General features: G+C 60.2%; 45 protein-coding genes (2 of these 45 running past the window's edge). 26 read left to right on the top strand and 19 right to left on the bottom strand.

Features of this window, described 5'->3' with window-relative positions:
• Positions 1–897, top strand: partial view of a hydantoinase/oxoprolinase N-terminal domain-containing protein gene (locus tag QNI81_RS13260; protein WP_283966793.1) — the 3' end only. The gene continues 1,110 nt to the left of window position 1, outside the view; the window shows 897 of its 2,007 coding nt (coding positions 1,111–2,007); its start codon lies off the left edge, out of view; it ends in the stop codon at positions 895–897.
• 76 nt (positions 898–973) lie between these two features.
• On the opposite strand, the gene msrA is transcribed toward QNI81_RS13260, so the two are convergent.
• From msrA to ade, 6 genes are all read right to left on the bottom strand, one after another.
• A complete protein-coding gene (msrA, locus tag QNI81_RS13255) occupies positions 974–1,489 on the bottom strand; it encodes a peptide-methionine (S)-S-oxide reductase MsrA (protein WP_065328415.1) in 516 nt (171 codons plus the stop codon).
• Positions 1,486–1,935 carry a peptide-methionine (R)-S-oxide reductase MsrB gene (gene msrB / locus QNI81_RS13250; protein ID WP_065328416.1) on the bottom strand — a complete coding sequence of 150 codons (450 nt, stop codon included), beginning with the start codon at positions 1,933–1,935 and terminating at the stop codon, positions 1,486–1,488. The genes msrA and msrB overlap by 4 nt, the downstream gene beginning before the upstream one ends.
• Before the next feature lie 137 nt (positions 1,936–2,072).
• Complete coding sequence (locus QNI81_RS13245) at positions 2,073–2,984, bottom strand: DMT family transporter (RefSeq protein WP_126137859.1); 912 nt, start codon at positions 2,982–2,984, stop codon at positions 2,073–2,075.
• 142 nt (positions 2,985–3,126) lie between these two features.
• Positions 3,127–3,420, bottom strand: a complete 294-nt coding sequence (locus QNI81_RS13240) for an HU family DNA-binding protein (RefSeq protein WP_005618395.1) — start codon at positions 3,418–3,420, stop codon at positions 3,127–3,129.
• Positions 3,421–3,563: 143 nt separating this feature from the next.
• Positions 3,564–5,030 (bottom strand): AMP nucleosidase, encoded by a 1,467-nt coding sequence (locus tag QNI81_RS13235; protein WP_009177764.1) that lies wholly within the window; start codon positions 5,028–5,030, stop codon positions 3,564–3,566.
• Positions 5,023–6,828 (bottom strand): adenine deaminase, encoded by a 1,806-nt coding sequence (gene ade / locus QNI81_RS13230; protein WP_283966792.1) that lies wholly within the window; start codon positions 6,826–6,828, stop codon positions 5,023–5,025. The genes QNI81_RS13235 and ade overlap by 8 nt, the downstream gene beginning before the upstream one ends.
• 87 nt (positions 6,829–6,915) lie before the next feature.
• Here ade and arsC point away from each other — a divergent pair, with 87 nt between their 5' ends.
• Together arsC and QNI81_RS13220 are read left to right on the top strand one after the other, a co-directional pair.
• Complete coding sequence (gene arsC / locus QNI81_RS13225) at positions 6,916–7,335, top strand: arsenate reductase (glutaredoxin) (RefSeq protein WP_126137856.1); 420 nt, start codon at positions 6,916–6,918, stop codon at positions 7,333–7,335.
• A gap of 132 nt (positions 7,336–7,467) precedes the next feature.
• Positions 7,468–8,664, top strand: a complete 1,197-nt coding sequence (locus tag QNI81_RS13220; RefSeq protein WP_283966791.1) for a hypothetical protein — start codon at positions 7,468–7,470, stop codon at positions 8,662–8,664.
• Positions 8,665–8,685: 21 nt separating this feature from the next.
• On the opposite strand, the gene QNI81_RS13215 is transcribed toward QNI81_RS13220, so the two are convergent.
• Positions 8,686–9,633, bottom strand: a complete 948-nt coding sequence (locus QNI81_RS13215; RefSeq protein ID WP_283966790.1) for a GlxA family transcriptional regulator — start codon at positions 9,631–9,633, stop codon at positions 8,686–8,688.
• An 81-nt stretch (positions 9,634–9,714) separates the two neighbouring features.
• Between QNI81_RS13215 and QNI81_RS13210 the strand changes: the two genes are divergently transcribed.
• The 4 genes from QNI81_RS13210 to QNI81_RS13195 are packed head-to-tail and all read left to right on the top strand — an operon-like array spanning position 9,715 to position 14,026.
• A complete protein-coding gene (locus tag QNI81_RS13210) occupies positions 9,715–10,878 on the top strand; it encodes an acyl-CoA dehydrogenase family protein (protein WP_283967888.1) in 1,164 nt (387 codons plus the stop codon).
• 2 nt (positions 10,879–10,880) lie between these two features.
• Entirely contained in the window at positions 10,881–11,195 is a 315-nt protein-coding gene (locus QNI81_RS13205; protein WP_065333250.1) for an Rdx family protein, read from the top strand.
• A gap of 6 nt (positions 11,196–11,201) precedes the next feature.
• A complete protein-coding gene (locus QNI81_RS13200; protein ID WP_283966789.1) occupies positions 11,202–13,241 on the top strand; it encodes an acetate--CoA ligase family protein in 2,040 nt (679 codons plus the stop codon).
• Complete coding sequence (locus QNI81_RS13195) at positions 13,238–14,026, top strand: carnitinyl-CoA dehydratase (protein ID WP_283966788.1); 789 nt, start codon at positions 13,238–13,240, stop codon at positions 14,024–14,026. The genes QNI81_RS13200 and QNI81_RS13195 overlap by 4 nt, the downstream gene beginning before the upstream one ends.
• Before the next feature lie 11 nt (positions 14,027–14,037).
• Here QNI81_RS13195 and QNI81_RS13190 read toward each other — a convergent pair whose 3' ends face one another.
• Entirely contained in the window at positions 14,038–14,961 is a 924-nt protein-coding gene (locus QNI81_RS13190) for a hydrogen peroxide-inducible genes activator (RefSeq protein ID WP_283966787.1), read from the bottom strand.
• Positions 14,962–15,135: 174 nt separating this feature from the next.
• Between QNI81_RS13190 and katG the strand changes: the two genes are divergently transcribed.
• Entirely contained in the window at positions 15,136–17,352 is a 2,217-nt protein-coding gene (gene katG, locus QNI81_RS13185; RefSeq protein WP_283966786.1) for a catalase/peroxidase HPI, read from the top strand.
• 67 nt (positions 17,353–17,419) lie between these two features.
• On the opposite strand, the gene QNI81_RS13180 is transcribed toward katG, so the two are convergent.
• From QNI81_RS13180 to QNI81_RS13170, 3 genes are all read right to left on the bottom strand, one after another.
• Positions 17,420–18,526, bottom strand: a complete 1,107-nt coding sequence (locus QNI81_RS13180; RefSeq protein ID WP_283966785.1) for an acetyl-CoA C-acyltransferase — start codon at positions 18,524–18,526, stop codon at positions 17,420–17,422.
• Complete coding sequence (locus tag QNI81_RS13175) at positions 18,526–19,680, bottom strand: AMP-binding protein (protein ID WP_283966784.1); 1,155 nt, start codon at positions 19,678–19,680, stop codon at positions 18,526–18,528. Before QNI81_RS13175 ends, QNI81_RS13180 begins: the two co-directional genes overlap by 1 nt.
• Before the next feature lie 61 nt (positions 19,681–19,741).
• On the bottom strand, positions 19,742–20,599 hold the full coding sequence (locus QNI81_RS13170; protein WP_005616020.1) for a MurR/RpiR family transcriptional regulator: 858 nt from the start codon (positions 20,597–20,599) through the stop codon (positions 19,742–19,744).
• Positions 20,600–20,712: 113 nt separating this feature from the next.
• Between QNI81_RS13170 and QNI81_RS13165 the strand changes: the two genes are divergently transcribed.
• The 8 genes from QNI81_RS13165 (at position 20,713) to QNI81_RS13130 (ending at position 29,320) form a co-directional block, all read left to right on the top strand.
• Positions 20,713–21,477 (top strand): N-formylglutamate amidohydrolase, encoded by a 765-nt coding sequence (locus QNI81_RS13165; RefSeq protein ID WP_283966783.1) that lies wholly within the window; start codon positions 20,713–20,715, stop codon positions 21,475–21,477.
• Positions 21,474–22,061 (top strand): TRAP transporter small permease subunit, encoded by a 588-nt coding sequence (locus QNI81_RS13160; RefSeq protein WP_005616016.1) that lies wholly within the window; start codon positions 21,474–21,476, stop codon positions 22,059–22,061. Before QNI81_RS13165 ends, QNI81_RS13160 begins: the two co-directional genes overlap by 4 nt.
• Entirely contained in the window at positions 22,058–23,377 is a 1,320-nt protein-coding gene (locus tag QNI81_RS13155; RefSeq protein WP_065321256.1) for a TRAP transporter large permease, read from the top strand. Before QNI81_RS13160 ends, QNI81_RS13155 begins: the two co-directional genes overlap by 4 nt.
• Positions 23,367–24,104 carry a DUF4336 domain-containing protein gene (locus QNI81_RS13150; protein WP_126137843.1) on the top strand — a complete coding sequence of 246 codons (738 nt, stop codon included), beginning with the start codon at positions 23,367–23,369 and terminating at the stop codon, positions 24,102–24,104. The genes QNI81_RS13155 and QNI81_RS13150 overlap by 11 nt, the downstream gene beginning before the upstream one ends.
• 29 nt (positions 24,105–24,133) lie before the next feature.
• Positions 24,134–25,168 carry a TRAP transporter substrate-binding protein gene (locus QNI81_RS13145; RefSeq protein WP_219174709.1) on the top strand — a complete coding sequence of 345 codons (1,035 nt, stop codon included), beginning with the start codon at positions 24,134–24,136 and terminating at the stop codon, positions 25,166–25,168.
• Positions 25,169–25,243: 75 nt separating this feature from the next.
• Complete coding sequence (locus tag QNI81_RS13140) at positions 25,244–26,596, top strand: glutamine synthetase family protein (protein ID WP_283966782.1); 1,353 nt, start codon at positions 25,244–25,246, stop codon at positions 26,594–26,596.
• A 102-nt stretch (positions 26,597–26,698) separates the two neighbouring features.
• On the top strand, positions 26,699–28,081 hold the full coding sequence (locus tag QNI81_RS13135) for an aldehyde dehydrogenase family protein (protein WP_283966781.1): 1,383 nt from the start codon (positions 26,699–26,701) through the stop codon (positions 28,079–28,081).
• 93 nt (positions 28,082–28,174) lie between these two features.
• Complete coding sequence (locus tag QNI81_RS13130) at positions 28,175–29,320, top strand: iron-containing alcohol dehydrogenase (protein ID WP_283966780.1); 1,146 nt, start codon at positions 28,175–28,177, stop codon at positions 29,318–29,320.
• A 71-nt stretch (positions 29,321–29,391) separates the two neighbouring features.
• On the opposite strand, the gene QNI81_RS13125 is transcribed toward QNI81_RS13130, so the two are convergent.
• The gene (locus QNI81_RS13125) at positions 29,392–29,904 is read right to left on the bottom strand and encodes an Lrp/AsnC family transcriptional regulator (RefSeq protein ID WP_009177474.1); all 513 of its coding nucleotides are present in this window, start codon (positions 29,902–29,904) and stop codon (positions 29,392–29,394) included.
• 74 nt (positions 29,905–29,978) lie between these two features.
• On the opposite strand from QNI81_RS13125, the gene QNI81_RS13120 reads away from it, so the two are divergent.
• From QNI81_RS13120 to lpdA, 5 genes are read left to right on the top strand one after another with little or no spacing between them, the layout of a single operon-like run.
• Positions 29,979–31,049: a Glu/Leu/Phe/Val family dehydrogenase gene (locus tag QNI81_RS13120; RefSeq protein WP_283966779.1), complete on the top strand. Its 1,071-nt coding sequence runs from the start codon at positions 29,979–29,981 to the stop codon at positions 31,047–31,049.
• Complete coding sequence (locus tag QNI81_RS13115; protein ID WP_283966778.1) at positions 31,046–32,287, top strand: 3-methyl-2-oxobutanoate dehydrogenase (2-methylpropanoyl-transferring) subunit alpha; 1,242 nt, start codon at positions 31,046–31,048, stop codon at positions 32,285–32,287. Before QNI81_RS13120 ends, QNI81_RS13115 begins: the two co-directional genes overlap by 4 nt.
• Position 32,288: 1 nt before the next feature.
• Positions 32,289–33,302 carry an alpha-ketoacid dehydrogenase subunit beta gene (locus QNI81_RS13110; RefSeq protein WP_126137836.1) on the top strand — a complete coding sequence of 338 codons (1,014 nt, stop codon included), beginning with the start codon at positions 32,289–32,291 and terminating at the stop codon, positions 33,300–33,302.
• Between the two features lie 4 nt (positions 33,303–33,306).
• Positions 33,307–34,575, top strand: coding sequence for a dihydrolipoamide acetyltransferase family protein (locus tag QNI81_RS13105; RefSeq protein ID WP_283966777.1), 1,269 nt, complete (start codon positions 33,307–33,309; stop codon positions 34,573–34,575).
• Complete coding sequence (lpdA, locus tag QNI81_RS13100) at positions 34,576–35,934, top strand: dihydrolipoyl dehydrogenase (RefSeq protein ID WP_283966776.1); 1,359 nt, start codon at positions 34,576–34,578, stop codon at positions 35,932–35,934.
• Between the two features lie 22 nt (positions 35,935–35,956).
• Here lpdA and QNI81_RS13095 read toward each other — a convergent pair whose 3' ends face one another.
• The gene (locus QNI81_RS13095; RefSeq protein ID WP_283966775.1) at positions 35,957–38,200 is read right to left on the bottom strand and encodes a response regulator; all 2,244 of its coding nucleotides are present in this window, start codon (positions 38,198–38,200) and stop codon (positions 35,957–35,959) included.
• A 151-nt stretch (positions 38,201–38,351) separates the two neighbouring features.
• Here QNI81_RS13095 and QNI81_RS13090 point away from each other — a divergent pair, with 151 nt between their 5' ends.
• The 3 genes from QNI81_RS13090 (at position 38,352) to QNI81_RS13080 (ending at position 46,869) form a co-directional block, all read left to right on the top strand.
• Positions 38,352–43,799 (top strand): alpha-2-macroglobulin family protein, encoded by a 5,448-nt coding sequence (locus tag QNI81_RS13090; RefSeq protein WP_283966774.1) that lies wholly within the window; start codon positions 38,352–38,354, stop codon positions 43,797–43,799.
• Between the two features lie 125 nt (positions 43,800–43,924).
• Positions 43,925–45,976 carry a penicillin-binding protein 1C gene (gene pbpC, locus QNI81_RS13085; protein ID WP_502999498.1) on the top strand — a complete coding sequence of 684 codons (2,052 nt, stop codon included), beginning with the start codon at positions 43,925–43,927 and terminating at the stop codon, positions 45,974–45,976.
• A 26-nt stretch (positions 45,977–46,002) separates the two neighbouring features.
• Complete coding sequence (locus QNI81_RS13080; RefSeq protein WP_502999496.1) at positions 46,003–46,869, top strand: 2-keto-4-pentenoate hydratase; 867 nt, start codon at positions 46,003–46,005, stop codon at positions 46,867–46,869.
• 182 nt (positions 46,870–47,051) lie between these two features.
• Here QNI81_RS13080 and QNI81_RS13075 read toward each other — a convergent pair whose 3' ends face one another.
• Genes QNI81_RS13075 through QNI81_RS13060 form a run of 4 tightly spaced genes read right to left on the bottom strand, consistent with a single transcriptional unit; the run spans position 47,052 to position 53,844 of the window.
• Positions 47,052–49,100, bottom strand: a complete 2,049-nt coding sequence (locus tag QNI81_RS13075; RefSeq protein ID WP_283966771.1) for a hypothetical protein — start codon at positions 49,098–49,100, stop codon at positions 47,052–47,054.
• Between the two features lie 45 nt (positions 49,101–49,145).
• On the bottom strand, positions 49,146–51,935 hold the full coding sequence (locus QNI81_RS13070) for a DUF4159 domain-containing protein (RefSeq protein WP_283966770.1): 2,790 nt from the start codon (positions 51,933–51,935) through the stop codon (positions 49,146–49,148).
• Positions 51,932–52,840 (bottom strand): DUF58 domain-containing protein, encoded by a 909-nt coding sequence (locus tag QNI81_RS13065; protein ID WP_283966769.1) that lies wholly within the window; start codon positions 52,838–52,840, stop codon positions 51,932–51,934. Before QNI81_RS13065 ends, QNI81_RS13070 begins: the two co-directional genes overlap by 4 nt.
• Entirely contained in the window at positions 52,837–53,844 is a 1,008-nt protein-coding gene (locus QNI81_RS13060; protein ID WP_065325343.1) for an AAA family ATPase, read from the bottom strand. The genes QNI81_RS13065 and QNI81_RS13060 overlap by 4 nt, the downstream gene beginning before the upstream one ends.
• Before the next feature lie 64 nt (positions 53,845–53,908).
• On the opposite strand from QNI81_RS13060, the gene QNI81_RS13055 reads away from it, so the two are divergent.
• Both QNI81_RS13055 and QNI81_RS13050 read left to right on the top strand, forming a co-directional pair.
• Positions 53,909–54,490 (top strand): DUF1285 domain-containing protein, encoded by a 582-nt coding sequence (locus tag QNI81_RS13055; RefSeq protein ID WP_283966768.1) that lies wholly within the window; start codon positions 53,909–53,911, stop codon positions 54,488–54,490.
• A gap of 280 nt (positions 54,491–54,770) precedes the next feature.
• On the top strand, positions 54,771–55,538 hold the full coding sequence (locus QNI81_RS13050; protein ID WP_283966767.1) for a hydroxypyruvate isomerase family protein: 768 nt from the start codon (positions 54,771–54,773) through the stop codon (positions 55,536–55,538).
• A gap of 147 nt (positions 55,539–55,685) precedes the next feature.
• On the opposite strand, the gene QNI81_RS13045 is transcribed toward QNI81_RS13050, so the two are convergent.
• The gene (locus tag QNI81_RS13045; RefSeq protein ID WP_283966766.1) at positions 55,686–55,949 is read right to left on the bottom strand and encodes a hypothetical protein; all 264 of its coding nucleotides are present in this window, start codon (positions 55,947–55,949) and stop codon (positions 55,686–55,688) included.
• Between the two features lie 91 nt (positions 55,950–56,040).
• Positions 56,041–57,671, bottom strand: partial view of a DNA polymerase I gene (gene polA, locus QNI81_RS13040; protein ID WP_283966765.1) — the 3' portion only. 1,177 nt of this gene lie beyond the right edge of the window; 1,631 of the gene's 2,808 nt are visible here — the last part of the coding sequence; its start codon lies beyond the right edge, outside the window; its stop codon occupies positions 56,041–56,043.

The following is a 57,671-nucleotide window of genomic DNA, read 5'->3' as shown; positions in this document are numbered from 1 at the left end:
CGCGGCGTCGCGGGGCAAGCTACGATGGGCCTCTCGGAACGAGAGGCGGCGCTACTGGCGCGCATCGGCACCAGCGTCCTGCCGATGGGTGACGTCTTACGCACCCGCATGGAGCAAGGCGCATTAAATCGCCTGGTGGATCGTGGCCTGGTGCAGGTCGCCGGGATCACACCGTCGGATGCAAGTCACGTCCTGGGCCGTGTGGCCGCATGGGATCGAGACGCCGCAGAAAAGGCGCTTACCATTTTTGCCAGACGCCGTGTTGGCAGCGGTGATGCCGTGGCAAGAGATGCTGAGGCTCTTGCTCTGATGATCGTAGATCAGTTGACTGAACAGACATCATTGACCTTGTTAGAGTCTATTTTTTCCGAAGAACAGGCTCTGTTTGGAGGAGGCTCAAGCGAACTTGCAAGGCATGTCCTGCTTCAGCGGGGGCTTCAGGGGCACAAGAGCCTTTTGTCGATAGACGCACATGTGAATGTGGATGTGATCGGGTTGGGCGCCTCTGCGCCGAGCTATTATCCTGCGGTTGGCGAGCGTTTGCGCTGCAATATGATCCTGCCGGAACATGCGGGTGTCGCCAATGCGATTGGGGCCGTGGTGGGGCGGATCATCCAACGCAGAACCGGAACTGTCACCGCCCCCTCCGAAGGTCGGTTTCGCGTGCATTTGTCCGATGGGCCACAGGATTTCACCGCCAGTTCAAAGGCGCTGGAGGTGCTGGAAACTGCGCTGCGTGCTGAGGCTGTTGCAGCGGCTGAAGAGGCCGGGGCAAGCGATATTCATGTCCATGTGAGCCGCGACCTGCGCATGGCGGAGGTCGAAGCGCAGCAGGTTTTCGTCGAGGCGACCGTCACGGTGGAGGCCAGCGGCCGTCCACGGGTGGCGCACGACTGATACAAAAAAATCAGGCCGCACCTATTGGGCGGCCTGATCCTCAAAACAGAGAGCCTAAATTAGGCTCTAATAAGGGCTATTCAGCAGCTTGATCGCGCTTGGGCAAAACCCAATCAGGGCGCGGGAAGTGGCAGGTGTAGCCATTGGGAAGCCGCTGCAAGTAATCCTGATGCTCAGGCTCGGCCTCCCAGAAATCGCCGACAGGTTCCACCTCGGTCACGACCTTGCCGGGCCAGATGCCAGAGGCCTCGACATCGGCGATTGTGTCTTCGGCGATCTGTTTCTGGCGCGCATCTTCATAGTAGATCGCAGAGCGATAGCTCATGCCGATGTCATTGCCCTGACGGTTCGTCGTGGTGGGATCGTGGATCTGAAAGAAGAACTCCAGCATCTCACGATAGGAGGTCTGTTCGGGGTCAAACGTGATCTCGATCCCTTCGGCGTGTGTGCCGTGGTTCTTGTAGGTTGCATTCGGCACATCGCCGCCCGTGTAGCCGACGCGGGTGCCAAGGACACCTTTGCGGTGACGGATCAGCTCTTGCATGCCCCAAAAGCAGCCGCCTGCCAGAACGGCGCGTTCAGTCGTGCTCATCGGTTGTCCTCCACTTGATTGATGTAGGCGCCGTAGCCTTCCGCCTCCATATCGTCGAGGTGGATAAAGCGCAGCGACGCCGAGTTGATGCAGTAGCGCAGACCGCCGCGATCCGCGGGGCCGTCGGGGAAGACGTGGCCGAGATGGCTGTCACCATGGGTGGAGCGCACCTCAGTACGGATCATGCCAAGAGTACGGTCTTCGAGTTCCTGCACATGTGCGGGTTCGATCGGTTTGGTGAAACTCGGCCAGCCACAGCCCGATTCATATTTGTCTGACGACGCAAAGAGCGGCTCGCCAGAGACGATATCGACATAGATGCCCGGTTCTTTGTTGGAAAGCAGCTTTCCTGTACCGGGACGTTCGGTGCCGGAATTCTGGGTGACGTAGAATTCTTCTTCCGACAGCGCAGCAATGGCGTCAGGGTTCTTGAAGTAATTGGACATGGGGCCCTCCCACCTGATTTGATGAGGCTATAACTGGGGTCGATCGGTCCATTTTCAAACCCCAAACTATCCAAGCATAGATATCCTGTGCGTCAGATGTGAGCAAATGTGAACGCGCGTGTTCAGTCTGCGCGGGATCAATCCGCCTGCGGTTGCAGTGCAGCCGAAAGTGGCGGTTTCGCAGACGCGGGTTGGCGTGCAAGCTGTACCGCTAGAATGCCAAGCGTCACCACCCCGACACCGATCATATCAAGCATCCCTAGGCTTTCTCCCAATAGGACGCTTGCGACCGCGACGCCGAAGACAGGGTTCAGGAAGTGGAATGTCGCTGCGCGAACCGCGCCAATCCGATTGAGCAGCATCACCCAGATCAGTGTGGCGGCCAGTCCCGGGACAAAAGTGGTGTAAGCAAATGCGATAGCAAGCGGCCAGCTGGGCTCTACGCGAATGGTTTCAAAGGCAAAGGCGGCTGGAAACAATGCTGCGGAACCCACCAGCATCTGCAGGCCTACAACCATCATGAAATTGCCGCCTGAGGTTGCTCCGCGCAGCGCGAGCGTTGCAGTCGTGAGCGCCAGTACTCCAAGCCCGCAAAGCGCGACGCCCAGAAGATCGACACCAGCGCTGATCCTTGTACCCATAATAAGCGCGACGCCTGCAACCCCTGCGACCAGACCCAACATTCCGAGGGGACGAATCCGTTCGCGAAACAGCACCAGAGAGGCCAGCGCCACCAGAAGCGGCATGGTAGATGCGATGATCGCAGCCATCGAAGCCTCAACCCATTGCATCGCAACAAAGTTCAACCCGAGGTACAGGGCATTCTGGCAGATCCCGAAGAGGATCGTGGCCTTCCATTGACCGCGCGTCAGCCGCCATGTCTGCCCCATGGCGCGGGCGATCATGACGCCGATCAGGCCAGAGATCAAAAACCGCATCGCGAGCGAGAACAACGGAGACGCATCTGCCACGATGATCCGGGCCGATGTGAAGGCTGAGGACCACATCAGGGCGAAAGCCAACCCCATGGCAATTGCGCGCAAATCCATTTGACTAGTCCCTTCCCTGATCAGGCGGCACGTTAGCCAGTTGTCTGCGCGCTGGATAGGGTGAGACGAAGGATTGGTACAATACAAAAAGGGCCGCCCAAATGGGCAGCCCCGAAGCCATTGGCTCTGATCCAGATGTGGATCAGGCGTCGCCGTTGACGCTGTCTTTCAGCGCTTTGGCGATGGTCATTTTCACGACCTTGTCTGCTTCTTTCATGAACTTCTCGCCGGTGGCGGGGTTGCGCACTTCGCGCTCGGGACGCTCACGGCAATAGATCTTGCCAACACCCGGCAGGGTCACGGCACCGCCGCCGGACACTTCGCGGGTGATCAGGTTGCAAACGGCATCCAGAGCGGCACCAGCGGTTTTCTTGTCGCTGTCCATTTCCTCAGCCAGTGCTGCCACAAGCTGAGTTTTGGTCATCGGTTTGGACATTCTTAGCTCTCCTTGAAACTGCCCGACGTGTTGGGGCCTCATCGCGTAACATTAGCGTTATGTTGTGGGACAACACAACGCGTAGCGTGCAAGATCAAGCGCCAAACAAGCAAATTTCCGTGGAAAACAGCATATTTTCGCCATTACAGGAAGGCAGTTTCGTCAAAGGAGCGCAGTTTCCGGCTGTGCAGGCGTTCCAGCGGCATGGTTCTGAGCCGTTCCATCGCCTTGATGCCGATCAGCAAATGCCGTGAAACCTGCGTGCGATAGAAGTCCGAGGCCATGCCGGGCAGCTTCAATTCACCGTGCAGGGGCTTGTCGGAGATACACAGGAGCGTGCCGTAGGGCACCCGAAAGCGGTAGCCGTTTGCGGCGATGGTGGCGCTCTCCATATCCAGCGCGATGGCACGGGATTGGCTCAGGCGTTGCACCGGGCCGGACTGATCCCGCAGCTCCCAGTTGCGGTTGTCGTGGCTGGCAACGGTGCCGGTGCGCATGATCCGCTTGAGGTCGTAGCCTTCAAGGCCGGTTTCCTGGGCTACGGCCTCTTCCAGCGCCACCTGAATTTCCGCCAGTGCCGGGATCGGCACCCAGACCGGCAAGTCATCGTCCAGCACGTGATCCTCGCGCAGGTAGGCGTGGGCCAGAACAAAATCGCCAAGCGCCTGAGAGTTTCTGAGCCCTGCGCAATGGCCGACCATCAGCCACGCATGCGGACGCAGAACGGCGATATGGTCGGTGGCGGTTTTGGCATTCGACGGCCCCACCCCGATATTGACCAGCGTAATGCCGTTCCCGTCGGGCCGTTTCAGGTGGTAGGTCGGCATTTGTGGCATCTTAAGAGAGGCCGGCAATTCGCCATCAGCAGTTGTGATCTCAATGTTCCCGGTCGACACAAAACTGGTGTAACCACTGTCGGGGTTAGCGAGTTGTTCGCGCGCATAGGCCTCAAACTCGGTGACGTAGAACTGGTAGTTCGTAAACAGCACATGGTTCTGAAAATGCTCCGGGTCCGTGGCGGTATAATGCGCAAGACGTGCCAAAGAGTAATCCACGCGCTGTGCTGTAAAGAGCGACAGCGGACCCACACCATTTTCAGGCACATAGGTCCCATTGACGATGTCGTCGTTTGTGGTGGCCAGATCCGGTACATCAAAGACGTCACGCAGGGTGAAACGCGCAGCCCCTTCCTGCGGAACGGTCAGTCCGGGGCGGGAGGCGACCGCAAAATGCACCGGCATTGGTGTAGCGGACACGCCGACGGTCACGGGCTGGTCGTGGTTTTTGATCAGCAGTCCGATTTGTTGTTCCAGATAGTGACGGAACAGATCCGGTCGTGTCACCGTGGTGGAATAGGTGCCCGGATCGGCCACATGGCCAAAGCTCAGACGGCTATCAACCTGTGCGTAGGTCGTGGTGGTGAAGCGAACCTCTGGGTAAAAGGCGCGCACGCGGCTACCGGGCGCGGCCCCGGCGCTCATTGCGGCGATGAATTCATCACACAGGAAATTGGTCGCGCTGTCATAAAGCTCAATCAGGCGGGCAACGGCGGCTTTTGCGTCGGTAAAGCTCTCAGCGTCGGGAAGGGTGGGCGTGTTTACATTATTCATTGAACGGCTCGATTACTGGAATTTTTTTGAAGCTGCGCACATCGACAAGGCCAAGGTCGCTGATCCGCAGTTCCGGGATCACGACCAGCGCCAAAAGCGAGTGCTGCATATAGGCGTTGTTCAGTTTACAGCCGCAGGCCTCCATCGCCTCGACCAGTTTCTGCGCATTGGCGGCCACCGTGGACGCCGGGCTGTCGGACATCAACCCTGCAATCGGCAGTTCCACCAGCGCCAGTTCCTCATCGTCGCGATAGATCGTGATGCCGCCGCCGACCTCCGCCAGACGGTTGGCCGCCAGGGCCATTTGTGCGCGATCCGTGCCGACCACGATCATGTGGTGACTGTCATGCGCCACGGTCGAGGCCATCGCCATGCGGCCTTCGTAGCCAAAACCAGATACGAAGGCATTGGTCACGCCACCCGTGGCACGGTGACGTTCGACGAGGGCAATCTGGCAGACATCTTCGGTGCCTTCAACCAAACCATCCTGAACGGGGAGCTCGGCCTTCAGCGCCTTTGTCGGGGCTTGGTTTTCGACCACCCCGATCACATTGGCGGTGACAGCATTTGCGCCTTCGGGTGCAGCGAGTTCAAAGTCTTTTGCCGTCAACTCATGCCCCAGATGCACGGTACCGCGCGCGTGTGCAGGCCAGTCCAGATGCGGGCATTCGACCTTGATAGAGCCTGATTCCGCAACAATCTGCCCGCGTGCGATCACCACTTCGATCGGGAGTGTTTTCAGATCAGAAGTCAAGATCACATCCGCGCGTCTACCCGGAGTGATGGAGCCGATCTCGCGCTCCAGACCAAAATGCGTGGCAGTGTTGATCGTCGCCATCTGGATCGCCACCAGCGGATCACAGCCGCAATCAATCGCGTGACGCACCACCCGGTTCATATGGCCATCATTGACCAGCGTGCCCGAATGGCAGTCATCGGTACAGAGAATGAAGTTGCGCGGGTCGAGACCCTTTTCCGTGATTGCGGTGATCTGCGCTTCGACGTCGTACCAAGCGGACCCCAACCGTACCATGGCCCGCATCCCCTGTCGCATCCGCGCGATGGCATCCGCCTCGCAGGTGCCCTCGTGATCATCCGCTGGGCCGCCGGCCACATAGGCCGCGAAATCAGGGCCGAGGTCGGGCGAGGCATAATGCCCGCCAACCGTTTTACCCGCGCGTTGGGTGGCGGCGATCTCGGCCAGCATCTTGGCGTCGCCATTGGCAACGCCGGGAAAGTTCATCATCTCACCGAGGCCAATAATACCGGGCCAGGTCATTGCCTCAGTTACGTCCTCGGCGGAGATTTCATAACCTGTGGTTTCCAGCCCCGGAGCCGAGGGCGCGCAGGAGGGCATCTGGGTATAGATATTGACGGGCTGCAAAAGCGCCTCGTCATGCATCAGTCGAACCCCCTCAAGGCCCAGAACATTGGCGATCTCATGCGGGTCGGTGAACATGGTGGTGGTGCCGTGGGGGATCACCGCGCGGGCAAATTCCGCAGGCGTCAGCATACCCGATTCAATATGCATGTGCCCGTCACAAAGGCCCGGCACCATATAACGGCCCTCGGCCTCGATCACGTGCGTGTCTGGCCCGGTACAATAGGACGCATCCGGTCCCACATAGGCAATCCGGCCCGCCTTAATGGCGATGTCATGCCCATCGAGAACCTCACGTGTATGGACATTCACCCATTTGCCGTTCCGGATCACGGTATCGGCAGGGCTGCGTCCGGCAGCGGTTTCGATCAGTTGGGGGGCGACGTCGGGCCAGCTTGGGAAGGTCTTGTGTGTCATGGCCTACTGTTATTGATTGCGCTGAGGGGTGCAAGACCCCTAATCCGCGATCATCACAGCGTCATGAACCACAGGCAGAGCAAACTCATGGACATCGTCATTCACCACAATCCTGATTGCAGCAACTCACGCAATGTGCTGCGCCTGATCCGGGATGCAGGCTATGAGCCGGTTGTGGTGGAGTATCTGAAAACCGGTTGGACCCACGGGCAACTTCAGGCGCTGTTTGCCGCAGCTGAGTTGACCCCCTACAGCGCCATGCGCAAAGAGCGTTCGCCTGCCAAGGAGCTTGGCTTGTTGGAGGATAATGTCACCGCTGACCAGATCCTTGACCAGATGCTTTTGCACCCAAGCTTGGTCAACCGGCCCATCGTGGCCTGCAAAAATGGCGTAGCGCTTTGTCGTCCCCCCGAGCGGGTCCTTGATCTGCTCGAGTCATGGCCCAGCGGTCCTTGGTCCAAGGAAGATGGCACCTTGCTCATCGATGCTGACGGGAACAGAGTATAATAATATCCATGATTAGGCTCTATTCATGGGCCTATTAAGGGCGCTGGCGACACTTACGGATTTCCCGGCCTTTTCACGCGCGGGCAAAATGTTCATCTTTGGCGGATGCGATAACCGCCAAGGAATTCACTGATGCATGTAATTGCCGACACTGAAGCGCTAGTCGCGGATGGCACTCTGACACAGGATCAGGCACGCGTGCTTGAGGCACGCTCTCGCGACGTGATGGTGTCCATGGCGGTGAATGCGATCCTGTTTTGTGGGATCATCGCGGCGATCGCGGGCTTCATTGTCTGGTTAGCAGAGCCGCTTGCGGTGACGGTTACTGGCGCGCTTATGCTTGCGGCGGGGCTTGCGGTCCTGTCCCGTGGGGGCACGACCTATGCGATTTTCGGCAACTCGGCAGTTCTGATTGGTGTTGGGATGTTGCTGGGCGGTGCATCCGTGGAGCTGATCGACAAATACGAGGGAGTTGCAGGTTGGGTCCTCACTCCAGCAGGGTTGCTGGTGACCGTAATCAGCCTGTGGCGCTGGCGCATGGGTGGTTGGTCGGCGCGTTTTGTGCTGGGCACCGTTATGATGATGGGTCTCGCCATGCATCTTGGCGGGATTGAGGCGTTGGTACACCAATACGATTTGGGCGCACCGCTGAGAAATCTGGTTTTGCTATATTACGCCGCCGCGCTGGGCGTGGCCGGCTGGCAGCTGGATGTCCGGCTGATCACGGCCACAGCTCTGATCCCCTTTGCGCAGGTGCTAGAGACGGGCACCGCGTATTTTCATGCCGTCTATGCGTTTTACTCGCCTGAGCCGACTCTGACGATCTTGCAAATGGGGCTGCTGATCACAGTCTGCATATGGGTCTCTTTAGGCGCTATGGAGCGGGACGCGCGCCACTTGCGCATTCTTGCTGTGATGGGGTTCATCGTGGCGAATCTCTGCGCTCTGGTGGGGTCACTTTGGGGCGATTACGTGGGCGAGCATCTGTGGGGGCCGGGACGGTATCGAAGTGGTTGGGCCGATTATGATAGTTACAGCGCCGCCAGAGATGCCTTTCATGCAACCGCATTTAGGATATCTGATCTGACCTATTCCGTGCTTTGGGCGCTGGCATTGGTGGCGATGATCATATGGAGTGCGATGCGACACCAGCGGGCCCTGTTCAATGCCGCGCTAACCTTTGCGGCAATCCACTTTTACACCCAAATGTTTGAAAGCTTTTCAGACGAGCCGCTTGCCTATGTCATCGGGGGGCTTGGGGCGATTCCGCTGGCGTGGGGCATTTGGCGTCTGAACCATTGGATGGTTTCGCGGCAGGATCAGGGCTGAACTCGGCCCGGTTGCAGCAAATCATGCGTGTGCCTTGCGCATAGCGCGTGGTGTGGTTGCGAACTCAGCTTTAAACGCCCGCGTAAGGGCGCTGGCATTTTCATAGCCCGTGCGCGCTGCAATCTCTGAGACACTAATATCAGTCTCTAACAAGAGCTTTCTAGCCTGAATGAGCCGCAATCGTCGATATATCGTTGCGGGCGTTGCACCAAGATCGGCCTTCATTCGCGCCTCCAGATCTTTGCGTGGACGTCCGATCAGGCGGGCGATTTCGGGGATGGGGAGCGGCTCTTCCAGATGAGCCTGCATCAAAGCAACCGCGCGTGCGACGACGCGCGTTCGCGCCAGCGCCGTTTCTGGCGCAGCGCCACCGCTCTCTGGGCTCATGAACAAGGCTGCGACTTCAAGCCTCAGAGCTTGCCCATGGTCTTCCCCAATCCGCGCAATCATCAGGTCAAAGGCGGCCAGCGCGCCGGAACATGTGATCCTGTTGCCGTCTTGCACTGCGCGGACGCGTTGAACGTTCACCTCAGGAAAATCCTCGGCCAGCCGATCTGTCTCGTCCCAATGGATCGTTGCATTTCGCCCGTCCAAGAGACCCGCTGCGGCCATCAGCCATGGTCCCGTGTCAAACCCCGCAATCTCATTATAGCGTGTGGCCGCAGCACGCAGCGCGCGCCGCGTTTGAGCGCTGTCGTGATGCTGAAAATTATAGCTCGGCATGATCGCCAGCATATCACCGCTGCATTTTGTGAGCTGTGCATGCGCTGTAACTTCCATACCCGAAGACGATACAACCCGCGCGCCTGTTAGGGACAAAAAACGCCACCGGTATAGCTCACGCCCCGCCAGAGTGTTCGCGGCGCGTATGGGTTCCACTGTATTTGCGAGGCAATGGGCGGAAAACTCATCAAACAACAGGATATCTACCTGCTGAACCCCCGCGAGATCATTTGTCCACTTTCGCATGATTTCTGCCATCTCTGCATGGTTGTGACCTTAAGCCTGACGTACCCTCAACCGCAAGCGAACAGCATGCGGGAGGTGCCAGTGCATTTTGGGATGACAGAAGAACAAGCGATGATCGTCGAGACCACTCGGGCTTTTGTTGAGAATGAACTCTACCCGCATGAGCTGGAAATCGAACGTAGCGGTCATCTTGATATGGATCTGGTGAAAGAGATCCAGACAAAAGCCATCGAGGCCGGGTTGTATGCCGCCAACATGCCCGAAGAGGTGGGCGGCGCGGGGCTCGATACGCTCACCTGGCTGATGTACGAAAAAGAATTGGGCCGCGCGAATTATGCGCTTCACTGGACTGGCGTGGCGCGGCCTTCGAATATCCTGCTGGCAGGCACTGAAGAACAGAAAGAAAAATACCTCTTTCCCTGTATTCGTGGGGAGAAATGGGACTGTCTGGCGATGACTGAGCCGGGCGCCGGCTCTGATCTGCGTGGAATGACAGCCTCCGCGCGCACCGATGGTGATGACTGGATTCTCAACGGGACCAAGCACTTCATATCACACGCAGATGTGGCTGATTTCGCCATTGTGTTTATGGCAACCGGTGAGGAGGAAACCCCGCACGGCAAAAAGAAAAAGATCACCGCGTTTTTTGTGGACAAAGGCACGCCTGGCTTCACCGTACGCGATGGCTATCGCAATGTTTCACACCGGGGCTATACCAATCAGGTGTTGGAGTTCGACGACTGCCGCCTGCCTTCTTCGGCTGTTTTGGGGGAGGTGAATAAAGGGTTTGAGGTTGCAAACACATGGCTGGGTGCCACCCGCCTTCAGGTCGCGGCAACCTGCCTCGGGCGCGCTGAACGCGCGTTGCAACATGCGGTGGAATACGCCGCCGAGCGCAAACAATTCGGTCAGCAAATTGGCAAGTTTCAAGGCGTGTCTTTTAAACTGGCCGATATGGCGACAGAGCTTAAAGCTGCGAACCTGCTGACTTGGGAGGCAGGTTGGAAGTTCGATCAGGGCACTGTTACCGAGAGCGATATGTCGATGGCCAAGCTAAAGGCCACTGAAATGCTCGCCATGGTTGCGGATGAGGCGATCCAGATCCACGGCGGCATGGGGCTGATGGACGAGCTCCCGCTCGAACGCATCTGGCGCGACGCGCGCGTGGAGCGTATCTGGGAGGGCACCAGTGAAATCCAGCGGCATATCATCAGCCGCGAGATGCTGAGACCGCTTGGAGGCTGACCTTGTCCAACCCCGCTCAGACCGAACAGAAACCGCATGTCACCATCACCTATTGCATTGGTTGCAACTGGCTGTTGCGTGCCGCGTGGATGAGTCAGGAACTGTTGTCGACGTTTCAGGAACAGTTGGGCGGGGTCACATTGATACCCGGCGAAATTGGCGGAACCTTTGAAATTACTGTGGATGGAAACCTCATCTGGGAGCGTAAGCGGGACGGTGGGTTTCCAGATGTGAAGGAGCTTAAATCTCGCGTACGTGACTGTATCAACCCGGAACAGAGCCTTGGGCATCTGGACCGCCCAACTGCAGGTGAATAGAGTCATATGAAGTCTCTAAAAAGGCTATTTAGACCCGATTCAATCGCCGTCATTGGTGGCGGAACCTGGTGTTCAGCGGTGATCGAGCAATGTCGCAAAATGGGATTTTCAGGCGATATCTGGCCTGTGCATCCAAAAGCCGAGGAGGTTGCGGGTCTGCCTGCGTTCCGGGATATTGAGGCGCTGCCCTTCGCACCGGATGCCAGTTTCATCGGGATCAACCGGCTTGCCACCATTGATGTGGTCAAAGCGCTGTCAGCGCGTGGAGCAGGTGGGGCGGTTTGTTTTGCGTCCGGTTTTTTAGAGGCCCAGGCAGAAGACAGCGAAGGGGCTGATCTTCAGCAATGCTTGCTGGAAGCAGCGGACGATATGCCGGTCTTGGGCCCCAATTGCTACGGCTTTATCAATTATCTCGATGGAGCGCTCCTTTGGCCTGATCAGCATGGTGGACAGCGGGTGGAAAAAGGTGTGGCGATTGTCACCCAAAGTTCCAATATCGCGATCAACCTGACGATGCAGAAACGTGCGTTGCCGCTGGCCTATGTTGTGACCTGCGGAAATCAGGCACAGACGGGCTTGGCAGAGATCGGTGAGGCGCTGTTGGAGGATGATCGCGTCACGGTTCTTGGCCTCCACATTGAGGGGTTTGGCGACCTGCGCGCGTTTGAGGCGTTGGCGCTGAAAGCGCGTCAGTTGGGAAAGCAGATCGTCGCCCTAAAGGTTGGCCGATCCGCGCAAGCGCGGGCCGCAACAGTGTCACACACCGCTTCATTGGCAGGAGGGGATGCCGGAGCCGGTGCATTGTTGGCGCGACTTGGCATCCCGCGTCTGTATGATCTGCCGTCTTTTCTGGAAACCTTGAAACTGATGCATGTGGTTGGACGCCTGCCCTCGACCCGCATCGCGACAATCAGTTGCTCCGGGGGCGAGGCAAGCCTTGCTGCCGATACGGCGCACGGGCGCGGTGTCAGCTTGCCTGCGCTGAATGACCGACAGCGCACCGATTTGCGTGCCGCGCTTGGCCCCATGGTCGCGCTTGCAAACCCGCTCGATTATCACACTTATATCTGGCGCGACGTTGACGCGATGACGCGGGCTTTCTCTGCCATGGTTGATCCGCAATTGGCGATGACGCTTCTTGTGGTGGACTTTCCGCGTGGTGATCGTTGTGATCCGTCAGACTGGGAGTGCGTCACTCAGGCCGCCATTGCGGTGCGGCAGCAAACAGGTCAGCCCATTGCGATAGTTGCGACATTGCCAGAGCTGTTGCCCGAAGACGTAGCTGAACAGCTTCTTGCGGCGGGCGTGGTGCCGATGTTGGGATTGTCTGAGGCGATGTCTGCGATTGAGGCTGCGGGGCTTCCCTTGCCGGAGCTGGCTCATCCGCTGCTGCTGCCCACCAAGAGCCACCCCGATCCGGATCTGGTGCCAGAGGGCGAAGCCAAGGCGTGGCTGGCGCGATTTGGGCTACGCGTGCCGCGCTCCAAACCGGCCCGCAGTGTGGTTGCAGCCCGCGCGGTCGCCGCCGATATCGGCTATCCGGTGGTGCTCAAGGGCGAAGGTATCGCCCATAAAACAGAAGAAGGCGCGGTCAGGCTGAACCTTACTTGCGGCCAAGACGTGAGCGATGCGGCGGTTGCGATGCCGACAGACCGGTTTTTGGTCGAAGAGATGGTTACTGGCGCAGCGGCGGAATTGCTCGTCGGTGTCGTCAAAGATCCTGCGCATGGGTTTGTGCTGACACTGGCGGCTGGTAGTACGCTGACAGAGATCATGCAAGACAGCGCCTCCGTGTTGTTGCCGGCCTCGGATGCAGCACTGAATACGGCGCTCGACAGTCTGCGCATCGCGCCGTTGTTGTCCGGGTATCGCGGCGCGCCGCCAGCGGATCGTGCTGCGATTCTACGCGCCATTCGCGCGGTTGAGGCCTATGTGGTTGCGGAGGCTGAAGGCCTTGAAGAAATCGAAATCAACCCGCTGTTGTGTACCCCGTCCGACGCGGTGGCCGCAGATGCACTGATACGCAGAAAGGATATGTTGCGATGACTGAGCACACGCCGGTTCAGACCCGCCGCGAGGGCGCCATTTTAGAGGTGACGTTGGACCGGCCCAAGGCCAATGCCATTGACCTTGCAACCTCACGCATGATGGGCGAGGCGTTTCAGGCTTTTCGCGATGACGATGAACTGCGCGTGGCCATCATCACGGGCGGTGGCGAAAAATTCTTCTGTCCCGGATGGGATTTGAAGGCTGCAGCGGGCGGTGACGCGGTGGACGGCGACTATGGCGTTGGTGGCTTTGGTGGACTACAAGAGCTGCGCGACCTCAACAAACCGGTGATTGCTGCGGTGAACGGTATTGCCTGTGGCGGCGGGTTGGAGCTGGCGCTTTCTGCGGACATGATCCTCGCCGCGGATCACGCGCGATTTGCCCTGCCGGAAATCCGCTCCGGCACGGTGGCGGATGCGGCGTCGATCAAACTGCCGAAACGCATTCCTTACCACATTGCGATGGAGCTCTTGCTGACGGGCCGCTGGTTTGATGCCGAAGAAGCGCAACGGTGGGGGCTGGTGAACGAGATCCTCGCGGCGGATCAGTTGATGGACCGCGCGTGGGAGCTGGCGCGCCTCTTGGCCTCTGGCCCGCCACTGGTCTATGCGGCGATCAAGGAGATCGTGCGCGATGCCGAAGACGCCAAATTTCAGGATGCGATGAACCGTGTCACCGGTCGGCAGCTGCGCACGGTGGATGTGCTCTATGGGTCTGAGGATAACCTAGAAGGTGCCCGCGCCTTTGCGGAGAAACGCGACCCGATCTGGAAGGGGCGCTAAGACAGAATGGGTTACGCTGGCAGGATGTCCTTATGCCTGTCAGCGAGCGCTTCGGCAGCGTCGCGCACCACCTCGGCAATGTTCTGCAGGTGTGGGGCGAGTGGGCTTGTCTTACGCCAGACCATACCGATGGTGCGGCCCGGCTCTTCTCCGGGGAAACGGGCAAGTGAGACTGGCGCAGAGCGGGTTTCGACAGGAACCGCCATCTCTGGGATGATGGTGACCCCAATGCCCGCGCCGACCATCTGGACTAGCGTGGACAATGAGCTGCCATCCAGCCCGTCGCGCGGTAATGCTGGGCGCAGGCTGCAAAAGGACAAGGCTTGGTCACGGAAACAATGACCTTCTTCCAACAATAGCAGCTTCATCTCCCGCATACCCTCGGGTGAAGGAACAGGCGCATCTGCGTCTTCGGCCTGACGGACCAGCACAAATTTCTCATCAAAGAGCGCGGTTTCCGTAAGTCCCGGCTCTGAAACGGGCAAAGCGACGATAGCCGTGTCCAGACGCCCATCCAGCAGCTCGGTAATCAGCCGCTGGGTCAGCGTCTCGCGGATGTGAACATCAAGCCCTTCGTGTTTGGCATTCAAATGTTGAATCAAAGTGGGCAGCAGGTAGGGGGCAACGGTTGGGATCACACCGATCCGCAAACGCCCGACCATCCGGTCTTGTGCCACGCGTGCCAGATCGCCCAACTCATCCACCGAACGCAGAATCTCTCTCGCGCGCTCGGCAAATTCCTGCCCGAACCCTGTCAGCCGCACATGTCGCGCACTACGTTCAAACAGAACGATGCCCAGTGTTTCCTCCAATTCCTTGATCTGCACAGACAAGGCCGGTTGCGAGATTGCACAGGTGTCTGCGGCACGGCCAAAATGCCCATGCCGGGTCAGGGCCTCAAAATAACGGAGCTGTTTAAGCGTAATATTTATCATAGGTTTTTCTTATCGTTGCCATGAAAAAATGCAACTTAGAATAATTCTGAACCTTTGCTAGGGTCATCAACAAGGGCAGATGCCGGGCACTGAGATTCGCCGAATTGCGGATCAATCCGGCTTGCCCACTAAGGTCACAATAGTCCCCACCACGGACAATTTCTGGAGGAAGATATGGACGGACAAGATATTGGAGCAGGCGGCGGTTGCCCGTTTTCCGGTGCAAACACCAACAAGGGGCGCAGGTCCAACCGCGATTGGTGGCCAAACCAGCTGAACCTCGCGATCCTGCATCAGCATCAGACACGCCAGAACCCGCTGGGCGAAGACTTCAATTATGCCGAGGCCTTCAAAGGCCTCGATCTTGATGCGGTCAAGAAAGACCTGATCGCCCTGATGACCGACAGTCAGGACTGGTGGCCCGCGGATTATGGTCACTACGGCGGGTTAATGATCCGCATGGCGTGGCACTCGGCGGGCACCTACCGGACCGCAGACGGTCGCGGGGGTGGTTCCACCGGGACCCAGCGTTTCGCACCGCTGAACTCCTGGCCGGACAACGGCAACCTCGATAAGGCCCGCATGCTGCTGTGGCCGATCAAGAAGAAATACGGCAACGCCCTGTCCTGGGCCGACCTGATGATCCTCGCCGGCAACTGCGCGATTGAATCCATGGGGTTGAAGCCCTTTGGCTTTGGTGGCGGTCGTGCCGATGTTTGGGAACCCGAGGAAGACATCTACTGGGGGGCCGAGGACGAATGGCTCGCCACATCGGATCACGAACAGGCACGCTATTCCGGTGATCGCGAACTGGAAGACCCACTGGCTGCGGTGCAGATGGGCCTGATCTACGTGAACCCCGAAGGCCCGGACGGCAACCCGGACCCCATTGCCTCCGGTCGCGACATCCGCGAGACCTTCGCGCGGATGGCGATGAATGACGAGGAAACCGTGGCGCTGACCGCCGGTGGCCACACCTTCGGCAAGGCGCACGGCAACGGCCCGGTCGAGGCCGTCGGCCCCGAACCCGAAGCCGCGCCGATTGAGGCAATGGGGCAGGGCTGGCTCTCCTCGCATAGATCCGGCAAGGGCGTCGACACCATCACCTCTGGTATCGAGGGCGCATGGACGTCCAACCCGATCCAGTGGGACATGGGCTATTTCGACGTACTGTTCGGTTATGACTGGGAACTGACCAAATCCCCCGCCGGTGCCTGGATCTGGCATGCCAAGGACCTCAAGGACGAGGACCACGCCCCCGAGGTGGATGGTTCCGGCAAGAAGGTTCCGATCATGATGACCACCGCCGATATGGCGATGAAGATGGACCCGATCTACGGCCCGATCTCCAAGCGGTTCCACCAAAACCCCGAAGAGTTCGCCGAAGCCTTCCGCCGCGCCTGGTTCAAGCTGACCCACCGCGACATGGGGCCAAAGGCCTGCTACCTCGGCGCGGATGTGCCGGACGAAGACCTGATCTGGCAGGACCCGGTCCCAGCGGTCGATCACCCGCTGATCGGTGACAGCGAGATCGCATCGCTCAAGGCGGAAATCCTGGCCTCCGGCCTGTCGGTGCAGGATCTGGTCTATGTGGCCTGGTCGTCGGCCTCTACCTTCCGTGGCTCCGACAAGCGCGGCGGCGCCAATGGCGCGCGCATCCGCCTGGCCCCGCAGAAAGACTGGGCCGTGAACGAGCCGGCAAAGCTGACACGGGTCCTGAGCGTGCTGGAGGGCATCCAGTCTTCGTTCAACGGCTCTGCCTCCGGCGGCATGAAAGTCTCGCTGGCCGATCTGATCGTGCTTGCAGGGTCCGCCGCGGTGGAGAAATCCGCCAAGGACGCGGGCTTTGACGTGACCGTGCCGTTCACCCCCGGCCGCACCGACGCCACCGACGCGCAGACCGACGTCGAGAGCTTTGACGTGATGGAACCGCAGGTGGACGGGTTCCGGAACTACGCGCCCAAGAAATTCTCGGTCTCGACCGAGGAAATGCTGGTCGACAAAGCACAGCTTCTCACCCTGTCCGCTCCAGAGATGGCAGTGCTGGTTGGCGGTTTGCGTGCAATCGGTGCCACCTACGGCGACAGCGCGCATGGGGTTCTGACCACCCGCAAGGGCCAGTTGACGAATGACTTCTTCGTCAACGTGCTGGACCTGAACACCAAATGGACGGCCACGGATGACAGTGGTGAGGTGTTTGAGGGTGCGGATCGTGCCACCGGTGATGTGAAATGGACCGGCACCCGTGCTGACCTGATCTTTGGCTCCAACTCGCAGTTGCGCGCGATCTCTGAGGTCTATGCGCAGGACGACAACGCTGGCAAAATGGTTGCCGATTTTGTCAACGCGTGGGTCAAGGTGATGGAGCTCGACCGTTTCGATCTGAAGTGATCTTCGCACGCTCATGAGCATGGAAAAGGCGTCGCATGTCGCGGCGCCTTTTTATTATTAGACTTATTTATTCTATGGCTTCAAAAAGTGCCGCACTGCCAATGCCACCCGCAGCGGCAATTGCTGCAAGGGCAGGGGCATCACCTGTCCGCAAGGCATGAAACAGCCGCACGACAAGGATCGCACCGGATGCCCCAACCGGATGCCCTTGCGCCAATGCTCCACCAGCGGGGTTTACGATCTCATCAGGCAGATGAGCGCCGCGGATGCAGGCCAGCGCCTGAGCTGCAAAGGCTTCCATAACCTCTGCCCGCGCTAGGATTTTGTGATCTACGTCTGCGCGTTTGAGCACGTGTTTGATGGCAGAGATTGGGGCAAGGCCGGGTTGATCGGGTGCCGCGCCAAGGGTTGCTCCCTCGATCAGGGTCAGCCCCCGCGCATTCAGGCGTTTTGCCATTTGGTCGCTGACAATGACCACAAATGCCGCTGCATCTGCTGCAACCGCCATATTTGCGGCTGTGATATCACCGCTCACAACTCTGGCCCGCTCGCAATGGCGCGACGTTAAATTGCGGGTGAAGGCATCCTCAGAGACATCACCAACAGGAGTGATTTCACGTACGCGGCAGGCCGCATGTGACAAAGCAAGCGCATGGCTGCGCTGGGCCCATGCGTCTTGTTCTGCGCGCGTGATACCAATCTTGCGTGACAGCTCCGCCGCCGCCTCAGCCATGTCTGGGTCGCGATCTGGCCAAGGTGTAAATCGGGCTTGTGAGTAGGGCTCGGGCGGGCGTCCATCGGCAAAGGTGCGGCTGCGCAGCGGGCGGCGGGAGTAACTCTCAGCGCCACCGGCGATGACCACCTCATGGTGTCCTGCCTGCACCATGGCATGCCCGAGCAGGATCGCATCAAGCCCGCCTGCACATTGGCGATCTATGCTGAGCCCGGCCACATGTTCGGGTAAACCCGCCGCCAGGGCAGCGATTCTGGCGGGATTACCACCCCCGCCAAGTGCATTTGACAGGATCAACTCGCCGACCTCATGTGCTGCGATACCTGCATCTGCAAGGCAGGCGTGAATGACTGGTGAGGCCAACTCATGCGGCTCTAATAAGGCAAACTTTCCACCCTTTGGCACCACGGCCGTTCTGCGCGCAGCAATGATCCGTGGCATCAGGATGCGTCCCACATGCGTTTTAATGTTTGCAGGTCAGGTTTGCCCGCAGCCAGCATCGGAATGGACTCAACTACATGGAACTCACGCGGGACCGCATGGTCACCGATTTTGGTGCGGCACAGATGCCTGAGCGCGTTCAGATCAGCGCTCCCCTGAACAACCGCCACGATCTGATACCCGCGCAGCTCATCAGGAAAAGAGAGCGCAACCGCCATCTCCACACCATCAGCGCGCATTAAGACGGCTTCGATCTCTTCGGGAAATACATTCTTGTCGGCGACCGTGACCATGCGGTTACGTCGCCCTTTCGGGTAGAGGTTCCCAAAAGTATCGAGCTTGCCCATTTCGCCAATGGAAAGCCACCCCCCCTCCCAGCGGGTTTCGGCGCTGTGACCTTCTGCGTAGCCGTCAAAGACAAACGGGCTGCGGATCCAGATCTCACCCACGCCGTTCGCATCTGCATCCGTGACCTTAATCTCGACACTCGGGTAGGCCTTGCCAACGGAACCCGCCGGTGCATCTGGGCCTGCAAGGGTCATGTAGCTTGTCTCCGTCGCGCCAAAGATCTCGTGAATGTCGCAGTGGGGGAGCAGGTGCATCAAGTTTGACCGCGTTTCATCGTCAAGCTTGCCGCCAGATGAAAACAGCAGCCGGACGTGAGGCAGGTACTTCTCTTCTGACGCACGCAGTAGCAGGCGTAGCTGTGCTGGCGTGGCATATAGCACCGTTACCCCCAGCGCCTCCAGCTGCTCCAGTTGCCTGCGCGGCCCGCTCCCGCCAAGCATCGCCAGATCCGCACCGATATGGCAGGCGGCGACGGCCGCAAATAAGGTCAGTGAGTGAGAAAGGTTGCCGAGGCTCGCGTAGACATCCCCGGAGCTGAGCGCAAATATCTCTCGATCCATCTCGAAGCTGCTGATCCAACTGTGCGGCGTGCGTCGAATGGTTTTGGCAAAGCCTGTGGAGCCAGAGCTTTGACAATAGAGCCACTGCACCGGCTCTGGACGGATCTTGATGGGAGTATCGCTTGGACGTGCGAGAATGGAGTGTCCTTCACGCAGTGCCAGCAACAATTCCGACAGCCCCTTCACGTCTGGTGTCAGGACGCGTGTCTCAGGCGAGAGTTGAAATCTGTCATGGCTGTTGGTCATTGTTCGTCTCACGTGTCCCTATCAGCGCAAGGTATCGCTGGATCGGGGCCGGGAACAGACCTCAGGTGAATTTGCGAAACAGGCGCGTTCGGTCGAAAGCGGCTTCCAGCTCATCCGTGCGTGCTTTGACCGTCTCCCAGTGATCCTCTTGGATCTTGGCGATTATGCTCTCGATCAACAAAAGAAGTGCTACGCCGGAATCCCATGCGGAGGGGACAGCAATACGTGCGGCAAAGGTGAACTTTGCTACTTTTTGGATCGGAGAGCGCCACTGATCGGTGAACAGAACAACCTGCACCCCGCGCTCATGCGCCATTTCGGCAAGCAACAGCGTGGCATTTTCATAGCGGCGGATGTCAAAAAGAATCAGCGTATCACCGGGCAAGAGGTCCAGAACTGAGTGTGTCCATGAGGCGCGCGGTGGGATCATGAAGACATCTCTTCGCACCATTTGCAGGTGCAGATAGAAGTTCTGCGCGAGTGTTCCGCTTAGTCTTCCGCCTGCGATATGCACCCGCCGATCTGTGTCTGCCAATAGTGTGCAGAGCGTGTCAAACTCATCGAGATTTACGTTTTCCAGCGTCGCCCGAATGTTGTCGTAAACACCGACCGCGTACCGGTTCAGCATATGGGATTCTGGCAGGTCGGGGGTCTGTTCTGCGCGTTTTTCCACTGGGTTAGAGATGATTTCTCGTAACTCTTCCCGCAGGGCATGTTGAAATTCCGGATACCCTGAGAACCCCAGTTTTTGCACCATACGCGCCACCGTGGGCGTGGAGACCTCAGCCAGTTCGGCAAGCTCTGTGATGCTGCCGAGGCCAGGAATTGGGTAGTTGTCCAGAATAGCCGCCGATAGTTGCCGCTCCGCGCGTGTCAGGTCAGATTCACGTGCTTTGAGTTTCTCGGCGATCGTCGGCATCCACGGCCCTCCTGCTCGTGTTTTTAGCATTTTATTACAGGTTTGATCGTGATGAAAGAATTTTTACAGAAAGTATATTGACAGAAGGGGGCAGGCTGAAGAGCATGCTTCATATGAATACGGATACCCTTGCCTCTGACTTCGGTCCCTCCTTCGCCAAGACGCCCTCCGCTGCGAATGCGGAGGTTATCATCGTCTGTGAACATGCTGCCAATTGGATTCCAACACAGTTGGATGCGCTGGGCTTGGATGATGAGGTCCGTCAGAGCCACATCGCCTGGGATCCTGGTGCACTGGGTGTGGCGCGCAAGCTGGCTGAACTGTTGCAGGGGCCACTGATTGAGGGGTGTATTTCGCGGCTGGTCTATGACTTGAACCGCCCGCCTGAATCGCCGACAGCGATTCCCGCAACCTCAGAGATTTTCGACGTTCCCGGCAACCGCGACCTCTCGGATGCGGCGCGCGCGCAGCGGGTCGAAGCGGTGTACGAACCGTTCCGCGCCGCTTTGGCCGCGGAGATCGACACCCGCAAAACGGCGCTGCGCCTGATGGTCACGGTGCACAGCTTCACCCCCGTCTACAAGGGCAAAACCCGCGCGGTGGAACTGGGGCTGCTGCACGGGCGCGATGACCGCTTTGCGCAGGCGATGCTGGCGCATCAACCCGAGGGCCTGCCATGGAATACGCGCCTCAATGAACCCTACAGCGCCAGCGACGGCGTCGCCCATACGCTGGATATGCACGGTTGCGACAACGGATTGCTGAACGTGATGCTGGAAATCCGCAACGATCTGATCGCCACAGCGGATCAGCAGGACCATTGGGCTGCGGTGCTCGCGCCTTGGATTCGCGCCACTCTGGAGGAGAGGTTCGCATGATCGGAGCCATGCTGGGATATGTACGGGTGGTGGATGCGGTGAACTATCGCATCGGCCGCCTGATGATGTGGGGGCTATTTGCGATGATGGGGATCCTCCTGTGGTCCTCGATCTCCAAGACCTTCTTTCTGCCTTCGCTCTGGACACTGGAAATGGCCCAGTTTGCCATGGTCACATACTACATTCTCGGTGGCCCCTACTCGATACAGATCGGGTCAAACGTGCGGATGGATCTGTTCTATCACAACTGGTCGACGCGGCGGAAAGCCTGGTTTGACGCCTTCACCGTGCTGGCGCTCATCACCTATCTGGGCATTCTGTTCTACGGCGGCCTTGGCTCCACGGCCTATTCCCTGGGCTATTGGGGCGACAACCCCTTTGCCTTCTTCTGGGGGCTGATCACCGGCGCTGAGGAAGTGGGCCATATGGAGCGTGCCTCCACCGCGTGGCGCCCCTTCATCTGGCCGATCAAATCCATCATGGTCTTCGGCTTTTTCCTGATGCTGTTGCAGGCCATCTCGGAACTCTTCAAAGACATTGCCCGCCTCAAGGGCCACGACATCCCAAGCGAGCGCCCCTCATGAGCCAGGAATATATCGCCATCTTCATGTTTGCATCGATGATGCTGATGCTCTTCACCGGGCAGCGCGTCTTTGGTGCGATCGGTGCCGTTGGGGCCGTGGCGGCGCTTCTGCTCTGGGGCGTGGGCGGTTACGATATCCCGTTCTCGGCGGCGATGAAGCTGATGAAATGGTATCCGCTGCTGACGCTGCCGATGTTCATTTTCATGGGCTACGTGCTGAGCGAAAGCCGCCTCGCCGATGACCTTTACAAGATGTTCCACGTCTGGATGGGGCCGATCAATGGCGGCCTTGCAATCGGCACCATTGGTCTGATGGTTCTGGTTTCGGCGATGAACGGTCTGTCGGTCGCGGGCATGGCGATCGGCGCCACGATCGCGCTGCCGGAGCTTCTGCGCCGTGGCTATGACAAAACCATGGTGACCGGTGTTATTCAGGCCGGGTCTTCGCTCGGCATTCTGGTGCCGCCCTCGGTGGTTCTGGTGCTCTATGCGATGATCGCGCGCCAGCCGGTGGGGCAACTGTGGCTTGCGGGCGTGATACCGGGGCTGATGATGGCGGGCCTGTTCATCATCTACATCTGGCTGCGCTGCAAGGCGAACCCGGCGCTTGGTCCTGCGATGGAAGACGCCCACGAGGTGCCGCGTGCCGAGAAACTACGCCTCCTCGGGGCTGGTGCTCTGCCGCTCTTGATCTTTGCCGCCATGATGGTGCCTTTCGTGAATGGCTGGACCTCGCTGGTGGAAAGCTCCGCCATCGGTGCGTTGACGGCGCTGGCGGCATCTATTGCTAAGCGTCGCATGACGTGGAAGATCTTTGAATCCTGCACCAAGAACACGCTGGCGATTTCCTGCATGTTCATGTGGATCATCCTTGCAGCGCTTGGTTTTGGCGCGGTGTTCGACGGGCTTGGGGCCGTGAAGGCCATCGATAGCCTGTTCACCGAGCAGCTCGGCCTCAATCCCTGGATGATCCTGATCCTGATGCAGCTCAGCTTCATCATCATGGGCACCTTCCTTGATGACACCGCGATGCTGGTGATTGTGGCCCCGCTCTACGTTCCTCTGGTCGCAGCGCTCGGGTTTGACCTAGTCTGGTATGGCGTGCTCTATACGATCACCACCCAGATCGCCTATATGACGCCGCCCTTCGGCTACAACCTGTTCCTGATGCGGGCCATGGCTCCGCCAGAGATTTCGCTCACCGACATCTACCGCTCCATCGTGCCCTTTGTGGCGATCATGGTTGTAGCGCTCGGAATCATCATGGTGTTCCCGCAAATCGCGCTCTGGCTGCCGGAGACCGTGTATGGCAAGTGAGGCGCCCCTTCTGACGCCATTGGCTGAGGATATCTGGATCGTAGATGGCCCGACCATCGACTTTTACCGGATCCCTTTCCCGACGCGGATGACGGTCATTCGGCTGGCCAACGGGGAGCTGTTTTTGCACTCGCCCATTAACTGGACACCAGAACTGGCAGCGGCACTTGAAGAGCTGGGGCCGATCCGGCATCTGGTCTCGCCAAACTGGATTCACTACGCCTATATCGGGGACTGGGCGGCTCGCTATCCTGAGGCCACCAGTTGGGCGTCACCGGGAGTGCGTGCACGTGCAGAAAGCCGGAATGTAAAGATTACTTTCGACCGAGATTTGGCCGAAGCGCCTGCGCCTGAATGGGCAGAGGACTTAGACCAACTCATTGTCGAGGGAAGTAAGGTTCACACTGAGGTCGTCTTTTTCCACAAAAAGAGCCGCACGCTTGTGCTGACCGACCTCATTGAGAACATGCACGCAAAGGATCTGCCCCTGTGGGTGCGGCCCTTTGCATGGGTTGCGGGAATTCTCGCGCCCCACGGAAAAATGCCGCTGGACATCTGGATGTCCTTCACAGGCGGTCGGGACAAATTGCGCAATGCACTGACCCGTATGCTGGATTGGCACCCCAAAATCGTCGTGCTCGCGCATGGCGACATCCTTCGCGAGAATGCACCGCAACGGCTCCGGGAAGGATTCAGACGGCTGAAGCCCTGCGCACACAGCCATTGAACCAAGTCCGACAGAGGAGACTGAAAGACATGACAACACGTCGTAATTTTCTAAAGACCACAGCGCTGGGCGCCGCGGCTGCACCACTGGCTGCCCCGGCTCTGGCTTCCGGCAAAATCACATGGCGTATGCAGACCTATGCAGGCCCTGCGCTTGCGGCTCATGTGATTGATCCAGCGATCGAGATGTTCAACAAGATCGCAGGCGACCGCATGCAGATCGAGCTGTTCTACGCCGATCAGCTGGTGCCAACCGGCGAGCTGTTTCGCGCCATGCAAAAAGGCACGATTGATGCGGTGCAGTCCGATGATGACTCCATGGCGTCGCCGACCGAAGTCACCGTCTTTGGCGGCTACTTCCCATTTGCATCCCGCTATTCCCTCGACGTGCCGGTGTTGTTTAACCAATACGGCCTCAATGAGATCTGGGACGCGGAATATTCCAAAGTTGGCGTCAAGCATATCTCTGCCGGTTCCTGGGATCCCTGCCACTTTGCCACCAAAGATCCGATCAACTCGCTTGAGGATCTCAAAGGTAAGCGGGTCTTTACCTTCCCGACTGCGGGTCGTTTCCTGAGCCAGTTTGGCGTGGTGCCTGTGACCCTGCCGTGGGAAGACATCGAAGTTGCGATGCAGACCGGCGAGCTGGATGGCGTTGCGTGGTCCGGGATCACCGAGGACTACACCGTGGGTTGGGCCGATGTGACCAACTACTTCCTGACCAACAACATTTCCGGTGCATGGGCGGGGAGCTTCTTTGCCAACATGGATCGCTGGAACGAGCTGCCTGAGGATCTGCAGGCTCTGTTCCGCGTCTGTACCGATCAATCGCACTACTATCGCCAGTGGTGGTACTGGGGTGGCGAGGCGTCCTTGCGTGTGAATGGCGACAAGCTGAAGCTCACATCGATTCCCGATGCCGAATGGCAGCAGGTCGAAGACGCCGCCGTGAAGTTCTGGGACGAAATCGCCGCCGAGTCCGAGACCAAAGCAAAGGTCGTGGAAATCTTCAAAAAATATAACGCCGATATGGCGAAGGCTGGTCGTCCGTACCGCTACGGCTGATCGCAACAATAAAACCAACATATGTCGGGGGCGGGGTTTTACCTTGCCCCCTGTCAGAACAACAGGGAACGCCAGATGACTTTCGAGGATCTCAAGGAACAGATCGCCGCCGGACAGGTGGATACGGTTTTGGTCTGCATTGTGGATATGCAGGGCCGCCTGATGGGCAAACGCTTCCACGCCGAGGCCTTTCTTGAGATGGCCGAGGGTGAAACCCACTGCTGCAACTATCTGCTGGCCACCGACCTTGCGATGGCCACGCCCGATGGCTATGCCTCCACCAGTTGGGAGCGCGGCTACGGCGACTATATCATGAAGCCGGACCTCTCGACGCTGCGGCCGGTGCCATGGCTCGACGGGACTGCCATGGTTTTGTGCGATGTGATCGACCACCACACCCATGCACCCGTCGCGCATTCGCCGCGCGAAATGCTTAAGGCGCAGATCGCCCGTTGCGAAGAGCTGGGCCTGTCGCCAGTGATGGCGACCGAGCTGGAGTTCTTCCTCTTTAAGGGCACCCATGATGAGATCGCGGCGGGTGGGTTTCAGAACCTTGAGCCGATCTCCACCTACAACGAAGATTACAGCATCATGCAGACCTCCAAGGAGGAACCTGTGATGCGCCCGATCCGCAATCATCTGCGCGCCATGGGGCTACCGATTGAAGGTTCCAAGGGCGAGGCAGAGGCTGGCCAGGAGGAGCTCAACATCAAATATGATGCGGCACTCGCTACTGCGGATCATCACACTATCGCCAAACATGGTATCAAAGAGATCGCGCATCAGCAGGGCTTTGCTGCGACTTTCCTTCCCAAATGGCACCACGAGCGGGTCGGGTCTGCCGCGCATGTGCATCAGTCGTTGTGGAAAGAAGGGTCAAACGCGTTTTTCGATGAGAGCGCACCGCTGGGCAAGTCCAAGCTGATGGACCATTATATGGCGGGGCTGTTGAAATACGCCGCTGACTACACCTATTTCATGGCACCCTACATCAACAGCTACAAGCGTTTCGCCAAGGGCACCTTTGCGCCGACGCAGGTGGTTTGGTCGGTGGATAATCGTACGGCGGCGTTCCGCCTATGCGGTGACGGCACCAAAGGCGTACGGGTTGAATGCCGGGTTCCGGGGTCCGACATGAACCCCTATCTGGCACAGGCGGCAATGCTGGCGGCGGGCCTCAAGGGGATCGAAGAAAAGCTGGACCTACAAGACCCGTTCAACGGCGACGCCTATGCGAACGACGCCCAGCAACATATTCCGCGCAGCCTGCTTGAGGCGCGTGAGGCGCTTTTGGCGTCCGACATGCTGCGCGAGGCGTTTGGCGAAGAGGTGATCACCCATTACGCCCGCGCGGCGGAGTGGGAGATCGAAGAGTTCAACCGTGTGGTGACCGACTACGAAGTTGCGCGCGGGTTTGAGAAAGCCTGATATCTGGTGGATAGGCGGGGGCCAGCCCCCGCACCCCCGGGATATTTGGGAGAAGATGAAGAAAATCGGGGCCGTATCCTGCGCCCCCGGAGGAGTTGGCCAATGGGCAAGACACTGAATTGTATTTCGCCGATCGACGGATCGGTCTACGCCAGCCGCGAGACGCTGGATCTGGACGCCGCCCGCGCCGAGGTGGCTGCGGTGCGGACAGCACAGAAGGCTTGGGCGGCGCGCCCGCTTCAGGAACGCATTGACCTCGTAATGGCAGGTGTCGCCGCCATTGGCGAGATGAACGATGAAATCGTGCCCGAGCTTGCCCATATGATGGGCCGTCCCGTGCGGTTTGGCGGCGAGTTTGGCGGGTTCAACGAACGCGCATCGCATATGGCGAAGATCGCGGCTGAGTCGCTGGCGGATATCGAGGTCGGCGAAGACGCGACGTTCAAACGCTACATCAAGCGCATTCCCCATGGCGTCATTTTTGTGGTCGCGCCCTGGAACTACCCTTACATGACGGCGATCAATACGGTCGCTCCGGCGCTGATCGCGGGCAACACCGTGGTGCTGAAACATGCCACCCAGACCCTGCTGGTGGGCGAGCGTATGGCAAAAGCCTTCCACGCGGCAGGCGTGCCCGAGGACGTGTTCAAGAATGTGTTCCTTGATCACGACACCACTTCGGCACTGATTGCCGAGAAGGCGTTTGATTTTGTGAACTTCACCGGCTCCGTTGGCGGTGGTCAGGCAATGGAGCGCGCCGCAGCGGGCACGTTCACCGGCGTGGGCACCGAACTGGGCGGCAAGGACCCCGGCTATGTCATGGAGGACGCCGATGTGGATGCGGCGGTCGACACGCTGATCGACGGGGCAATGTTCAACTCCGGCCAGTGCTGCTGCGGCATCGAACGCATCTACGTGCACGAAAGCCTCTATGATAGCTTCCTTGAAAAGGCGCTGGCGGTGGTCAACGGCTACAAGCTCGGCAACCCGCTTGAGGCAGAGACAACCATCGGCCCGATGGCCAATGTGCGCTTTGCCAAAGAAGTGCGCGACCAGATCGCCGAGGCGGTCGAACAGGGCGCCGTGGCCCATATCGCCACCATGGAGGCCGATGATGGCGGCGCCTATCTGACGCCGCAGATCCTGACCAATGTCACCCATGAGATGCGGGTGATGCGCGATGAGAGCTTTGGCCCGGTCGTTGGCATCATGAAGGTCTCTTCCGACGAAGAAGCGATCGAGCTGATGAACGACAGCGAATTTGGTCTCACCGCCTCGATCTGGACCAAGGATCTGGAGCGCGCACAGGCGGTGGGTGACCAGATCGAAACCGGCACCGTGTTCATGAACCGCGCCGACTACCTCGACCCCGCGCTGTGCTGGACCGGCTGCAAGAACACCGGGCGCGGCGGTGGCCTCTCGGTGATCGGCTATCACAACCTGACCCGCCCCAAATCCTACCACCTGAAAAAAGTCACGGGCTAACCCCCTTCATCTTTTTGAAAATACCTCGGGGGAGCTTGCCGAAGGGCAAGCGGGGGCAGCGCCCCCACCCCGGCTCACCACAGGAACATGCTGATGTCTCTCATTGGAAACTGGTCATACCCGACCGCAATCAAATTCGGCGCCGGCCGGATCAAGGAACTGGCCGATGCCTGCGCGCAGGCCGGGATCAAGAAGCCACTGTTGGTCACCGACAAGGGGCTTGCGGATCTGCCCGTGACAAAATCCACCCTCGACATCATGGAGGCCGCCGGCCTTGGTCGCGGGATGTTTTCCGAGGTGGACCCAAACCCGAACGAGAAGAACCTCGATGCCGGTGTCGCGGCTTACAAGGCCGGCGGCCATGACGGGGTGATCGCCTTTGGCGGCGGCTCCGGTCTTGATCTGGGCAAGATGGTCGCCTTCATGGCAGGCCAGACTCGCCCGGTTTGGGATTTTGAGGACATCGGCGACTGGTGGACCCGTGCCGATGCCGACGCCATCGCGCCGATCATCGCAGTGCCGACCACTGCGGGCACCGGGTCTGAGGTGGGTCGCGCCTCTGTCATCACCGACAGCGTCACCCATCAGAAAAAGATCATCTTCCACCCCAAGGTCCTGCCCACCGTGGTGATTTGCGATCCCGAACTGACCGTCGGCATGCCGAAGTTCATCACCGCCGGCACCGGCCTTGATGCCTTTGCCCATTGTGTCGAGGCCTTCTCCTCGCCGCATTATCACCCGATGTCGCAGGGCATGGCGCTTGAAGGTATGCGCCTAGTGAAGGACTACCTGCCGCGCGCCTACGCAGATGGCACTGACATTGAGGCGCGCGCGCATATGATGTCTGCGGCGGCCATGGGCGCGACCGCCTTCCAGAAAGGCCTCGGCGCGATCCACGCTATGAGCCACCCTATTGGCGCACATTTCAACACCCACCACGGCACCACCAATGCGGTCTGCATGCCCGCGGTGCTGGAGTTCAATGCCTCTGAGATTGCCGAACGTTTTGACATGGCGGCGGCTTATCTTGGTATCGCGGGCGGCTTTGATGGGTTCAAGGCGTTTGTGCAGGAGTTCAACGACAGCCTTGGCATTCCGCGTGGCCTTGCGGAACTCGGCGTCACCGAGGACTCCATCCCCGAACTGGTCAAAGGCGCGATCATTGATCCCAGCTGTGGCGGCAACCCCGTCAAACTGACCGAGGAAAACCTGACACAACTGTTCAAAGCCGCACTTTGATTGAATAATCGGTCCCCGAAAAACCGATCCAGAGGCCGCGCCTACATTGTGGGGGCGGCCTCTTCTTATTCTTAAGGGATGCGCGTGCGGTCGATGAACTTGCGCAGCGCAAAGCGAGAGCGCACCGCGCGCAGCCCCTCCACACGCATAAGTTTGGTCTGAAGAAACGTCTCGAATTCTTCGAGGCTCTCCACCACGACTTCCAGCAGAAAATCCTGCGCACCTGTCATCAGGCTGCCTGTGACAACCTCTTCAAATTGCGCGACTTTCTTTTGAAAGCTAGCCACTGCTTCGGCGTCCTGTTTCTCCAGTTCAACCGATACAAACGCAGTAATGCCAAAGCCCGCAGTCTTGCGATCGATGCGGGCGACGTAGCCTTCGATCAACCCGCTGTCTTCCAGCTGTCGCAAGCGTCGTTTCACAGGGGTCGGAGACAATCCAACACGGTCGGACAGCTGGACCAGAGACATACGACCGTCTTCTCGCAGGGCGCGTAGAATCGCACGGTCTAACCTGTCTGCAGCGTATCTAGCCACAATAAGCCTCATTTGTAGCGGTAAACACCAATCATTCGCAATATACATGGGGGATGTTCGATTTTTCCACCAGTGTTTTGCGATAAAATCGCCAAATCAGATTTTTGCCCGGTGGAGAGACCATGACACTGAACCTGACCGAGGAAACGGTACCCGAAGGATATGAACGCCTCGTTTTTGCGGAAGATACCGAAAGCGGTCTGCAAGCCTTCATCTGCGTGCATTCGACAACCCTTGGCCCTGCTGCTGGCGGCTGCCGGATGTGGGACTACGCAACACTTGATGAGGCGCGCCGCGATGTGCTCCGCTTGGCGCAGGGGATGACCTGCAAGAACGCCATGGCCGATCTGGCGCTGGGTGGTGGCAAATCCGTGATCGTCGGCAATGCTCGCACCGATAAGTCTCCCGCCCTGCTGCGCGCTTTTGGCCGCGCCGTTCAAAGCCTGAATGGCAGCTATTACACCGCAGAGGATGTCGGAATTTCGCCCGAGGATATGAAGATCGTCGCCGAGGAAACCCCTTATGCAGTGGGGCTGGAGGGGGGTGACTATGGCACCGGTGATCCGTCGCCCTTTACCGCGCAAGGGGTATTCCAATGCCTTCAGGTCGGCGCTGAGGTGGTGTTTGGCACCCGTGATCTCACCGGGCGCCGGGTGCTGGTTCAAGGGCTTGGCCACGTCGGTATGTCGCTTGCCGAAAAATTGCATAGCGTTGGGGCCGATCTGATCGTCGCTGACATTAATGACGCGGCTCTTCAGCATGCGAAAGCGGCCTTTGGTGCAAGGATCTGCGACACAACGCAGGTTTTTGAGACAGAGATGGACATCTTTGCGCCCTGCGCCCTTGGCGGTGTACTGACCAACGCTACTGTTGAGAAGTTGACCGCAAAACTGGTGTGTGGTGCCGCCAACAACCAGCTTGAGACGCCAGAAGTGGCAGATGCGCTGCGTGCCAAGGGCATTCGCTATCTGCCCGATTACGTGGTCAACGCAGGCGGCATCATCAGTGTCGCAGGTGAGATCCACAAGGCGGGCACGCGCTATCGTACCGAGCGGCTCGACGGGGTGGCGGGGCGCATCCGCACATTGCTGGAGCTGAGCGACAAGACCGGACGCACCACCACCGCGGTCGCAGATGACATGGTGGCTGAGATTCTAGCGAAGGCGTCTGACGCGAAACGAGGTGCTGCATGACTGACGACCAGACCTACCAGCCGCTTGCGCTGAATGTGCCCGAACCGGGTTGTCGTCCGGGCGATACACCGGATTTCTCATACTTTGAGGTGCCGCGCGCGGGGGCTGTTGCGCGTCCTGCGGTGGATGTGGACCCGGATGATATGCGCGAAATGGCGTTTTCCATCGTGCGGGTGCTGAACAAGGAAGGCGAGGCCGTGGGCGATTGGGCTGGTGCCCTCACGCCAGAGGAATTGCGCGAGGGGTTGCGCGACATGATGCTATTGCGGGCGTTTGACGCCCGGATGCAGAACGCGCAGCGTCAGGGCAAAACCAGCTTCTACATGCAGCATCTCGGAGAAGAGGCCGTGAGCTGTGCCTTCTCGCGTGCGCTGCAGGATGGGGATATGAACTTTCCCACCTATCGGCAGGCGGGTCTGTTGATCGCGCGGGATTATCCGCTCGTCACCATGATGAACCAGATCTATTCCAACGCGGACGACCCTTTGCACGGTCGCCAGTTGCCGATCATGTATTCCTCAAAGGAGCATGGATTCTTTTCGATTTCTGGCAACCTTGGCACCCAGTTTGTGCAGGCCGTGGGCTGGGCGATGGCCTCCGCCATTTCCGGTGATACCAAGATCGCAGCGGGCTGGATCGGCGATGGCTCCACCGCCGAGAGCGATTTCCATGCGGCGATGGTGTTTGCCTCGACCTACAATGCGCCGGTGGTGCTGAACATCGTCAATAACCAGTGGGCGATTTCGACCTTTCAGGGTATTGCACGCGGTGGCGTGGGCACGTTTGCGGCGCGGGGCCACGGGTTTGGCATTGCGTCGATCCGGGTGGACGGCAATGACTACCTCGCGGTGAATGCGGTGGCGAAATGGGCGGCGGAACGCGCGCGTCTGGGGCTTGGACCGACATTGATCGAACATGTCACCTACCGCGCGGGCGGCCATTCCACCAGTGACGATCCTTCCGCCTATCGGTCTGCTGATGAGGGCGCCGCATGGCCGCTGGGCGATCCAATCGACCGGTTGAAACGCCACCTGATCCTTATCGGAGAATGGAGCGACGAGCGCCACAGCCAAGCAGAAGCGGAACTGATGGATCAGGTCATCACCGCCCAGAAAGAAGCGGAAAAGATCGGCACTTTGGGAGGTGGCAAAGGACCGTCCCCGCGCGACATGTTCGAAGGTGTGTTCGAGAAAATGCCGCCCCATCTGATTAGACAACGTCAAGAAGCGGGGTACTGACATGGCCCAGATGACCATGATCGAGGCCCTGCGCGATGCGCATGATGTGGCCATGGAAAAAGACGACCGCGTGGTCGTCTACGGCGAAGATGTAGGCTACTTCGGCGGTGTCTTCCGCGTCACCGCAGGCCTGCAGAAGAAGTATGGAAAATCACGCTGCTTTGACGCGCCGATCAACGAGGCAGGCATTGTCGGCACCGCGATTGGTATGGCCGCCTATGGATTGCGCCCGGTGATTGAGATCCAGTTTGCGGATTACGTGTATCCGGCGATTGATCAGATCGTCTCAGAGGCTGCACGCTTGCGGCATCGCTCGGCAGGGGATTTCACCTGCCCGATTGTGATCCGCATGCCCACCGGTGGCGGTATCTTTGGCGGCCAGACGCACAGCCAGTCACCCGAGGCGTTTTTCACCCATTCGTCGGGTCTAAAAACGGTGGTGCCTTCCAATCCAAGCGATGCCAAAGGTCTGCTCTTGGCCGCCATCGAAGACCCTGATCCGGTGATCTTTCTCGAGCCAAAGCGGCTCTATAATGGGCCTTTTGACGGTTATCACGACCGTCCCGTCACCAGCTGGAAGAAGCATCCCTTGGGCGAAGTCTCGGACGGGTACGAGCCGATCCCGCTCGGCAAGGCCGCCATTCGTCGCGAAGGCAGCGACGTGACTGTGCTGGCATATGGCACCATGGTCTATGTGGCTGAGGCCGCCGCCGAAGAATCGGGCGTTGACGCTGAAGTGATCGACCTACGCACCCTGCTGCCGCTGGATCTGGAAACCATCGTGGCTTCTGTGGAAAAAACCGGGCGCTGCGTGATCGTGCATGAGGCGACCAAGACTTCAGGCTTTGGGGCGGAATTGATGTCGATCGTGCAAGAAAACTGTTTTTACCATCTTGAGGCACCGATTATCCGCGTCACGGGCTGGGATACGCCCTATCCGCACGCGCAGGAATGGAATTATTTCCCCGGCCCCGAACGGGTCGGGGAAGCCCTCAAAAAATGCATGGAGGATTGAGCGGATGGGGATCTATGCAATCCGCCTGCCAGACGTGGGTGAAGGTATCGCAGAGGCGGAACTCACTGAATGGCATGTAAAACCCGGCGATATCGTCAAGGAAGACGATGTGCTGGCCGCTGTGATGACCGACAAAGCCGCCGTAGAAGTGCCTTCTTCCGTCGAAGGAAAGGTGGTCGAACTCGGCGGTGAGATCGGTGATATGTTGGCGATCGGCTCCGTTTTGGTGCGTATCGAAGTGGACGGCGATGGCAATGAAGATGCCTCTGCGCCGGAAGCGTCAAAGCCAGTGCCCGCCCCCAAAGAAGATAAGCCCGAACCAAAGCCTGAATCTCTGGCCAAGGCCGCAGAACCCGCACGCCCTCTGGTGAAAACCAGTAAACCCGTCGCGCGGGCCAAGAATACCAAACCGCTGGCCGCTCCGTCTGTAAGGGCACGGGCGCGCGAAGAGGGCGTTGATCTGAGACAAGTGCCCGGTAGCGGCCCGGGGGGGCGCATCAGTCATGCCGACCTAGAAAACTGGATCGCGTCGGGTGGCATTCAGCAGGGCAGTGTCACGCGCGGTAAAAACACCGGCGTTGAAGAGGTGCGCGTGGTCGGGATGCGTCGCAAGATCGCCGAGAAAATGGCGATCTCCAAGCGCCAGATCCCGCATATCACCATCGTTGAAGAGATCGAGATGGACGCGCTCGAAGATCTGCGCGCGGCGTTGAATCGAAAGTACAAAGACCAGCGCCCGAAGCTGACTTTGTTGCCGTTCCTGATGCGCGCGATTGTCGAAGCTGTGCGCGAGCAGCCAGAACTGAACGCACGCTACGATGATGACGAAGGGATCATCTACCGTCATGGCGGCGTCCACGTCGGGATCGCCACGCAAACACCGAACGGGCTCAATGTTCCTGTGGTGCATCATGCGGAGTCGGGCAGCCTTTGGGACAATGCGTCAGAGCTTACGCGTCTGGCAGAAGCGGCGCGGGATGGCTCGATCAAGCGGGATGAATTGATGGGCGGAACCATCACCATCACCTCGCTTGGCGCGCTCGGCGCGATTGCGACCACGCCGATCATCAATCACCCCGAAGTGGCGATTGTTGGCGTAAACAAACTGCAGATGCGCCCTGTCTGGGACGGTCAGCAGTTTCAGCCCTGCAAGATGATGAATATCTCCTGCTCTTTCGATCACCGGGTGATTGATGGCTGGGACGCGGCTGTATTTGTGCAAAAACTGAAACTCCTGCTGGAAACGCCAGCGATGCTGTTTGTCGAGGGCTAGATGACTGACATTAAATGCAAAGTTCTGGTGATCGGTGCCGGACCAGGTGGCTATGTCTGCGCCATTCGCGCAGGGCAGCTGGGATTGGACACTGTTGTCGTCGATGAGGCGCGCGCGGGGGGCACATGCCTTAATATCGGCTGTATCCCGTCCAAAGCGATGATCCATGCGGCGGATGAGTTTTACAAGATGACCCATGCTGCGACTGGTCCCTTGGGGATTTCGGCTTCTGCGCCGACCATTGACCTAAAGCAAACCGTTACGTGGAAAGACGGCATTGTGGAGCGTCTGACCGGTGGTGTCGGTGGGCTTTTGCGTAAGGCTGGCGTAAAGATGGTGTCGGGCCGCGCACGTTTTGTGGACGGCAAGACAGTCGTGGTGAAAGGCGCGGATGGCGACACGCAGATCCGCGCGGACTACATTGTGATCGCCACTGGATCGGCCCCGGTTGAGTTGCCCTTCTTGCCCTTTGGCGGCGCGGTTATGTCCTCGACCGAGGCGCTGTCGCTGACCGAAGTTCCCAAAAGCCTCGCGGTGGTTGGCGGCGGCTACATTGGTTTGGAATTGGGTACGGTCTTTGCCAAACTCGGCTCCAAGGTGACAATTGTTGAGGCCGAAGATCGTATCCTGCCGCTTTACGACAAAGCGCTGACCCGTCCGGTTCACAAACGTCTGGAGGAGTTGGGCGTTACCGTGATGACTGGCACCAAGGCGCAATCACATGAGGCGTCTGTACTGACAACAGATGCCGGGGATGTGGAGGCCGAGCGCGTTCTGGTTACTGTCGGACGCCGTGCGCGCACGCAAGGGATCGGCATTGATGAGCTGTCCCTTACCATGAACGGGCCCTTCATTCGCATCGACAAAATGTGCCAGACCTCCATGCGCGGCATTTACGCAATTGGGGATGTGACTGGAGAGCCGATGCTGGCCCATCGGGCGATGGCACAGGGCGAAATGGTTGCGGAATATCTGGCGGGGCATTCCGTCGAATGGGACAAAAGGGCGATCCCCGCAGTCTGTTTCACCGATCCGGAGATCGTTACCTGCGGCGCGCTGCCGGGAGAGATTGACGGCACTAAATCGGCGGAGTTCCCATTCATCGCCAATGGCCGTGCGATGACGACCGAACGTGATGACGGGTTCATTCGTGTGGTGTGGCGCGAGGCCGACAATGCCGTCGTCGGGCTTCAGGGCGTTGGTGCAGGGATTTCCGAACTTTCGGCGTCGTTCTCACTCGCGATCGAGATGGGGGCCTGTCTGGAAGATATCGCAGCGACAGTGCATGCGCATCCCACGCAATCCGAAGGCTTGCAAGAGGCATGCCTCAAGGCGCTGGGTCACGCTCTGCACATCTAAAAAGTGGTTCCTTCAGGCGGCTTCAACCGGTTGCCTCGAGATCTCCCCCTTCGCATTGAAGGGGGGCCACGGCGGCTGGCATGTTCTTCATGATCCGTTCGTGGATCAGGGATTTGCGCAGAGGTTTGGTGAGATAGTCATCAAGCCCTGCCGCAAGTATCCCCTCAGAATCGCCATCCATCGCATGGGCGGTCAGCGCAACAATCTGCACCTTTCGGCCATTTTCCTTCTCCAGCTCGCGAATGGCCTGAGTGGCTTGTTTGCCGTCCATTTTCGGCATGGAAATATCCATGAAGATCATATCGGGCACAAAGCTCTGATAAAGTTCGACCGCTTCTTGACCATTTCCGGCAAACCGCAGGTCGATGTTCATATCTTTGACCATCTTACGGAACACCAATTGGTTGGTGCGGTTGTCCTCTGCCGCCAATACGCGCATTCGGCGCAAATCAGAGGCTATCTCAGCCGTTGCTGCAGATTGGGTCACCGCCGGGCTAGGAGCCGCCTCAACCGCGAGCGATGCAGAAGGTGGCTGCCCGCTGGGCACGCTGAGCTTGGAGAGCGCGGTGAACAATGCGCCGCGTGGTATCGGTTTTTGCAGCACGCCCGCAAAGATATCCCGGATGGCGGGATCGCTTGCGTCGGCGGGGTCGGAAGAGAGCAACAGAACCGGCACATCTGACCAAGCATGACGCAGGCTACGCGCCAGTTTCAATCCGTCCATTCCCGGCAAATTGCGATCGGTAATCACCAGATCGACATCCTTGGACATCTGTTCAAGCGCCCCGGCACCGCTGGTCACAGGGATAACTTTCAAGCCGAGACGCTGAAGCTGCCGATTGAGGATCTCGCGATTGATTTCCATATCGTCGACGATCATCACACAATTGAGATCGTCTGGAAGCTCCGGCGCGTTGACCTGACTGCCATCGGCCACCACCAACGGCAGGCGGAAGCCAAAGCAGGAGCCTTTGCCAAACTCGCTTTCTACCCAAATCTCGCCATCCATCATCTTGATGAGGCGCTCGGTGATCGCAAGACCAAGACCCGTGCCTTCGAATTGCCGGTTGGTTTCATCCTCGACCTGATTGAACTCACCAAAGATGTGCTGAATTTTCTCTTCGGGAATACCAATGCCGCTATCCTCAATGGAAATGTGCAACATCACAGTGTTGTCTTCGGGATGAGGAACACCGGTCACGCGGGCGGTGACGTGGCCCTCATTCGTGAACTTCACCGCATTGCCGATGAGGTTGGTCAGAATCTGACGGATACGCCCCGGATCACCAATAAAGCTCGTCGGCATAAAGAGATCGTAATCGACCAGAAGCGTCAGCCCTTTATCGCGCGCATTGGCCTGCAGCAGCATGACCACCTCATGCATGCAGGCCTCAAGATCAAAGGGTTCAGGGTGTAGAACCAGTTTCTCGGCCTCAATCTTGGAGTAGTCGAGCACGTCGTTGATGATGACCAGAAGCGCCTCGCCAGAGTTCTTGATCGTATTGGCATAAAGGCGCTGCTCTTCGGTAAGGCTGGTGTCGTTCAATAGCTCCGCCATGCCGACAACGCCATTCATCGGCGTGCGGATCTCATGGCTCATATTGGCAAGGAAAGCAGATTTGGCGCGGTTGGCCGCCTCGGCGCGTTCACGTGCGGTGCGCAGCTCTTCCTCGTAGTGGACCGTCGCCGTGATATCGAGTGCGAGGCTTACGATATCGCCGTCATGGCCGCGCTGGTCGATCAGCTTCAGGTAGCGGTCATTCCAGAGGCGAATCACGGTGGGTTCCGGCGCAGGCGACATCCAGCGTTCGGTCATCATCGCGCGCCACGCATCCGCAGAGAGTTCCTCAGTGTCGATCAGCCCTTCATCGGTCAGGACCTGCAGAATGCGGACATAGGATACGCCCGGCGCAACTTCCTCGACGCCCTCGAATATATTCAGATATGCGGTATTGGCACCGATCAGCTTGCTGTTGCTGTCAAAGAAGGCAAACCCATCCTGAAACGCCTGAATGGAATGCCAAAGCCGTCGCTCGGCCTGCTCAACCTTTTCATTGGCGGTATTGAGGTCGCTTTTAACGCGCTCATTCTCGTTTCTGAACGTAGCGATTTCTGCCTGAGTCGCACCGATGCGTTTGGTTAGCGCAAGCGCATGGCGACCGAGTTTGCGATTCGCATCAGTCAATTCCGCCTGTTTCAGCTCCAGAAGCCGCTCAGCCGCCAATCGGGCCCTGCGTTCCTGCGCCAATTTTTCAGCAAGCGACATCTGCGCCAACTCCAACACTTGTTATTTCCACACCTGCTGCCTCAATCTCGCAGGCATTCCTTAATTTGCCTTTAGCGTTGGTGTTATGGCGGGCATGCTTGCTATGAGGTTAATCGCGTGTCAGCCTTTGCGCGGTGACAGGGAGGATTCCATGCGGCGCCTATTGATTTTATTCGTTTTTCTTTTTTCCAATGTTCTGAGCCCCGCAGTGCAGGCGCAGAGCAGTGATTCTGGGCCTTTGCCCACGCAGAGGTTTGTAACCCAACCGGATACAGATCATTTCGGGGCAGATTTGCAGGCGTTGTTCGATACATCGCTGCAATCTTGCCAGCGCGCATGCGCCACACAGAGCGCCTGCGTCGGCTTTGTGTACAATGTGAAATCCAACGCCTGTTTCCCAAAATCAGAATTGCGCGACCCATCGACATTTGTTGGCGCGCTCACGGTGCGCAAACTCCAGGTAGATGCGGGACTGGCCGCTCGCGCTGCAGACCGTGCGTCGCAGCTCACTTTGCCGGGGACTGTCGATCTGGCGTCGGCGCGCAAACTCGCCAGCGAGATCGGCACACGCTATCAGTTGAGCGGTCGTGACATCGGAACGTTGATTGACGGCGCGCAACAGTTCTTTGCCGGGAATAACGCGACTATGGCTGCGCGCTGGATGGGCGAAGCCGTGGCACTGAGCGATGCGCCGGACCTCTGGGTTGAGTATGCCCGCTACGTGCGTGCGATGCCCACCGACAACGGCAGCGAAACCCGTCGCAATCTTGCAGAGTCCGTTGCTGCCGCGCTGAACGGTTATTTGCGGGCCGATGCAGCGCCGATGCAGGTGAACGCATTGATCGAGGCCGCACAATCCTTGGAAAAGCTGGGTCGCGGTCGCGATATGATTTCCGTGCTGCGACTGGCAGAGGAAATCCAGCCGCGCAAACAAATTGCTGAACTTCTGAACAATGCGGTGGCGAAATACGGCTTTCGGGTCAGTGACACGCGGGTCGAGGCCGACAGTGCTGATCCGCGCATGTGCATCGTCTTCTCCGAAGATCTGGTCAAAACGGGCGTTATCTATAGCGACTATCTGAAATCTGAGGCCGAGGGTCTTGCGGCAGAGGCATCGGGGCAGGAGCTGTGTCTGACCGGCCTGACCCATGGCCAGCATCTGCGGGTGACCTTGCGCCGGGGGCTGCCTGCAGCCAATGGCGAAACCCTGATCAAAGACGTGGAACTCAGCCACTACATCCGCGACCGCAGCCCCTCCGTGCGCTTTCCGGGTCGCGCCTATGTGCTGGCGCGCAGCGATGTGACCGCCCTGCCGGTGGAGACGGTGAATGTGGATCGGCTGGATCTGAAACTCTCCCGCATCAGCGACCGGAACCTGTTGCGCAGCATGCAGGAGGATCTCTTCGCCCGCCCGCTGAACCAATGGCAGAGCGAGAATTTCGACGCCACAGTGGCAGAGGAACTCTGGACCGGCACCGCCGAGGTGCAGCAGGAGTTGAACCGCGACATGACCACTCGGTTGCCGCTGGATGATGTGCTGGCTGATCAGCCCGTGGGCATCTATGCGCTCAGCGCCGCGGTGCCGGGGGCCGATCCCTATGACAGCCCGGCGGCGATGCAGTGGTTTGTGCTGACCGATCTGGGTCTCAGCTCCATGTCCGGGGCCGATGGGTTGCATGTGCAGGTGCAGGGGCTTTCGGACGCCAAGGCCCGCGCCGGCGTCGAGGTCGAACTGATCTCGGAGGCCAACGCGGTGATTGCCCGCAGCACCAGCGACGACACCGGCTATGCGCATTTTGCACCGGGGCTGACCCGGGGCACCGGCAGTGCTGCGCCCGCGATGCTGCTGGCCCGCGCCGGAGAGGAGGACTTTGCCTTCCTGTCGTTGCGCGATGCCGCCTTTGATCTGTCGGACCGTGGTGTCGAGGGCCGTCCCGCGCCCGGCCCGGTTGATGTCTTCCTGACCACCGACCGTGGCGCTTATCGTGCCGGTGAAACCATCAACGTCACCGCCCTGTCGCGCGATCCGCGCGCGCAGGCCATCGAAGGGCTGCCGCTGATCGCGGTGCTGAAACGCCCCGACGGTGTGGAGTATTCGCGCCATATCTCCGAAGGCGGTGATGCGGGCGGTCATGTCTATGCCCTGCCCGTGGGCGACAGCGCGCCGCGCGGCTCCTGGGCGATCGAGATCTATGCCGACCCCAAGGCGGAGCCGCTGGCACGGCAAACCGTGCTGGTCGAGGATTTCCTGCCCGAGCGTATCGACTTCGAGCAGGAGATCCGCGACGTTGCGGGCCTGCGCCCCGGCGGTCAGCTGATTGTCGATATCGACGCGCGGTTCCTGTTTGGCGCACCCGGCGCTGGCCTCAGCGTCGAGGGTGATGTCTCCCTCGCCCCGGTGCGGCAGCTGGCCGATTGGCCCGGCTATCGCTTTGGGCGCTATGACGCGGAAACCAACCGCCAGACCCGCTATTTCAGCGGCGAGGACACCGGCGCCGATGGCCAGTCCGTCGCGACTGGTGATCTGTCCGAGGTGCAGGCCGCCGGCCTGCCGCTTGAGGCTCGCCTGCGCACGCGGCTGTCGGATGGCTCCGCCCGCCCGGTCGAGCGTGAACTGACCGTGCCGGTACAGCCTGCGACCCCCGTGATCGGGATCAAGACGCAGTTTGCCGATGACGTGGTGGCCGAGGGCACCGAGGCCGGGTTCGAGCTGATCTCGCTGGCACCGGATCTCACCCCCGCGCCGATGCAGGTGCAGTGGGTGCTGAACCGGGTCGAGACGCGCTATCAGTGGTATCAGCTCTATGGTGACTGGCAGTGGGAGCCGATCACCCGCCGCACCCGCGTGGCCTCGGGCGAGGCGATGCTGGGCGGCGATCCGGTGGCAGTCACCGCGCCGGTCGACTGGGGGCGCTACGAACTGGTGGTGGAACGTGTGGATGGCGACTACGTGACCGCCGCGCAGGATTTCTACGCCGGCTGGTACGTGCCCGCCTCCGACGCGCAGACCCCGGATCGTCTGGAACTGTCACTGGATGGCGAAAGCTATACCCCCGGCGATACCGCCCGCCTGCGTATCGTGCCGCAAGCGGCGGGCACCGCGCTGATCTCCGTCATGGGCAGCGAGCTGATCCACCGGCAGGCGGTCGAGGTGACGGCGGGCGAGAACGTGATTCCGCTTGAGGTCACATCCGAGTGGGGCAGCGGCGCCTATGTGACCGCCTCTGTCGTGCAGCCCGTCGCCAGTCGGCAGGGCCGCACCCCGACCCGGGCGCTGGGCATCGCCCATGCCACGGTGACCCAGCCGGGGCAGGAGTTGGATGTCACGATCAACACCCCCGAGGTAACCCGCCCTCGCCAGACGGTCGCGGCGACCGTGACTGTCGCCGGGGCCGAGGCGGGCGAGGAGGTCTGGCTGACGCTGGCCGCCGTTGATGTCGGCATCCTCAACCTCACCGGCTTTCAGAGCCCGGATCCCGTGGGCTATTTCCACGGGCAGCGGCGATTGGGGATGGAACTGCGCGACATCTATGGCCGCCTCATCGATCCCGGCAACGGCGCGCTGGGACGTGTGCGCTCCGGCGGTGATGCCGGGCTTGGTGCGCAATTCCAGTCACCGCCGCCGACGCAGGATCTGATGTCGGTCTTCCACGGCGCGGTGCAGGTCAGGGACGATGGCAGCGTGACCCTGCCCATCGATCTGCCGGACTTCAACGGTACCGTGCGGCTGATGGCTGTGGCTTGGACTGACCGCTCGGTCGGGCAAGCGGAGGCCGACATGGTCGTGCGCGATCCGGTGGTGCTGACCGCCTCGCTGCCGCGCTTCCTGGCGCCCGGCGATCAGAGTCGCATCCGCCTCGATATCACCCACGCCGATGGGCCTGCAGGCGAGATCGGGCTGGCGGCCGAGGTGATCGGGGCCGGGCTGCAACTGGGGGCGCTGCCGCCTTCGGTGACGCTCACCGAACAGGGCCGGGTGCTGCTGGAACTGCCGGTCACGGCAGAGACCGTGGGTGATCCCGAGGTCCGTCTGAGCCTGACCACCCCCGGCGGCGAGGTGCTGGACCAGACCCTGCGTCTGCCGGTGCGCGCCAATGATCCGGAGGTCTCGGAAACCCGGCGTTTCTCACTGGCAGGCGGCGACAGCTTCCTGTTCAACGCCGATGTGTTCGCGGGTCTGCGCCCCGGCTCTGCCCGCGCAGTGATGTCGGCGGGGCCGCTGGCCAAGTTCGACGTGCCGGGGCTGTTGTCGCAGCTGGATGGCTACCCCTATGGCTGCACCGAGCAGGTGACGTCGAAGGCGCTGCCGCTGCTGTACCTGTCGTCGGTGGCCGAGGCCGCCGGTCTGGGTGATGGCCCCAAGGTGGACGCGCGCATCAACGGTGCCATCCGCAAGGTGCTGACCCGGCAGGCCGCCAATGGCGCATTTGGCCTCTGGCGCGCCGAAAGCGGCGATTTGTGGCTGGATGCCTATGCGTCTGACTTCCTCAGCCGGGCACGGGCCAAAGGCTATATGGTGCCCGATCAGGCCTTCGCCCGCGCCATGGACAATCTGCGCAACCGGCTGAACTACGCGCCGGACTTTGACAGCGGTGGCGAGGACGTGGCCTATGCGCTGCTGGTGCTGGCGCGTGAGGGCGCAGCGGCGATGGGCGATCTGCGCTATTACGCGGATACAAAAGCAGATGCTTTCTCCACCCCGATGGGCGCGGCGCAACTGGGGGCTGCACTCGCGGCCTATGGCGATCAGCGCCGGGCGGACAAGATGTTTGCCCGCGCCGCGCAGATGATCGCAGGCCAAGGCGCGGAAAAGCCCCTGTGGCGTGTCGATTACGGCACCCATCTGCGCGACTCGGCGGCTGTCTTGGCGCTCGCGGTGGAGGCCGGCAGCACGGCGGTCAATCGCGACTATCTTACAGCGCGGGTCTCAGCTGGTGATCGGCATCGTTCGACACAGGAAGCCGCGTGGAGTCTGATGGCGGCGCAGGCATTGGTGGACAATCCCGAAGACTCCGGTCTGCGGGTCAATGGCCAGCCAGTCACCGGCGCTTTTGTCGAGGTGATGCAGGGTGATAGCCCGGCGGATCTCTCGGTCACCGCGGCCTCCGGGCGCAGCACCGACATCACCCTGACCCGCATCGGCGTGCCTGTCGTGCCCCCGGCGGCGCGTGGCTACGGCTTTGCCCTGACGCGGGAGTATTACACCTTGGAAGGGGAGCCGGTGGATCTGACCTCGGTCGCGGTCGGCACCCGGCTGGTGACAGTGCTGCGGGTGCTGCCGCAAGAGGAGATCGGCGCGCGGCTGATGGTCAATGACCCGCTGCCGGCGGGGCTGGAGATCGACAATCCCAACCTGCTGCGCTCCGGCGATCTGCGCGATCTGGACTGGCTGAGCCTCTGGGACGCGGATCACGTGGAGTTCCGCTCGGATCGGTTCCTCGCGGCGGTGACTTCGCGGGGGGATGATCCGATCACGCTGGCCTATATGGTACGCGCGGTCAGCCCCGGTGACTTCCACCATCCTGCGGCTTCGGTCGAGGACATGTACCGCCCAGCCTACCGCGCCAATACGGCGGCGGGACGGCTGCAGGTGCGATGAGCCGAACTGGTTGGCTGTGTAAGCTGGGGGCACTTTTGCAGCGGCGAGAGCGCCCGGACACTGCCGTGTCCGGGCGCGACCTGACCGAACGGTCAGGAGGGGGCGCGTTGCGCCCCCTGTTTTGGATGGCAGCGCGCCTCAGAACTCCTTTGTTGGTCTTGCTCATTGCGAGTGTCCTTGCGGGAAAGGCTCTCGATCAGTGGGTTGACGCGACGGTGCTTCCGCAAACGCTTGCTGAAACCTCCGTCGAGGTGCGTGATCGCAATGGCCGTTTGTTGCGGGCTTACCCGGTTGGAAATGGGATTTGGCGCATGGCTGTGCGTGTCGAAGAGGTGGACGCCACCTATCTGAACATGCTTCGGGCCTATGAAGATAAACGGTTCGACACCCATCGCGGGGTCGACGTTCTGGCGATGCTGCGCGCGGTCGGGCAAGCCGTTCTGAATGGGCGTACCGTATCCGGGGGGTCGACCCTGACGATGCAGGTGGCACGGTTGCTGGAGGATGGCTCCACTGGGCGTTGGGCTGGAAAGCTACGTCAGATCCGGGTGGCGCTGGCGCTTGAGCGCAAGCTCTCCAAACAGGAGATTCTGAACCTCTACCTGACGCACGCGCCGTTTGGTGGCAATCTTGAAGGTGTGCGGGCGGCAAGTTTTGCGTGGTTCGGCAAGGAGCCGCGTCGTCTGACCGTCGCCGAAGCCGCGCTGCTGGTGGCATTGCCGCAATCTCCGGAAAATCGCCGACCTGACCGATCGGTAAGTGCGGCGCGCGTCGCTCGCGAACGCGTGCTGCAACGCAGCCGTGAGGCTGGGATCCTGACCTCCGAGGTGGCACAGCAGGCGGCGCAAGCACGCCTGCCGAAGGTGCGCCGCGCCTTTCCGCTGCTTGCTCCGCATTTGGGGGACCAGCTGCGGGCTGCGGCCCCGGCGACCGCGCGATTTGACACAACGCTGGACGCCGCTTTGCAGGAAAAACTGCAGGCTGTGCTGCTGCGGCGGGCGAAAGCGGCCGGGCCTCAGCTGAGCGCAGCGATGATTGTAGCGGATCATCAAAGCGGCGAAATCCTCGCCCGGATTGGTGCGCCAGATTACACCGACACAGTGCGGCGCGGGTTTGTGGATATGGTGAGTGCGGTGCGCTCTCCCGGCTCTACGCTGAAACCGCTGGTGTATGGCCTCGCCTTTGACGAAGGACTGGTGCATCCCGACACGCTGATCCGCGATGCCCCTGTGTCCTTTGGTGGCTATGCGCCGCAGAATTTTGATGGGGCTTTTCGAGGCGACGTGCGCGTGCGCGATGCGTTGCAAATGTCGCTCAATACCCCTGTGGTCACCCTGACGGAGGCGATTGGTCCCTCGCGGTTGATGGCAGGGATGCGTCAGGCTGGGATGCGCCCGCAACTGCCCGGTGGCAAAGCGGGGCTGGCGGTGAGCCTCGGCGGAGTTGGCGTGAGCCTGCAAGATCTGGTGCAGCTTTATGCGGTATTGGCCGCGGGAGGCAGGGGGGTGCAGTTAACGGTGGAGGCTGGTGGCGAGAGTGCTGTGATCCCAAGGGTGATTTCGCCGGTCGCAGCCTGGTACCTTGAGGACATCTTGCGCGATGTGCCGGTGCCCCGTGGAGCGCGCGCTGGCGTATTGCCGTTTAAGACCGGCACCTCTTACGGTTACAGGGATGCCTGGGCCGTGGGTTGGGATGGCCAGCACGTCATCGGGGTCTGGCTTGGTCGTGCTGACGGCACGCCAGTGCCGGGAGTTTTTGGGGCAGAAGTGGCCGCACCGGTGTTGTTTGAAGCCTTTGCCGCATTGAAATCCGACCTTACGCCGCTCGCTCCTCCGCCACCGAACGCACTGGTGTTGACGACGGCACAATTGCCGCAGCCGTTGCGGCAGTTCAGGGCACGCAATGACGTGTTCTCGGATGTAGGTGAAGGTGCCCCCGAGGTGGTCTTTCCACCAACACGGGCGCGTTTGGCGCTGGTCGAGGGCCGATTGTCGCTAAAGCTGCGCGGGGGGCGGCTGCCCTTTACGGTGCTGGCGAATGGAGTGCCGGTGGCCCGGGGTCTGAGGTCCCGGGATCTCGACCTTCCGAGCCCCGGGCCGGGACACGCAACGCTTGTGGTTATTGATGCGGATGGGCAATCTGCTCGGGTGACCGTTGAGATTGAAGAGACGGGGTGATGCGCGTGTTGCAGGAGGTAAAGGGTATGATTCACAGAATGCATGGGCTGGCGGTGCTTTGTGCTTTGGCCACCCTCACAGCTGTCCCCGCCATGGCGGATTGCGCGAGCGAGGACGAGGTAAACCAATTTGCGGCTGACTATATCGCGCGAAAACCAGCCAAAGCTCTGGGCGCAAATGGCGATATGGTGGATGCACTTTGTACACAGGCGCGATTGGTGGAGGTACTGTCGGAGCACATGGGGCCAGTGATCGGCTACAAGGCCGGATTGACCAGTGCGCCCGCGCAGCAACGGTTTGGTGCGAGCGAGCCTGTGCGCGGTGTGCTTTACCGGGATATGATGCTGGAGAGCGGGGCAACGGTAGAGGTTCCGTGGGGCACGGTTCCGATGGTCGAAGCTGATCTGGTCCTGGAAATCGGTGATTCAGCTGTGAACTGGGCCACGTCCCCTCAGGAGGTGATGGAAAACATCCGCAGCGTCCGGCCATTTATCGAGTTGCCAGATCTCGCATTGGCATCGGGTGAGCCAATGACGGCGGAGACGATTACGGCAATGGGTGTCGGCGCGCGGCGCGGTGTGCTTGGTGCTGAGATACCGGTCGAGGATGTCGCCGCCCTGACCGCCGCATTGGCCGAAATGCAGGTTACTTTGCGCGATGGGGCAGGTGAGACTGTGGTATCGGCCCCGGGAACGGCTGTTTTGGGACATCCCGCGGAAACGATCCTCTGGCTCCATGAAGCAGGGGTGACATTTAAGGCCGGGGATCTGGTCTCGGTTGGATCGTTCGGTCCGTTGGTGCCGCCTTCCAAACTCAGTGGCGGAGCGCGCGTCATTTATGAAGGGCTACCGGGAGATCCGGTAGTCTCTGTCTTATTTGCACCAACCTCCTAACCCGTTGATGGTGCCTTTTGCAAAAGGTGTTTCGCATCGGGCTATGCCCGATGCGACCGGCGCCGCGCCAAAGGCGCGGCGCTCGGCCCAACTGGCCGATGGGATCGACAGATCACAAGGCTGGGCGGGAGGGCTCGCCGCTTGCCATTCTGCACAGTGCTCGCACAATAGAGTGACTTTGCTCAGGACGAGCTACGCCCTTCGCGTAGCCACGCGCCGATCAACAGCGCCCCCGCCAATAGGAGCAGTACCCAAGAGGGAAGCAACGGCGATTGAGTGACAGCAGTGGTTTCATATGCGCCGCGCGGTACGAGGCCGACCCAGCCCCTACCTGATGCAGGACGCCCCTCGCGAATGTTGCGCAAAGACGGGACGCCCGCCTCAAGCGACACGGCCCCGCCACGCATCGCGCGCACCAGTGGCTCCATTACATTGGCGGTCGCGATGGTTTGCTCAAACTCCTTTGGGGCAGCAGGGCCAAGACCGATGACTGCACGCTCCTCACCCTCTTGCAGGTGATAAAGCCCGATTTGATCGCTTTCATACCGCCCTTCCCAAAGGCCGGGCCGTACCTCGTGCAGTGTGACATCGGATGTTGTGCCATCCGGTGCGGTGACAGTCACAGCCCCCACGGTTTCGCCAAGAGTGCGACGCTCAATACGCATGCGTTGGCCTGTGGCCTCAGCCGTCAGCACCTCTTCTTCCAGTTCCGGCTCTTTCATCATCCAATGCGCCAGGCGGCGGAGCAGCTCCAATTGTGGGCCGCCGCCCTCAAAGCCGCGACTCCACAGCCAAGCGTGATCCGAGGCCAGAAGTGCAACGCGCCCCTCTTCTACCCGATCCAGGATCAACAGTGGGCGCTCGCCGATCCCGCGCATCAATGTGGTCCCGCCGGTGGTATCCAGTTCGACCTGACGCATCCAGCGGCCCCATTCCGCAGCGCCGGTCAGCTCTGCAGTGACCGGATGCTGCTGGCCGATCTCGCTGATCGTGGGACGATAGGGTTCCTCAAGCACGCGAGCCGAGGGACGTGCAGGCAGGACGTCTGCCAAAGGCGTGCGAAAGATGCTGTCAGCGCTGGCAAAATCCGGACCGGCCGCCACTAGGACCGCGCCACCGCGGCGAACGTAATTGGCGACATTCTCCAGATAGGCTGATGGCAGGATGCCGCGCCGTTTGTAGCGATCAAAGATGATGAGATCGAAATCCTCGATCTTTTCCAGAAACAGCTCGCGGGTTGGAAAGGCGATCAAAGACAGTTCATCCACTGGCACGCCATCCTGTTTTTCGGGAGGACGCAGGATAGTGAAATGCACAAGATCAACAGAGCTGTCGGACTTCAGAAGGTTGCGCCATGTGCGCCCCCCCGGATGCGGAGCACCGGATACCAGCAGCACCCGCAGCCGGTCACGCACACCGTTGATCTGCAACAGGGCGGCGTTATTGCGGGCTGTTAACTCGCCGGGGGCCTCAGGAACGCGGAACTCGATCACATTGCGTCCACCGTGGGGCAGGGTCAGCGGCAGGTCGAAATCAACTCCCACAGGCAGACGGAAATTCTGCGGCGCGCCTCCGTCGATTGCGATCTGCAGCTCGGTATATTGCACGCCCTCCGGTGCAGCGCCCTGATCTTCGACCTGTAGCGTCAGAGTGATCGGCTCTCCGATAATCCCAAAGGATGGAGCGTTTTTGACGATCAGGCGACGATCCCAGTCTCCCTTGCGGCCGGTCATCAGGAGATGCAGTGGCGCGGGGAGATCAGGCGCGCGTTCCATATCGTGGATCTGCCCGTCTGACAGCGCAATGATACCTGCAACACGTGCGCGTGGCTCGTCCGCCAATGCCCGGGTCAAAGCATCCATCAACTGGGTGCCACCATCGTCGGGGCTGTCTTCGACAGTGATCCAGCGCACTTCGGTATTGGCGCGCTCCGCCAGCGCCTCTTCAAGCTCAGCGCGCGCAGTTGCCATTTGATAGCCCCGGTCAGAGAGAGCCTGACTGGCGGTGCGATCTTCGGCAACGATGACGATATCGCTCAGGGGGGTACGATCTTCGACCTGAATGACCGGGCCGGAAAGTGCGGCCAGCAGAACCAGCGCGGCTCCAGCGCGCAACGCCCAGCCCGCGAGCCGCCGCCAGATAGCCAGCCCCAATGCCACAAAGCTCACCCCCGCCAGTGCAGCGAGCAGCGCCCAAGGCACCAGCGGGTCAAAGAGGATGGTCTGAGTCATTCGACGTGGGCTCCTTGCGCCACAGGATGAGTGATTTGCATCAGGCTACTGCCCAAGCCGGTCGAGCAGAGCAGGGACATGCACCTGATCGGATTTGTAGTTGCCGGTCAGAACATGCATCAAAAGGTTCACACCAAAGCGCCGGGCCAGCTCGCGCTGGCGTTCACCTGAAAACCCGCGCCCAACCGGATAGAGCGGGGCGTTGCGCTCATCCACGGCCCATGCCGCTGCCCAGTCATTGCCGCCGATCACCACCGGGGTTACCCCGTCGTTGAGATTGCGAAAGGGCAGTCCTTCAACTTGTTCAGCATCCGGTGGCGCGGCTTCGACCCAGATTTGCCCGCGCGGATGGCGACCGGGAAAATCCTGTAGCAAGTAGAACGCACGTGTCAGCACATGATCGGCGGGGATTGGCTCTATGGGTGGAATATCCAGCGGAAGCGCCAGTTGTTGCAGGCGCCGCGCCGCGCCGCTGCTGGCCCCGGTGACCGCTAGGTCTGCATCACGGGTATCAAAAAGGATCATACCGCCTGTGCGCAAATAGGCATTGAGCTTGCTGTAGGCCTCTGATGAGGGGAGCGGTTGCCCCTCTGTGACAGGCCAGTAGAGAAACGGAAAAAACGCCAACTCGTCGGTTTCCAGATCCACCCCGTATGGTGGCGCCGGTTCGACGGAGGTGCGCAGCGCCATCACATTGCTAAGACCACGTAACCCTTCGGCGGAAATCTGATCGACCCGCGCGTCACCTGTCAACACATAGGCCAGTGTCAATTCTGATGTGAGTTCCGTCGGGGTCGCAGCAGACGAATTGGAAGCTGTCTGAGCCTGTGCGGATTGCGGCAGTCCCGTGGTGATGCCACCCGCTATCCCCGCAGCGAGCACTAGGGCCGCCACCTTAGCAGGAGACCAGAGACCAGACACCAGAAGTGCCGCCGCAATGTCGAGTGCCAGCAGCACCAGCGCAAGGCTCAAGAGCACACCGCCGAGGGGGCGCTCCTGTGCGCCCTCATAGGTGAGCACCGGCACAGATGCGGGCCAAGTGGCGGGTCGAATTTCATCCCCCATGCGCAAGACATTGCGGGCATAGGCACCGCTGCCGCTGGTATAAAGCCCGGGCTGCAACGTGGGTCCCGAGGGGGCGTCGATCAGATCTGGCCCTGCAACACCTGCCAATGTGTCCGCGTCTGCCAGTCGACCAAAGCCATCCAAAACCTCAACGGCCTGCCATGTGGTGCCCTCCAGAGCCTCTGCCGCAGGAGGCTTTGCAGCAGAAGACACCGCGAGACGTTCCAGCATGTCGACAAACAGCCCCGAGAGCGGCAGGGTGCTCCACTCCGCATTCGCCGTGACATGGAACAGGACCACCTGTCCCTGACCCAGTGATTTGCGCGTTACCAGTGGCGTACCATCGCTCAACTCGGCCACCACGCGGCTTGCCAGTTCCGGGTCAGGTTGTGCCATGACTTGCGAGCTGACGGTAACTTCTTGCGGGATCTCCAAACCGTAAAAGGGCGAAGCTTCCGCAAATGGCGCGAGCGCCTTTGGCTGGCCCCAACTCATGGCACCGCCTATGCTGCGCCCACCAATGCGCAGGCGCACCGGCATCAGGGGTTCCTCGGTGTCGCGGGCCGTATCGCTGGCGGCCAGACGTGGCCCGGCAAACCGCAACAGCAAGCCACCCTGATCCACCCAGTCAATCAACGCCTCTTCCTGCGCAGGGGCCAGACGGGCCACATCGGCCAAAACCACCACGTCCGGGTTTGCGGGCAAAAGATCCGGCAGCGCTCCTTCGAGCAGCTCTGCCGTCGGCTCCAGCGCTTGACGCAGGTAGTGGAGCGGGGAAAGCAGTGCGAGGCCTTCATCGCTGCTCTGAGCGGAAATCAACGCGACCTCACGGCGGCGCAACCGATCATCGGTCAATGAAACCGCTCCGGCAGAGCGGGTGTTCAAAATCTCGAATCGGCTGATACGGGCACGCAACTCCATGGGCAACGCCAGCTGTGCTTCGGCGCTGTTGGAAGAGACGTCAAAGGTCATCGTGGTTGAGGCCAGCGCGCGTTCTGTACCGTTTGGGTCCGGCCCAAGGGCCTGCACGGTGACCTCTTGTTCAAGCCCGGTGCTGCTGCGCAGGGCGCGCAGAGTAATTGCACCGTCTTCGTAGGTGGCGGGCAGCAGGCCCATCACAGGCGCGCCGCTCTCGTACACTTCGATTTCGCCGCGTTCGGCAAGTGTCGCGACCAGATCGGCGCGACCTTCCATTGCCACAGCATCGCTCAACCAGAGCGTATCAAACCCGCCCTCCGCCTCGGCGATCATTTTTGCGGTGACTTGCAGTTGTTCGGGAGAGGCGACCCATGGCGCGGGCGTCATTCCCGGCAATTGGCGGCTCCAGTGACCTGCGGCGAGGAATTGCAGTGGCTCCGGCGCAGTCAGGCGCAAGAGTGCGACAGGGCGACCTGCGCGCCCGGCCTCACTTAGCTCCGCCTCGATCTGAGCGCGGTTCTGCTCCCAACGTGGCGCGCCGCCCCAGCCAGAATCCATGACGATCAACAGTGGGCCACTGCCACCATGTTCCTGTGCAGGGTTTAGCACTGGCCCCGATAGACCAAAGATGGCTGCAGCCACGGCGAGCATCCGAAGGAGCAGTAACCACCATGGGGTGCGATCCGACAGGCTCTCGTCGTCTTTGAGCCCCAACAAGAGTGTCACGGCTGGAAACGGTTGCCGTTTTGGGGCCGGAGGAATGGCCCGCAGCAACAACCACAGGATTGGCAAAACCAAGAGCCCCAGCAGCAGCCATGGGCTGGCAAAACCTATGCCGGCGATCATGGTCATTGGCGCCGCTCCAATGCGTGATAGAGCCACAGCAGACCCGATTGCGCACTATCGCCTGTGTGGTGCAGGCCCAAGGTCCAGCCTGCCGCGCGACACAATTGTTCCAACGCATCGCGCCGTTCCGCCAGTCGATCCAGATACCGATCACGCAGAGCGGATGCTTTCAATGTTTCGTGGCTGAAGCTGCTATCCGGCCCCTCGAAACGGGTGCGACCGGCGAAGGGAAACATCTCTTCAGTGGGGTCCAGAACTTGCAGAAGCACACCACGCAATCCACGGTCTGCCGCCTTGGTGAGTGCGATTTCCAACTCCTGAAAGGGGCCGAGAAAGTCTGAAATGAACAGCGCACGCGCATGCGGGATCAGCGCTCGATGCTCGGGTGGGGCATAGGCTGTGTCGTCAATGGTGGTGAAATGCTCGGCCAGCCTCAGGATCTGCATATTGCCGCGTCTCGGGGGCAGCGCACCCCCGGTCAGTCCCACGCGCTCGCCGCCGCGCACCATCAACACGGCTGAGGCCAAGGCCAACAGGCGGGCGCGGTCGACTTTTTGCGGCAATTTGGCATCCGAGGCAAAACGCATGGAGTGCCCCTGATCGACCCAGAGGTGCACGGTCTGCGCAATCTGCCATTCCCTTTCGCGCACAAACTGCTGATCGCCGCGCGCAGACCGGCGATGGTCGATCATGCGACGACTGTCGCCCTGCTGCACCGGGCGATATTGCCAGAAATCATCGCCAGCGCCGGACCTTCTGCGGCCGTGTTCCCCGAGCAAAACCGCGCCAGCCAATTGCTGCGCCTGCACCAGCAAGGGGGGCAGGACACTGGCAGCCTCTTCGGCGCGGCTGCGAATTTGACCAGCCGGACCACGGGCAGCCGTATCGCGGGAGGGGGCAGGGTGGCTCACGCGGCGGCCTCGGCTCGGATCAGGGTGGCTGCGGTCTCATCAATCAAATCCGCAAGGCTATCGCCGCGGGCGCGGGCTGCGAAATTCAGCTGCATCCGGTGGCTCAGCACCGGGCGCGCCATATCGACCACATCCTCCGGATTGGGGGCAAGGCGACCTTGCAACAATGCCCGTGCCCGCACCGCCATCATCAGGGCCTGCGCCGCTCGCGGCCCCGGTCCCCATGCCACGGTCTGGGCGACCCGTTCGCTTGCACCGGGTTCTTCGGGGCGGAAGGCGCGCACAAGATCGAGGATCACTTCAACCACCGACTCGCCAACAGGCATCCGGCGCAACAAGGTCTGAGCCGCAATCAGCTCATCTGCAGTAAAGACCTGATGCACCTCACTCTCTTCGACGCCGGTGGTGGCAATGAGGATATCGCGCTCGGTGTCCCGGTCGGGATAATGGATGTCGATTTGCATCAGGAAACGGTCAAGCTGCGCTTCTGGCAGCGGATAGGTCCCTTCCTGCTCAATCGGGTTTTGCGTTGCGAGCACATGAAATGGGGCGTCCAGCGCCCGATCTGCGCCTGCGACCGTGACGGTTTTCTCCTGCATTGCCTGCAAGAGCGCCGATTGGGTGCGGGGCGAGGCGCGGTTGATCTCATCCGCCATCAAAAGCTGGCAAAAAATCGGGCCCTGCACAAACCGAAAGGCGCGGGTGCCATCGGGCGCCGTATCCAGCACCTCAGAGCCAAGGATATCTGCAGGCATCAGGTCCGGTGTGAACTGAACCCGGTTGCCGTTCAGGCCCATGACGGTCGAGAGTGCCTCCACCAGCCGGGTTTTGCCAAGGCCGGGCAGACCGATCAACAGGCCGTGGCCACCACACAGCAAGGTCGCCAGCGTCAGATCGACGACCCGCTCTTGTCCGATGAACCGACGTGTGATCGAGGCGCGCGCCTCTTGCAGCTTGGTTTCCAGCGCTTCGATGTCGGACAACAGATCCTGTGCTTCGCTCATGACTTCCCTTTCCGTGGGCTTATATGTTCTCAGTGTATCGCGCAGAGATAGAATGGCAAAACGAATGAGTGGACAAAAAGCCGTGACACCAGATGCAAATGCCCTAGAAGCAAGCGTAAAGGCCGCAGGCAAAGGCGGATTGCCGCCGGTGCATTTGTGGAATCCACCCTACTGCGGAGATCTGGATATTTGCATCCACCGTGATGGCAGCTGGAGCTACCTTGGCTCCCCCATCAACCGGTTTGAATTGGTGAAGTTATTTTCATCGATTCTGAAGCTGGAAGGCGGAAAGTTCTATCTGGTGACACCGGTAGAGAAGGTCGGCATTACTGTCGAGGATGCGCCTTTCGTTGCGGTAGATTTTGAGGCCACTGGCGTGGGTGAGAGCCAGGTTCTCACTTTTACCACTCAGGTTGGTGATCAGACCATCGCTGGGCCGGATAACCCGGTTCGGGTCGAGCGCGATCCGGGTACTGGGGAACCTTCGCCTTACGTGCATGTACGCGCGGGGCTCGAGGCGCTCATTGATCGCAAGAGCTTTTACCGGCTTATGGAGATTGGTGAGACGCATGAGGGCTGGTTCGGCCTATGGTCTCAGGGCTGCTTCTTTCGCATCATCGAGGCGGACGCGCTGGATCTTGCCTGACGGCAAACGTTTTTGACTTGAGGCTTGTGGGCTGTGCAGATCAGCGCCACGCTCGACATAAGTGGTGATCCGGGGATCACCATTGCACTCAGAAACAGGCGCCCGCGCAATCCATTAAAATTGCACAAAATGAGGGCATTTTCATCTGTGCCGGGCGGATGCATATCAACGCATTACGAGAGCAGGTGCAGTTCAAAGTTAAATTAAAACCCGCGTACGCGCGTCACAGGTCTGTGGTATAGTGATGTGACGGGGACTGCATGCGCAGCAGGAGGTGAGAATGCCAAAGTTCGCGGCCAATCTATCCATGCTCTTTGCGGAGCTTCCTTATCTGGACCGCTTTTCGGCGGCAGCCGCCGCCGGTTTCGAGGCGGTGGAGGTGCTGTTTCCCTATGAGTTTGCGGCCAAAGAAACCCAACGTGCGCTTCTTGCCAATGGGCTGGAACTGCTGCTGATCAACGCTCCGCCGCCGAACTACACCGGCGGTGATCCCGGTTATGCAGCCGTGCCAGAACAGGCAGACCGGTTCCAGCGCGACATCCGCCGGGTGCTGCGCTATGCCGACATGCTGAAGGCCGGGCGCATCCATGTGATGGCCGGTCCGGCCAAGGGCGCGGCGGCGCGCGAGACCTTTGTGCAGAACCTGCGGGCGGCGGCGGATTCGGCGCCGCAGCAGCAGTTCACCATCGAGCCGCTGAACAGCGGTGATTTTCCGGGCTATTTCCTTGATGATTACAACCTCGCGGCGGAGATCCTCGACGAGGTCGGGCGCGAGAATGTGACCCTGCAGTTTGATGCCTACCACGCGCAGTTGATTCACGGCGATGCGCTCAAGGTCTGGGAGGCCTTTGGAGATCGCGCCACCCACGTACAGTTTGCGGCAGCACCCTCGCGCTGCGAACCGGGCAATGGGCCGCTGGATTTTGACGCGCTTTTTGCGGCCATTGATGACAGTGGCTATAGCGGTTGGGTCAGTGCGGAATACACGCCCAGCACGCCCCGTACTGAGGATAGCCTGCGGTGGATGCGGGCGTTACAGGCCGCTTAAGAGACATCTTGGACGGCTACTGAGTGCCGAGCGCGCCGCGTCTTTTGTGGCGGGGAAGCTCCCGCCCCCCGTGCGATTATCGCAGATGATCTGCGGGCGTTGGGCCCGGCGCCGCTGGCGCGGCGCAGCGCATATTGGCGCGACCGGTCACTGCAAGCAGAGAAACAGATCCAGATTGCGGCCACGGGCGCGGTCGGTTTCGGTCGAGGCATGTTCGGCGCGCTTGCCCTGACCGGCGCGACAGACGCGGTCGGCCTCCTCCCGGGCCACTTTCAGCGCCCAGTGGCGTTTGAATTTCTGTTTGGTAGCAATGGTGACGCTGTCGCCGTTATAGGCGGTGACCTGCGGGTCGATGTGATGGGCACAGGCGGTCAGCGCCGCCAGCAGTGCGGTGAAGATGATCGGTTTCAAAACGGGTCGTCCAATTGGTTTGGTCAAAAACCGGCGGCCACGTCGGGCGCCCGCCGGGAAGGGCTTTGTCAAATACCAGCCAGGGCGCGCGTTAATGCGCCTCGGCCCAGTTCTGGCCGCGACCGGCGTCCACCACCAGTTTCACGTCCATATGCACCGCCGGATCGGCAGCGCCTTCCATGATCTCGCGGGCGACCGAAATGGTTGCGTCCACGTGATCCTCCGGAACTTCAAATAGCAATTCATCGTGTACCTGCAACAGCATACGAGCCGGCAGATGCGCAATCGCATCCGGCATCCGTACCATGGCGCGGCGGATCACATCGGCGGCGGTGCCCTGAATCGGCGCGTTGATCGCTGCCCGTTTGGCAAAGCTTGCCCGCGGCCCCTTGGCGGCGATCTCCGGCGTGTGGATCTTGCGGCCAAACAGCGTCTGCACATAGCCGTGCTCCTTGGCGAAATTCACCGTGTCGTCCATATACTGACGAATGCCGGGGAAGCGCTCGAAATAGCGGTCGATGAAGCCCTGCGCCTCGCCGCGCGGGATGCGCAGGTTGCGCGCCAGGCCAAAGCCCGAGATGCCGTAGATCACCCCGAAATTGATCGCCTTGGCCTTGCGGCGGATCTCCGGAGTCATTTCCGCCAGCGGTACGTCAAAGACCTCGGAGGCGGTCATGGCGTGAATGTCGTGACCATCGGCAAAGGCCTGTTTCAGCGCGTCGATTCCCGCCACATGGGCTAGAATGCGCAGCTCAATCTGACTGTAGTCGAGCGACAGGAGCACATTGCCCTCTTCGGCGACAAAGGCCTCGCGGATGCGGCGGCCTTCTTCGCTGCGCACGGGGATGTTCTGCAGGTTGGGATCGCTCGAGGCCAGACGCCCGGTGTTCGCCCCGGTCTGCAAATACGAGGTATGCACCCGGCCCGTTTCCGGGTGGATATGTTCCTGCAAGGCGTCGGTATAGGTGGATTTCAGTTTCGACAGCTGCCGCCAGTCCAGCACACGGGCGGGCAGCTCGTGCTCGGTTGCCAGATCCTCCAGGATGTCGGCGCCGGTGGCATAGGCCCCGGTCTTGCCTTTCTTACCGCCCGGTAGGGACAGCTTGTCAAAGAGGATCTCGCCCAGCTGTTTGGGCGAGCCAACATTGAAGCTTTCGCCCGCAAGCTCGTGGATCTCGGCCTCAAGTGCTGCCATCTTTTGCGAAAACGCGTTCGACATCCGGCTCAGCGTGTCGCGGTCCACCTTGATGCCGTTCTGCTCCATCTGCGCCAGCACCGGCACCAGCGGGCGTTCCAGCGTCTCGTAGACCGTGGTCACCTGTTTCTGGTGCAATTGCGGTTTGAACTGCTGCCACAGGCGCAGGGTGATGTCGGCATCCTCGGCCGCATAGGGCGTGGCGTCCTCAATCGACACCCGGTCAAAGGTGATCGCGGATTTGCCGCTGCCCAGCAGCGATTTGATCGGGATCGGTTGGTGATCGAGGTAGCGTTCCGACAGCGTGTCCATGCCATGCCCGTGCATGCCGCCATGCAGCGCGTAGGACAACAGCATGGTGTCGTCGATGGGGACGACGTCGATGCCGTTGCGGGCAAAGATCTTGGCGTCGTATTTCATGTTTTGGCCGATCTTGAGGATGGCGTCATCCTCCAGCACCGGTTTCAGCATCTCCAGCGCCGTCTCCAGCGGCATCTGCCCCTCGGCCAGATCGTCAGAGCCAAACA

It is taken from the genome of Tritonibacter sp. AK171 (assembly GCF_030127025.1).
Lineage (GTDB): Bacteria > Pseudomonadota > Alphaproteobacteria > Rhodobacterales > Rhodobacteraceae > Epibacterium > Epibacterium mobile.
The sequence above is the reverse complement of the archived record's forward strand: the minus strand, read 5'-3'. Positions and strand labels throughout refer to the sequence as shown.

What these genes read in the sequence shown, in the direction of transcription:
- msrA (WP_065328415.1), bottom strand. Translation starts at nt 1,489, where the DNA reads ATGAGCACGACTGAACGCGCCGTTCTGGCAGGCGGCTGCTTTTGGGGC.
- msrB (WP_065328416.1), bottom strand. Translation starts at nt 1,935, where the DNA reads ATGTCCAATTACTTCAAGAACCCTGACGCCATTGCTGCGCTGTCGGAA.
- QNI81_RS13245 (WP_126137859.1), bottom strand. Translation starts at nt 2,984, where the DNA reads ATGGATTTGCGCGCAATTGCCATGGGGTTGGCTTTCGCCCTGATGTGG.
- QNI81_RS13240 (WP_005618395.1), bottom strand. Translation starts at nt 3,420, where the DNA reads ATGTCCAAACCGATGACCAAAACTCAGCTTGTGGCAGCACTGGCTGAG.
- QNI81_RS13235 (WP_009177764.1), bottom strand. Translation starts at nt 5,030, where the DNA reads ATGAATAATGTAAACACGCCCACCCTTCCCGACGCTGAGAGCTTTACC.
- ade (WP_283966792.1), bottom strand. Translation starts at nt 6,828, where the DNA reads ATGACACACAAGACCTTCCCAAGCTGGCCCGACGTCGCCCCCCAACTG.
- arsC (WP_126137856.1), top strand. Translation starts at nt 6,916, where the DNA reads ATGGACATCGTCATTCACCACAATCCTGATTGCAGCAACTCACGCAAT.
- QNI81_RS13220 (WP_283966791.1), top strand. Translation starts at nt 7,468, where the DNA reads ATGCATGTAATTGCCGACACTGAAGCGCTAGTCGCGGATGGCACTCTG.
- QNI81_RS13215 (WP_283966790.1), bottom strand. Translation starts at nt 9,633, where the DNA reads ATGCGAAAGTGGACAAATGATCTCGCGGGGGTTCAGCAGGTAGATATC.
- QNI81_RS13200 (WP_283966789.1), top strand. Translation starts at nt 11,202, where the DNA reads ATGAAGTCTCTAAAAAGGCTATTTAGACCCGATTCAATCGCCGTCATT.
- QNI81_RS13195 (WP_283966788.1), top strand. Translation starts at nt 13,238, where the DNA reads ATGACTGAGCACACGCCGGTTCAGACCCGCCGCGAGGGCGCCATTTTA.
- QNI81_RS13190 (WP_283966787.1), bottom strand. Translation starts at nt 14,961, where the DNA reads ATGATAAATATTACGCTTAAACAGCTCCGTTATTTTGAGGCCCTGACC.
- katG (WP_283966786.1), top strand. Translation starts at nt 15,136, where the DNA reads ATGGACGGACAAGATATTGGAGCAGGCGGCGGTTGCCCGTTTTCCGGT.
- QNI81_RS13180 (WP_283966785.1), bottom strand. Translation starts at nt 18,526, where the DNA reads ATGCCACGGATCATTGCTGCGCGCAGAACGGCCGTGGTGCCAAAGGGT.
- QNI81_RS13175 (WP_283966784.1), bottom strand. Translation starts at nt 19,680, where the DNA reads ATGACCAACAGCCATGACAGATTTCAACTCTCGCCTGAGACACGCGTC.
- QNI81_RS13170 (WP_005616020.1), bottom strand. Translation starts at nt 20,599, where the DNA reads ATGCCGACGATCGCCGAGAAACTCAAAGCACGTGAATCTGACCTGACA.
- QNI81_RS13165 (WP_283966783.1), top strand. Translation starts at nt 20,713, where the DNA reads ATGAATACGGATACCCTTGCCTCTGACTTCGGTCCCTCCTTCGCCAAG.
- QNI81_RS13160 (WP_005616016.1), top strand. Translation starts at nt 21,474, where the DNA reads ATGATCGGAGCCATGCTGGGATATGTACGGGTGGTGGATGCGGTGAAC.
- QNI81_RS13155 (WP_065321256.1), top strand. Translation starts at nt 22,058, where the DNA reads ATGAGCCAGGAATATATCGCCATCTTCATGTTTGCATCGATGATGCTG.
- QNI81_RS13150 (WP_126137843.1), top strand. Translation starts at nt 23,367, where the DNA reads ATGGCAAGTGAGGCGCCCCTTCTGACGCCATTGGCTGAGGATATCTGG.
- QNI81_RS13145 (WP_219174709.1), top strand. Translation starts at nt 24,134, where the DNA reads ATGACAACACGTCGTAATTTTCTAAAGACCACAGCGCTGGGCGCCGCG.
- QNI81_RS13140 (WP_283966782.1), top strand. Translation starts at nt 25,244, where the DNA reads ATGACTTTCGAGGATCTCAAGGAACAGATCGCCGCCGGACAGGTGGAT.
- QNI81_RS13135 (WP_283966781.1), top strand. Translation starts at nt 26,699, where the DNA reads ATGGGCAAGACACTGAATTGTATTTCGCCGATCGACGGATCGGTCTAC.
- QNI81_RS13130 (WP_283966780.1), top strand. Translation starts at nt 28,175, where the DNA reads ATGTCTCTCATTGGAAACTGGTCATACCCGACCGCAATCAAATTCGGC.
- QNI81_RS13125 (WP_009177474.1), bottom strand. Translation starts at nt 29,904, where the DNA reads ATGTATATTGCGAATGATTGGTGTTTACCGCTACAAATGAGGCTTATT.
- QNI81_RS13120 (WP_283966779.1), top strand. Translation starts at nt 29,979, where the DNA reads ATGACACTGAACCTGACCGAGGAAACGGTACCCGAAGGATATGAACGC.
- QNI81_RS13115 (WP_283966778.1), top strand. Translation starts at nt 31,046, where the DNA reads ATGACTGACGACCAGACCTACCAGCCGCTTGCGCTGAATGTGCCCGAA.
- QNI81_RS13110 (WP_126137836.1), top strand. Translation starts at nt 32,289, where the DNA reads ATGGCCCAGATGACCATGATCGAGGCCCTGCGCGATGCGCATGATGTG.
- QNI81_RS13105 (WP_283966777.1), top strand. Translation starts at nt 33,307, where the DNA reads ATGGGGATCTATGCAATCCGCCTGCCAGACGTGGGTGAAGGTATCGCA.
- lpdA (WP_283966776.1), top strand. Translation starts at nt 34,576, where the DNA reads ATGACTGACATTAAATGCAAAGTTCTGGTGATCGGTGCCGGACCAGGT.
- QNI81_RS13095 (WP_283966775.1), bottom strand. Translation starts at nt 38,200, where the DNA reads ATGTCGCTTGCTGAAAAATTGGCGCAGGAACGCAGGGCCCGATTGGCG.
- QNI81_RS13090 (WP_283966774.1), top strand. Translation starts at nt 38,352, where the DNA reads ATGCGGCGCCTATTGATTTTATTCGTTTTTCTTTTTTCCAATGTTCTG.
- pbpC (WP_502999498.1), top strand. Translation starts at nt 43,925, where the DNA reads ATGGCAGCGCGCCTCAGAACTCCTTTGTTGGTCTTGCTCATTGCGAGT.
- QNI81_RS13080 (WP_502999496.1), top strand. Translation starts at nt 46,003, where the DNA reads ATGATTCACAGAATGCATGGGCTGGCGGTGCTTTGTGCTTTGGCCACC.
- QNI81_RS13075 (WP_283966771.1), bottom strand. Translation starts at nt 49,100, where the DNA reads ATGACTCAGACCATCCTCTTTGACCCGCTGGTGCCTTGGGCGCTGCTC.
- QNI81_RS13070 (WP_283966770.1), bottom strand. Translation starts at nt 51,935, where the DNA reads ATGACCATGATCGCCGGCATAGGTTTTGCCAGCCCATGGCTGCTGCTG.
- QNI81_RS13060 (WP_065325343.1), bottom strand. Translation starts at nt 53,844, where the DNA reads ATGAGCGAAGCACAGGATCTGTTGTCCGACATCGAAGCGCTGGAAACC.
- QNI81_RS13055 (WP_283966768.1), top strand. Translation starts at nt 53,909, where the DNA reads ATGAGTGGACAAAAAGCCGTGACACCAGATGCAAATGCCCTAGAAGCA.
- QNI81_RS13050 (WP_283966767.1), top strand. Translation starts at nt 54,771, where the DNA reads ATGCCAAAGTTCGCGGCCAATCTATCCATGCTCTTTGCGGAGCTTCCT.